This is a genomic window from Massilia sp. CF038 (assembly GCF_900129765.1).
Taxonomy (GTDB): Bacteria; Pseudomonadota; Gammaproteobacteria; order Burkholderiales; family Burkholderiaceae_D; genus Telluria_A.
Genome location: NZ_FQWU01000005.1, coordinates 1 through 53,840 on the forward strand (window position 1 = coordinate 1; position 53,840 = coordinate 53,840).

The 53,840-nt window shown below is 60.3% G+C and carries 65 protein-coding genes and 1 pseudogene (1 of these 66 running past the window's edge); 51 read left to right on the forward strand and 15 right to left on the reverse strand.

Annotation, left to right across the window (positions count from 1 at the left end; all coding sequences use genetic code 11):
- Together BUC24_RS23025 and rpsJ are read left to right on the forward strand one after the other, a co-directional pair.
- Nucleotides 1-153 (forward strand): annotated as a pseudogene (locus BUC24_RS23025) (elongation factor Tu); the annotation flags it as partial.
- Nucleotides 154-285: 132 nt separating this feature from the next.
- Nucleotides 286-603 carry a 30S ribosomal protein S10 gene (gene rpsJ / locus BUC24_RS23030; protein ID WP_005663509.1) on the forward strand — a complete coding sequence of 106 codons (318 nt, stop codon included), beginning with the start codon at nt 286-288 and terminating at the stop codon, nt 601-603.
- A 204-nt stretch (nt 604-807) separates the two neighbouring features.
- On the opposite strand, the gene BUC24_RS23035 is transcribed toward rpsJ, so the two are convergent.
- Nucleotides 808-1,167: a hypothetical protein gene (locus BUC24_RS23035; RefSeq protein WP_073222518.1), complete on the reverse strand. Its 360-nt coding sequence runs from the start codon at nt 1,165-1,167 to the stop codon at nt 808-810.
- Between the two features lie 155 nt (nt 1,168-1,322).
- On the opposite strand from BUC24_RS23035, the gene creB reads away from it, so the two are divergent.
- The 3 genes from creB (at nt 1,323) to creD (ending at nt 4,848) form a co-directional block, all read left to right on the forward strand.
- A complete protein-coding gene (gene creB / locus BUC24_RS23040) occupies nt 1,323-2,009 on the forward strand; it encodes a two-component system response regulator CreB (protein WP_073222520.1) in 687 nt (228 codons plus the stop codon).
- Nucleotides 2,006-3,427: a two-component system sensor histidine kinase CreC gene (gene creC / locus BUC24_RS23045; protein ID WP_073222522.1), complete on the forward strand. Its 1,422-nt coding sequence runs from the start codon at nt 2,006-2,008 to the stop codon at nt 3,425-3,427. Before creB ends, creC begins: the two co-directional genes overlap by 4 nt.
- Before the next feature lie 71 nt (nt 3,428-3,498).
- Nucleotides 3,499-4,848, forward strand: coding sequence for a cell envelope integrity protein CreD (creD, locus tag BUC24_RS23050; RefSeq protein WP_073222524.1), 1,350 nt, complete (start codon nt 3,499-3,501; stop codon nt 4,846-4,848).
- 496 nt (nt 4,849-5,344) lie between these two features.
- Here the strand turns inward: creD and BUC24_RS27540 are convergent, their stop codons facing one another.
- From BUC24_RS27540 to BUC24_RS23085, 7 genes are all read right to left on the reverse strand, one after another.
- The gene (locus tag BUC24_RS27540) at nt 5,345-6,568 is read right to left on the reverse strand and encodes a TerD family protein (protein WP_073222526.1); all 1,224 of its coding nucleotides are present in this window, start codon (nt 6,566-6,568) and stop codon (nt 5,345-5,347) included.
- A 26-nt stretch (nt 6,569-6,594) separates the two neighbouring features.
- Nucleotides 6,595-7,488: an HpcH/HpaI aldolase/citrate lyase family protein gene (locus tag BUC24_RS23060; protein WP_073222529.1), complete on the reverse strand. Its 894-nt coding sequence runs from the start codon at nt 7,486-7,488 to the stop codon at nt 6,595-6,597.
- Nucleotides 7,481-8,566 carry a cysteine protease StiP family protein gene (locus BUC24_RS23065; RefSeq protein WP_073222531.1) on the reverse strand — a complete coding sequence of 362 codons (1,086 nt, stop codon included), beginning with the start codon at nt 8,564-8,566 and terminating at the stop codon, nt 7,481-7,483. Before BUC24_RS23065 ends, BUC24_RS23060 begins: the two co-directional genes overlap by 8 nt.
- Nucleotides 8,563-9,324: an HAD family hydrolase gene (locus BUC24_RS23070; protein ID WP_073222533.1), complete on the reverse strand. Its 762-nt coding sequence runs from the start codon at nt 9,322-9,324 to the stop codon at nt 8,563-8,565. The genes BUC24_RS23065 and BUC24_RS23070 overlap by 4 nt, the downstream gene beginning before the upstream one ends.
- Nucleotides 9,293-10,462 carry a phosphoribosyltransferase domain-containing protein gene (locus tag BUC24_RS23075; protein WP_073222535.1) on the reverse strand — a complete coding sequence of 390 codons (1,170 nt, stop codon included), beginning with the start codon at nt 10,460-10,462 and terminating at the stop codon, nt 9,293-9,295. Before BUC24_RS23075 ends, BUC24_RS23070 begins: the two co-directional genes overlap by 32 nt.
- Nucleotides 10,459-11,478 carry an ATP-grasp domain-containing protein gene (locus tag BUC24_RS23080; RefSeq protein WP_073222537.1) on the reverse strand — a complete coding sequence of 340 codons (1,020 nt, stop codon included), beginning with the start codon at nt 11,476-11,478 and terminating at the stop codon, nt 10,459-10,461. The genes BUC24_RS23075 and BUC24_RS23080 overlap by 4 nt, the downstream gene beginning before the upstream one ends.
- A gap of 157 nt (nt 11,479-11,635) precedes the next feature.
- Nucleotides 11,636-12,211, reverse strand: a complete 576-nt coding sequence (locus BUC24_RS23085; protein WP_073222539.1) for a TerD family protein — start codon at nt 12,209-12,211, stop codon at nt 11,636-11,638.
- A 190-nt stretch (nt 12,212-12,401) separates the two neighbouring features.
- Between BUC24_RS23085 and BUC24_RS23090 the strand changes: the two genes are divergently transcribed.
- From BUC24_RS23090 to dsbD, 33 genes are all read left to right on the forward strand, one after another.
- Nucleotides 12,402-12,899, forward strand: coding sequence for a hypothetical protein (locus tag BUC24_RS23090; RefSeq protein ID WP_073222541.1), 498 nt, complete (start codon nt 12,402-12,404; stop codon nt 12,897-12,899).
- Between the two features lie 304 nt (nt 12,900-13,203).
- Nucleotides 13,204-13,740, forward strand: a complete 537-nt coding sequence (locus tag BUC24_RS23095; protein ID WP_073222543.1) for a PEP-CTERM sorting domain-containing protein — start codon at nt 13,204-13,206, stop codon at nt 13,738-13,740.
- A gap of 71 nt (nt 13,741-13,811) precedes the next feature.
- Nucleotides 13,812-14,393: a PEP-CTERM sorting domain-containing protein gene (locus BUC24_RS23100; RefSeq protein ID WP_178372608.1), complete on the forward strand. Its 582-nt coding sequence runs from the start codon at nt 13,812-13,814 to the stop codon at nt 14,391-14,393.
- Nucleotides 14,394-14,666: 273 nt separating this feature from the next.
- Complete coding sequence (rplC, locus tag BUC24_RS23105) at nt 14,667-15,323, forward strand: 50S ribosomal protein L3 (protein ID WP_073222546.1); 657 nt, start codon at nt 14,667-14,669, stop codon at nt 15,321-15,323.
- 2 nt (nt 15,324-15,325) lie between these two features.
- Nucleotides 15,326-15,946: a 50S ribosomal protein L4 gene (rplD, locus tag BUC24_RS23110; protein WP_025603563.1), complete on the forward strand. Its 621-nt coding sequence runs from the start codon at nt 15,326-15,328 to the stop codon at nt 15,944-15,946.
- Nucleotides 15,943-16,260: a 50S ribosomal protein L23 gene (rplW, locus tag BUC24_RS23115; RefSeq protein WP_073222548.1), complete on the forward strand. Its 318-nt coding sequence runs from the start codon at nt 15,943-15,945 to the stop codon at nt 16,258-16,260. The genes rplD and rplW overlap by 4 nt, the downstream gene beginning before the upstream one ends.
- A complete protein-coding gene (rplB, locus tag BUC24_RS23120) occupies nt 16,260-17,087 on the forward strand; it encodes a 50S ribosomal protein L2 (RefSeq protein ID WP_073222550.1) in 828 nt (275 codons plus the stop codon). Before rplW ends, rplB begins: the two co-directional genes overlap by 1 nt.
- 9 nt (nt 17,088-17,096) lie before the next feature.
- Nucleotides 17,097-17,372 (forward strand): 30S ribosomal protein S19, encoded by a 276-nt coding sequence (gene rpsS, locus BUC24_RS23125; protein ID WP_025603566.1) that lies wholly within the window; start codon nt 17,097-17,099, stop codon nt 17,370-17,372.
- The gene (gene rplV, locus BUC24_RS23130) at nt 17,369-17,701 is read left to right on the forward strand and encodes a 50S ribosomal protein L22 (protein WP_178372611.1); all 333 of its coding nucleotides are present in this window, start codon (nt 17,369-17,371) and stop codon (nt 17,699-17,701) included. Before rpsS ends, rplV begins: the two co-directional genes overlap by 4 nt.
- A 9-nt stretch (nt 17,702-17,710) precedes the next feature.
- Nucleotides 17,711-18,538, forward strand: coding sequence for a 30S ribosomal protein S3 (rpsC, locus tag BUC24_RS23135; RefSeq protein WP_073222552.1), 828 nt, complete (start codon nt 17,711-17,713; stop codon nt 18,536-18,538).
- 2 nt (nt 18,539-18,540) lie between these two features.
- Entirely contained in the window at nt 18,541-18,960 is a 420-nt protein-coding gene (rplP, locus tag BUC24_RS23140; protein WP_025603569.1) for a 50S ribosomal protein L16, read from the forward strand.
- 13 nt (nt 18,961-18,973) lie between these two features.
- A complete protein-coding gene (rpmC, locus tag BUC24_RS23145) occupies nt 18,974-19,165 on the forward strand; it encodes a 50S ribosomal protein L29 (protein ID WP_073222584.1) in 192 nt (63 codons plus the stop codon).
- Nucleotides 19,162-19,428 carry a 30S ribosomal protein S17 gene (gene rpsQ / locus BUC24_RS23150; RefSeq protein ID WP_073222585.1) on the forward strand — a complete coding sequence of 89 codons (267 nt, stop codon included), beginning with the start codon at nt 19,162-19,164 and terminating at the stop codon, nt 19,426-19,428. Before rpmC ends, rpsQ begins: the two co-directional genes overlap by 4 nt.
- 290 nt (nt 19,429-19,718) lie before the next feature.
- Nucleotides 19,719-20,087 carry a 50S ribosomal protein L14 gene (gene rplN / locus BUC24_RS23155; RefSeq protein ID WP_008444317.1) on the forward strand — a complete coding sequence of 123 codons (369 nt, stop codon included), beginning with the start codon at nt 19,719-19,721 and terminating at the stop codon, nt 20,085-20,087.
- A 9-nt stretch (nt 20,088-20,096) separates the two neighbouring features.
- On the forward strand, nt 20,097-20,411 hold the full coding sequence (gene rplX, locus BUC24_RS23160) for a 50S ribosomal protein L24 (protein WP_073222587.1): 315 nt from the start codon (nt 20,097-20,099) through the stop codon (nt 20,409-20,411).
- A gap of 2 nt (nt 20,412-20,413) precedes the next feature.
- Nucleotides 20,414-20,953 (forward strand): 50S ribosomal protein L5, encoded by a 540-nt coding sequence (rplE, locus tag BUC24_RS23165; RefSeq protein ID WP_073222589.1) that lies wholly within the window; start codon nt 20,414-20,416, stop codon nt 20,951-20,953.
- A 4-nt stretch (nt 20,954-20,957) separates the two neighbouring features.
- Nucleotides 20,958-21,263 carry a 30S ribosomal protein S14 gene (gene rpsN, locus BUC24_RS23170; RefSeq protein WP_025603768.1) on the forward strand — a complete coding sequence of 102 codons (306 nt, stop codon included), beginning with the start codon at nt 20,958-20,960 and terminating at the stop codon, nt 21,261-21,263.
- Between the two features lie 14 nt (nt 21,264-21,277).
- Complete coding sequence (gene rpsH / locus BUC24_RS23175) at nt 21,278-21,673, forward strand: 30S ribosomal protein S8 (protein ID WP_025603767.1); 396 nt, start codon at nt 21,278-21,280, stop codon at nt 21,671-21,673.
- 10 nt (nt 21,674-21,683) lie between these two features.
- The gene (rplF, locus tag BUC24_RS23180; RefSeq protein WP_073222591.1) at nt 21,684-22,217 is read left to right on the forward strand and encodes a 50S ribosomal protein L6; all 534 of its coding nucleotides are present in this window, start codon (nt 21,684-21,686) and stop codon (nt 22,215-22,217) included.
- Nucleotides 22,218-22,228: 11 nt separating this feature from the next.
- Nucleotides 22,229-22,591: a 50S ribosomal protein L18 gene (gene rplR / locus BUC24_RS23185; RefSeq protein WP_025603765.1), complete on the forward strand. Its 363-nt coding sequence runs from the start codon at nt 22,229-22,231 to the stop codon at nt 22,589-22,591.
- Between the two features lie 12 nt (nt 22,592-22,603).
- Complete coding sequence (gene rpsE, locus BUC24_RS23190; protein WP_073222593.1) at nt 22,604-23,122, forward strand: 30S ribosomal protein S5; 519 nt, start codon at nt 22,604-22,606, stop codon at nt 23,120-23,122.
- A gap of 11 nt (nt 23,123-23,133) precedes the next feature.
- Nucleotides 23,134-23,313 carry a 50S ribosomal protein L30 gene (gene rpmD / locus BUC24_RS23195; RefSeq protein WP_073222594.1) on the forward strand — a complete coding sequence of 60 codons (180 nt, stop codon included), beginning with the start codon at nt 23,134-23,136 and terminating at the stop codon, nt 23,311-23,313.
- 29 nt (nt 23,314-23,342) lie between these two features.
- Complete coding sequence (gene rplO, locus BUC24_RS23200) at nt 23,343-23,774, forward strand: 50S ribosomal protein L15 (RefSeq protein WP_073222596.1); 432 nt, start codon at nt 23,343-23,345, stop codon at nt 23,772-23,774.
- A gap of 32 nt (nt 23,775-23,806) precedes the next feature.
- A complete protein-coding gene (secY, locus tag BUC24_RS23205; protein ID WP_073222598.1) occupies nt 23,807-25,141 on the forward strand; it encodes a preprotein translocase subunit SecY in 1,335 nt (444 codons plus the stop codon).
- 23 nt (nt 25,142-25,164) lie between these two features.
- Nucleotides 25,165-25,383, forward strand: a complete 219-nt coding sequence (gene infA, locus BUC24_RS23210) for a translation initiation factor IF-1 (RefSeq protein ID WP_005663428.1) — start codon at nt 25,165-25,167, stop codon at nt 25,381-25,383.
- Nucleotides 25,384-25,423: 40 nt separating this feature from the next.
- Complete coding sequence (rpmJ, locus tag BUC24_RS23215) at nt 25,424-25,537, forward strand: 50S ribosomal protein L36 (RefSeq protein ID WP_010394471.1); 114 nt, start codon at nt 25,424-25,426, stop codon at nt 25,535-25,537.
- A 28-nt stretch (nt 25,538-25,565) separates the two neighbouring features.
- On the forward strand, nt 25,566-25,931 hold the full coding sequence (gene rpsM, locus BUC24_RS23220) for a 30S ribosomal protein S13 (protein WP_073222600.1): 366 nt from the start codon (nt 25,566-25,568) through the stop codon (nt 25,929-25,931).
- Between the two features lie 13 nt (nt 25,932-25,944).
- Entirely contained in the window at nt 25,945-26,349 is a 405-nt protein-coding gene (gene rpsK, locus BUC24_RS23225) for a 30S ribosomal protein S11 (RefSeq protein WP_008444339.1), read from the forward strand.
- 213 nt (nt 26,350-26,562) lie between these two features.
- Complete coding sequence (gene rpsD / locus BUC24_RS23230) at nt 26,563-27,186, forward strand: 30S ribosomal protein S4 (RefSeq protein ID WP_073222602.1); 624 nt, start codon at nt 26,563-26,565, stop codon at nt 27,184-27,186.
- A 164-nt stretch (nt 27,187-27,350) separates the two neighbouring features.
- Nucleotides 27,351-28,328, forward strand: a complete 978-nt coding sequence (locus BUC24_RS23235) for a DNA-directed RNA polymerase subunit alpha (RefSeq protein ID WP_073222604.1) — start codon at nt 27,351-27,353, stop codon at nt 28,326-28,328.
- Nucleotides 28,329-28,451: 123 nt separating this feature from the next.
- The gene (rplQ, locus tag BUC24_RS23240) at nt 28,452-28,847 is read left to right on the forward strand and encodes a 50S ribosomal protein L17 (RefSeq protein ID WP_073222607.1); all 396 of its coding nucleotides are present in this window, start codon (nt 28,452-28,454) and stop codon (nt 28,845-28,847) included.
- Between the two features lie 174 nt (nt 28,848-29,021).
- Nucleotides 29,022-29,204 carry a hypothetical protein gene (locus BUC24_RS23245; protein ID WP_073222609.1) on the forward strand — a complete coding sequence of 61 codons (183 nt, stop codon included), beginning with the start codon at nt 29,022-29,024 and terminating at the stop codon, nt 29,202-29,204.
- A 104-nt stretch (nt 29,205-29,308) separates the two neighbouring features.
- Nucleotides 29,309-31,138 carry a protein-disulfide reductase DsbD gene (dsbD, locus tag BUC24_RS23250; protein WP_073222611.1) on the forward strand — a complete coding sequence of 610 codons (1,830 nt, stop codon included), beginning with the start codon at nt 29,309-29,311 and terminating at the stop codon, nt 31,136-31,138.
- Nucleotides 31,139-31,150: 12 nt separating this feature from the next.
- Here dsbD and BUC24_RS23255 read toward each other — a convergent pair whose 3' ends face one another.
- The gene (locus tag BUC24_RS23255; RefSeq protein WP_073222613.1) at nt 31,151-31,831 is read right to left on the reverse strand and encodes a hypothetical protein; all 681 of its coding nucleotides are present in this window, start codon (nt 31,829-31,831) and stop codon (nt 31,151-31,153) included.
- Nucleotides 31,832-32,018: 187 nt separating this feature from the next.
- Complete coding sequence (locus BUC24_RS23260) at nt 32,019-32,498, reverse strand: Spy/CpxP family protein refolding chaperone (RefSeq protein WP_073222614.1); 480 nt, start codon at nt 32,496-32,498, stop codon at nt 32,019-32,021.
- A 176-nt stretch (nt 32,499-32,674) separates the two neighbouring features.
- Between BUC24_RS23260 and BUC24_RS23265 the strand changes: the two genes are divergently transcribed.
- The 5 genes from BUC24_RS23265 (at nt 32,675) to BUC24_RS23285 (ending at nt 40,081) form a co-directional block, all read left to right on the forward strand.
- Nucleotides 32,675-33,403 carry a response regulator gene (locus BUC24_RS23265; protein WP_073222616.1) on the forward strand — a complete coding sequence of 243 codons (729 nt, stop codon included), beginning with the start codon at nt 32,675-32,677 and terminating at the stop codon, nt 33,401-33,403.
- The gene (locus BUC24_RS23270) at nt 33,400-34,764 is read left to right on the forward strand and encodes an ATP-binding protein (protein WP_073222618.1); all 1,365 of its coding nucleotides are present in this window, start codon (nt 33,400-33,402) and stop codon (nt 34,762-34,764) included. The genes BUC24_RS23265 and BUC24_RS23270 overlap by 4 nt, the downstream gene beginning before the upstream one ends.
- Nucleotides 34,765-34,789: 25 nt before the next feature.
- Entirely contained in the window at nt 34,790-35,947 is a 1,158-nt protein-coding gene (locus BUC24_RS23275) for an efflux RND transporter periplasmic adaptor subunit (RefSeq protein WP_073222620.1), read from the forward strand.
- Nucleotides 35,944-39,033: an efflux RND transporter permease subunit gene (locus BUC24_RS23280; RefSeq protein ID WP_073222622.1), complete on the forward strand. Its 3,090-nt coding sequence runs from the start codon at nt 35,944-35,946 to the stop codon at nt 39,031-39,033. The genes BUC24_RS23275 and BUC24_RS23280 overlap by 4 nt, the downstream gene beginning before the upstream one ends.
- A 160-nt stretch (nt 39,034-39,193) precedes the next feature.
- The gene (locus BUC24_RS23285; RefSeq protein WP_229448617.1) at nt 39,194-40,081 is read left to right on the forward strand and encodes a hypothetical protein; all 888 of its coding nucleotides are present in this window, start codon (nt 39,194-39,196) and stop codon (nt 40,079-40,081) included.
- A gap of 136 nt (nt 40,082-40,217) precedes the next feature.
- On the opposite strand, the gene hemB is transcribed toward BUC24_RS23285, so the two are convergent.
- Both hemB and yihA read right to left on the reverse strand, forming a co-directional pair.
- Entirely contained in the window at nt 40,218-41,228 is a 1,011-nt protein-coding gene (hemB, locus tag BUC24_RS23290) for a porphobilinogen synthase (protein WP_073222624.1), read from the reverse strand.
- A 25-nt stretch (nt 41,229-41,253) separates the two neighbouring features.
- Entirely contained in the window at nt 41,254-41,970 is a 717-nt protein-coding gene (gene yihA / locus BUC24_RS23295; RefSeq protein WP_073222626.1) for a ribosome biogenesis GTP-binding protein YihA/YsxC, read from the reverse strand.
- A gap of 198 nt (nt 41,971-42,168) precedes the next feature.
- On the opposite strand from yihA, the gene BUC24_RS23300 reads away from it, so the two are divergent.
- From BUC24_RS23300 to BUC24_RS23325, 6 genes are all read left to right on the forward strand, one after another.
- A complete protein-coding gene (locus BUC24_RS23300; protein WP_073222628.1) occupies nt 42,169-42,861 on the forward strand; it encodes a c-type cytochrome in 693 nt (230 codons plus the stop codon).
- 135 nt (nt 42,862-42,996) lie between these two features.
- Nucleotides 42,997-45,120: a cytochrome c biogenesis protein ResB gene (locus tag BUC24_RS23305; RefSeq protein ID WP_073222630.1), complete on the forward strand. Its 2,124-nt coding sequence runs from the start codon at nt 42,997-42,999 to the stop codon at nt 45,118-45,120.
- 29 nt (nt 45,121-45,149) lie between these two features.
- A complete protein-coding gene (ccsB, locus tag BUC24_RS23310) occupies nt 45,150-46,313 on the forward strand; it encodes a c-type cytochrome biogenesis protein CcsB (protein WP_073222631.1) in 1,164 nt (387 codons plus the stop codon).
- A gap of 111 nt (nt 46,314-46,424) precedes the next feature.
- The gene (msrP, locus tag BUC24_RS23315) at nt 46,425-47,399 is read left to right on the forward strand and encodes a protein-methionine-sulfoxide reductase catalytic subunit MsrP (RefSeq protein WP_073222633.1); all 975 of its coding nucleotides are present in this window, start codon (nt 46,425-46,427) and stop codon (nt 47,397-47,399) included.
- Between the two features lie 2 nt (nt 47,400-47,401).
- A complete protein-coding gene (locus BUC24_RS23320; protein ID WP_073222635.1) occupies nt 47,402-48,022 on the forward strand; it encodes a protein-methionine-sulfoxide reductase heme-binding subunit MsrQ in 621 nt (206 codons plus the stop codon).
- Between the two features lie 42 nt (nt 48,023-48,064).
- A complete protein-coding gene (locus BUC24_RS23325) occupies nt 48,065-49,135 on the forward strand; it encodes an Rpn family recombination-promoting nuclease/putative transposase (RefSeq protein WP_073222637.1) in 1,071 nt (356 codons plus the stop codon).
- Here BUC24_RS23325 and lysA read toward each other — a convergent pair whose 3' ends face one another.
- A complete protein-coding gene (gene lysA, locus BUC24_RS23330) occupies nt 49,136-50,413 on the reverse strand; it encodes a diaminopimelate decarboxylase (RefSeq protein WP_073222639.1) in 1,278 nt (425 codons plus the stop codon).
- Between the two features lie 3 nt (nt 50,414-50,416).
- A complete protein-coding gene (locus BUC24_RS26755; RefSeq protein ID WP_073222641.1) occupies nt 50,417-50,596 on the reverse strand; it encodes an LPS translocon maturation chaperone LptM in 180 nt (59 codons plus the stop codon).
- A 41-nt stretch (nt 50,597-50,637) separates the two neighbouring features.
- Here BUC24_RS26755 and cyaY point away from each other — a divergent pair, with 41 nt between their 5' ends.
- Nucleotides 50,638-50,964 carry an iron donor protein CyaY gene (cyaY, locus tag BUC24_RS23340; RefSeq protein ID WP_073222643.1) on the forward strand — a complete coding sequence of 109 codons (327 nt, stop codon included), beginning with the start codon at nt 50,638-50,640 and terminating at the stop codon, nt 50,962-50,964.
- Nucleotides 50,965-50,980: 16 nt separating this feature from the next.
- On the opposite strand, the gene BUC24_RS23345 is transcribed toward cyaY, so the two are convergent.
- Entirely contained in the window at nt 50,981-53,332 is a 2,352-nt protein-coding gene (locus BUC24_RS23345; protein ID WP_073222646.1) for a penicillin-binding protein 1A, read from the reverse strand.
- A gap of 355 nt (nt 53,333-53,687) precedes the next feature.
- Here BUC24_RS23345 and BUC24_RS23355 point away from each other — a divergent pair, with 355 nt between their 5' ends.
- A protein-coding gene (locus tag BUC24_RS23355) for a pilus assembly protein PilM (protein ID WP_073222649.1) crosses the window boundary here: on the forward strand, nt 53,688-53,840 show its 5' portion. The gene runs 924 nt beyond the window's last position; only the first 153 of its 1,077 coding nucleotides appear in the window; the start codon lies at nt 53,688-53,690; its stop codon lies off the right edge, out of view.

Genomic DNA, 53,840 nt, shown 5'->3' on the forward strand with positions numbered 1-53,840 from the left:
CCAGCGGACAAAGAAATGGTTATGCCAGGCGATAACGTGTCGATCACCGTCAAGCTGATCAACCCGATCGCAATGGAAGAAGGTCTGCGCTTCGCAATCCGCGAAGGTGGCCGTACCGTTGGTGCAGGTGTTGTTGCAAAAATCATCGCCTAATTATTCAGGTTAAGTGATTCAAAGCGGGGGGAACAGGTTATACTGTGCCCCCTGCTTTTTGTTTAGCAGCACGTACTACCTTATTCATATTGCCGGCGCGACAAGCCCGGTTCGCTCTTTAAAGGAAATACCATGTCCGCACCAAACCAGAAAATCCGCATTCGCCTGAAGGCTTTCGATTACAAGCTGATCGACCAGTCCGCACTGGAAATCGTTGACACCGCCAAGCGTACCGGCGCTGTTGTCAAAGGCCCAGTACCACTGCCAACCCGCATCCAGCGTTTTGACGTTCTGCGTTCGCCGCACGTCAACAAAACCTCGCGCGATCAGTTCGAAATCCGTACCCACCAGCGTCTGATGGACATCGTGGACCCAACGGACAAGACCGTTGACGCGCTGATGAAGCTGGACCTGCCAGCTGGCGTTGACGTCGAAATCAAACTGCAATAATCGCAGCAGCCGGCGGGGTGATCTCCGTCAGCTTGGAAGGGCCGGGCCGATCCGCTTGACAGCGGATTGCCCGGCCCTTTCTCTATGGGACTGACGGTGAGGACGGGGGCAAGGATGCCAGCGATGGTTCGTTGGTGGCGCTGCGCTGGCTGTGGCTCAGACCCGTGCTCCAGTGGCGCCGAAGGGCGGCCACGGGAACTTGAATTACTTCGCTTCCACTGCCAGCGGCAGTCCCACTTTTTTGCGGCAGACATTGCGCAATTCCAGCTCTTCCTTGTTCGACTGCTCCAGCGATGGTGGTTTGCCGCCGGCCTGCATTGCGCTCATGGCCTTCATGGCACGCGCGCCAAATGCTTCGCTGAAGCACTTGCAGTAATCTGGCAACTTGGCATTACCCTTCAGGTCGTATTCGCCATACGGCTTTGGCATGTTGGCCGACTGGACGCACATGGCGCTGTAATCCATGCCCTGTTTGCCGTTGCCTTGCGCTTGGGCAGGTGCGATGGCGGCTGCAGCGAAGCCGAGGACAATGATGCTGCGCTGGAAGAAAGCGCTGAGTTTCATGGTGGCCTTATGAAGAGTGAACATTGATGCAGGAAATATAGCACGTCAATATTGCGCGAAATGCCATTTTTTGTAAGCGTGCGTAAGCTTCCCGATTGACGCCAGGGCAGCCCAGAGCTGATACTCACGCCACCACCACCATTGCCCGGCAGGACATGTCCCGAACCATTTTGATCGTCGAAGACGAAGCAGCCATCGCTGACAGCATCGCCTACGCGCTGCGCACGGATGGCTTCACGCCTGTCCATGTGGGCTTGGGCGAGCAAGCCCTGGCAGCGATGCGGGTGCCAGCCGGGCCGGTGCCTGAATTGGTGGTGCTCGATGTCGGTCTGCCCGACATGAACGGATTCGAAGTGTGCCGCCAGCTGCGCCAGTTCTCCAATGTGCCGGTGATTTTTCTGACGGCACGCAGCGATGAAATCGATCGCATTGTTGGCCTTGAAATCGGCGCTGACGATTACGTCACCAAGCCATTTTCGCCGCGCGAGCTGGTCGCACGTATCCGGGTCGTGCTGCGCCGCCTGACGGCGCTGGCGCCGCCAGCAGCCGCGCCGGCGCGCTTCGAATTGCGGCAGAACGAGGCACGGGTGGTATTTTGCGGCCAGCCGCTCGATCTCACGCGCTATGAGTACCTGCTGCTCAAGACACTGCTCGAGCATCCGTCCCACGTCCTGTCGCGGGCCCAGTTGATGGACCGTGTCTGGGCCGACGCGCCCGAAACGCTTGATCGCACAGTCGACGCGCACGTCAAATCGCTGCGTGCCAAATTGCGTTTGATCGACCCCGCGTCCGATCCGATTCAAACCCATCGCGGCATGGGCTACAGTCTGGCGCCCGCGTGAAGATCGGCCTGCGGATCCTGCTTGGCTACTTCCTGATCGTGGGGCTGGCCGCATATTTTGTACTGAACGTGTTTGTGCAGCAGGTCAAGCCGGGCGTGCGCGCCACCCAGGAAGACACCCTGGTCGATACCGCGCACCTGCTGGCCGCCATGGTGGCAGATGACGTCAAGGCCGGCCACCTGGAGCAATCAGTCCTGATGCAGCGCATGGCATCGGTCCGCAAGCGCAGCGCCGACGTCAAGATCGCAGGCTTTGTGAAGCCGGAGTTCAGCTACCGCGTCTACATCACCGATGCCAGGGGCATCGTGATCTTCGATTCGACCGGTACTGATGTGGGGGCGGATTATTCGAAGTGGAATGATGTCTACCGCACTTTGCGTGGGCAGTACGGCGCGCGCAGCACGCGTGCCGAGTATGGCGATGAGCAAAGTACCGTCATGCACGTGGCGGCGCCCATCCGCGACGGCGAGCGTATCATCGGCTCGCTGACGGTGGCCAAGCCCAATCTGGCAGTGCAGCCCTTCGTCGAGCGCAGCCAGCAGATCATCGTGCAGCGCGGCGCGCTGCTGCTTGGGTTGTCGCTGCTGATCGGCGGCGCGTTCGCCTGGTGGCTAAGCCATTCGCTGCGCAAGCTGATGCTGTATATCGCCGACGTTGAAGCGGGCAGAAAAGCGGCGCTGCCGGCGCTGGGGAACAATGAAATCGGCACCCTGGGCCGGGCGCTCGATGCGATGCGCGAACAGCTTGAGGGCAAGGAGTATGTCGAAGAGCTGATGCACACCATGGCCCATGAACTGAAAAGCCCGATCGCGGCAATTCAAGGGTCGGCTGAGCTGCTGCAGGAAGAGATGCCGGCCGAGCAGCGCCGCCACTTCCTTGCCAATATCCTCAACCAGAACGCGCGCCAGAAGCAGTTGATCGACAAGCTGCTGGCACTTGTACGCGTAGAAAAGCAGCAGCATCTGGCAACGCCGGCGCGGGTTGATCTGCAGGAATTGGCCCTCCAGGTGCGCGAAGACTGCGCTGCACGGCTGGCCGCGCGCGCGCTCACACTGGAGGTGGACGCGGCAGCGATTGCGCTGCCCGGCGACGCGCTGCTGCTACGCCAGGCGCTGGGCAATCTGCTTGATAACGCGATCGATTTTTCGCCGCCCAATACCAGCATCGTGCTGCGTGTGGTCCAGCGCGGCGATGCAGTGCTCATCAGCGTACGTGACCAGGGCGCCGGCATTCCTGACTATGCCCGGGAGCGGCTGTTCGAGCGCTTCTATTCGCTGCCGCGTCCCGACGGCGCTAAAAGCACGGGCCTGGGCTTGCCGTTTGTGCGCGAAGCCATTGCCCTGCATCGTGGTCGGGTCACCGTGGCCAATGCGCCAGGCGGCGGGGTGCTGGCCGAGGTCGAACTACCGATCGGCTGAACTTCACACAGAACGCATCACCAACGCACAAGCGTTCCCTACACTGGCCGCATTATCAACAGGGAGCGGCCATGCAACGTACATTGTTATTCAAGATTCTCATCATCCTCGGCATCACCGTGCTGATCGCCGTGGCGTTGGGGATGATTCAGTCAACCATCAACGATCGCGCCCAATTTCGCGATGACGCCGTCAAAAGCGTGTCGTCGGAGTCGGTGCGCGAGCAAACCATCACCGGGCCGATTCTGGTGGTGCCCTACGTTGACGAGTATGTGGAACTGATTCCGGCCAAGAGCAAAAACGAGCCTGCGGAAACGGTGCGCCGCAGCGTCACCCGCAAACATCTGGTGTTTCCGAACCAGCTCGACATCAATGGCAAGATCGATACCTATCGCCGCTATCGTGGCATCCACCAGGTGCTGATGTATGGCGGCGTGCACGCGATCAAGGGTGATTTTGCACTGCCCGCGTTAAACGCGCTGCCGCGCGCTTCGCCCAATTCCAGCCTGACCTTGCGCCCGGCCTATCTGGCCCTCGGTATCGAGGACGTGCGCGGCATTGCCGACTTTCCAAAGGTGGACTGGAACGGCGGCGCGATCGAGTTCCAGCAAGGCAGCGGCCTGCAAGCACTGCGCGGCGGCCTGCATGCCGATCTGCCCGCGATGGAACTGGGCGGCAAAGCGAAGTTTTCGTTCACCCTGAAACTGAATGGTATCGAACGTCAGCATGTGGTCCCGGTGGGGAAGAACAATACGATCACGCTTGCGTCGAACTGGCCGCATCCGCAGTTTGGCGGGGATTTTTTGCCGTCGCCCGAGCGCACCATTAACGAGAATGGTTTCAATGCGACGTGGACGATTGCCTCTTTGGCGACCAACGCCCAGCAGCAGCTGCGCGACATTGAAGTGGGCAGCGAACCAGGCAAGGTCTGTAATGTGGACTCGTTCAGCGTCGCCTTCATCGAACCGGTCAATGTGTATTCGATGGCCGAGCGGGCCACCAAGTACGGGCTGCTGTTCGTGGCGCTGACGTTTGCCGCCTTCTTCATGTTCGAGGTGCTCAAGCTGCTGCCGATTCACCCGGTGCAGTATTTGCTGGTCGGCCTGGCGCTGGTGCTGTTCTTCCTGCTCCTGGTGAGTTTGTCCGAGCACATCGCGTTCCTGACGGCGTACCTGATTGCCAGCGCGGCGTGCATTCTGCTGATTGGCTACTACCTTGCTGCGGTGCTGCGTGACTGGACCCGGGGGCTTGGCTTCGGCACCGCGCTCACGCTGCTGTACGGCGCGCTGTATGGCTTGCTGGTGTCGGAAAATAATGCGCTGGTGCTGGGTAGTATTCTGCTGTTCGCCGTGCTGTCGGGCGTGATGGTTGCAACCCGCAAGGTCGACTGGTACCAGATCGGGAAGACCAGCGCCATCTGAACATCGCCCTCGCGGAGGCGGGGGCCTATACCACTTAACCGAATTCGGTTAAGTGGTATGGCCCCCCGCCTTCGCGAGGGCGATGTTGATTTTTAGTCCGTGGTACCCGTTTTTTATCAATCAGATTAGCAAGGAAAGCGCAGTGTGAGAAGGTTATCCTCGTGCCGCATACCTCATCGCCCTCGCGAAGGCGGGGGCCTATACCGCCTAACCGAATTCGGTTAAGTGGTATGCGCCCCCGCCTTCGCGAGGGCGATGTTGATTTAATCCGTGGTACCCGTTTTTTATCAATCAGATTAGCAAGGAAAGCGCAGTGTGAGAAGGTTATCCTCGCGCCGCATACCTCATCGCCCTCGCGCAGGCGGGGGCCTATACCGCATGGCCGAATTCGGCGAGGTGGAATAGGCCCCCGCCTTCGCGAGGGCGATGTGGTGCTAGTCCTAAGTTTCCGTCTCCAGCGAAGGTCGGCCCCCGCCTGCCCGAAGGCGATGCTGGTTCAGTCCTTGGTGCCCGTGGTCCAGCGCAGGCCGAAGCCGAAACGGCGGTCCATCAGCTCGTGCGCGCTTTCGCGGCCCTGCTGCGAGAAGTACTCTTCCAGCTTGGTGATCTGCAGATTGCCGCTGCGGTTTTCGATCATCGCAATCGCGCACATCATCTGGGTGCCGCCTTGCTGCAGCTTGACTTCAATTGGCGCCTGGTCCGGCATCGCCACTGTCACCACGCCGTCGGTCGCGGCCCAGTTCGGGGCGCCCTTGTAGATGAACGCAAAAATCATCGCGCGCTTGATGTCGCCCACATGGTCGCCGTTGATGACCAGATTTTCACCGTTGCTGGCCTGGCCCGTGCGATCGTCGCCTTCCAGTTTGATGTAGGGCGGGCGGTCGAAGTCGCCCCAGGCATTGCCCAATGCCTGCACCAGGCCCGGACGGCCGTCGGCCATTTCGTACATGCAGCCCAGATCGAGGTCGATGCCTTCGCTGGCGCCACCGCCGGTGATGCGCGCCAGGAAGCCGGTGCGCTGGGCCGGTGGTGCCGAGCCACCGCTGCGGTTCCAGTTCAGGTTGACGTGAATGCGACCGAAACCGCGGCCACCGGCGCGTTTTTCGAGCGAGACTTTGTCGCCACGCTTTTCCAGCGTCACCTTCGACAGCGACACGCGCGGCGGCGGTGCTGCCGAAGGGCCGGGTGCGGGCGCCGATGGCGACGCCGGCGCAGCCTCGGTGCCGCCGAAGTGCTTGAGCAGCGCCGACAGGCCGCCATTGAAGCCCTGGCCAACCGCGCCAAAGCGCCATACCCCATCCTTGCGGTAGATCTCGCCGAGAATGAGCGCCTTTTCGTCCTGGAAGTCGGCCCCGCTGAGTGGGAACTGAACGGCGTCACCCAGCGTCATGCTGCTCGCGCCCAGCGCGCGCATGGTGCCGTTACCGTCGATGGCGGCCACGAACACCAGCTTGACGATGGAATCGGGCAGGGCGTTCAGGTTCAGTGTAAAACGCGCGCGGCCATTGTCCAGATTGAGCACGATGGCGTCGGCCGGTGCGGCCAGCTGGTTGTAGAACACCATGAAGCGCTCGTCGGACAGTTTGTCGGCGCTGTCAACACCGAAGCACGAGACGTCGATCGACATGCCGTTGGCGCCCAGCGCCAGGTCGACCGGGAAGGGTGCATTCAGGCCCAGGTCGGCCAGTTTGCCCTTTTGTCCACGCGAGAATATATTCACAATGCTTTCCTTTTCGGTTGAAGAGTTCAGGGAGCGGCAGTATCGCTCTGGTGCGCACCAAAAATGTTCGACTGCTCGACCATGCGCTGGGCCCAGGCGCGGTGGGTCGCCACTTCGCACATTGAATTATGCATCTTGAACACGGCCGGGCTGTCTTCGTCCAGAATGGCACGCGCAGCTTCCAGGTCGCGTGCCTTGACCCGGTAATGCTGCTCGATCAGCGCGATCTGGCTGGGATGGATGGCGGTTTTGCCCACCATCCCGTAGGCCATGTCCTCGGCCACTTCCTGGTCCAGCAGTTCGGGCAGATCCAGGTGCTCGAACACGGGCGCTGTCAGCACGAAGCCATACGGGCGGAAGGTGGTGACCAGGCGCGCAATGACGGGGCCCAGTGGGGTGCGGTAAATGGTCAGGTTGCGCGGACGGCGCAAGCCCAGCAAGGCAAGCAGGTCGTTGCCGCCAATGCGCAGCGCCAGGATACGCGAGCGCACGCCCGGCGCTTCCAGCACTTCGCGGAACAGGCGCATCTCGTTGTCATTGAATACGTCTGCTGTCTCCAGCGTTGGCATCAGCATGTGTTCGGTGTGGCGCACCAGTTTGAAGTAGGCGTCAAAGTTGTGCCGGGTGCACTTGGGCAGCACGAAGCCGGTCAGCTTTTCGGCGCCTGGCATGGCCAGTACGCGGGCCAGTACTTCCGGATTGCGGACCCGGACAAAGCGTTCTGCGCTGGCTTCAGCGCGCATATTGGCCAGCACCACTGACAGATTGAACAGCGCCCAGCTCAAGTCGGCATCAGCGACGGCATCCTCGGTACAGAAGATCAGCGAGCGGGTGTGACCAAGGCGGCTGCCATCGGCCACCGCCATCAGATGCTTGTGGTTTGCGGGTATATAGAGCGAAGCGCCCATTGACTTAGCCATCCAGTGCACTCCTGATCAGCGATACTGCGTGGTAGGGCAGACCAGGGTCGGTCGCCACGGGGATGTTTTTTTCCTGGGCCAGCAGGAGCAGGTGAGCTACTTCGGGCGCCTGCGGCTCGCGCACGATCAGCAGGCGCGGGCTGCGCCGCAACAGCACGCGGGTGGCTTCGCCAATGCCCGGCTTGACCAAGTTGACGTCGGCAATGCCGTGCTGCGCCAGCGCGGCCTGCATGTACTGGCGCGATACGGCGGCGGCCCGGGCGCGGTCCATGGGCGCCGCCGTGCCTTGCGGCTGCCCTTGTCCGCGAGCGCGCGCGATCAGGTCGTCGGCAAAGCGCTGCGACTGGTCGTGCGCTTCAAACTGCTGGTAATACACGCAGCCATGGAAGTCGCCGGGGCCGATGGCGTCATTCAGGATCGAGCGGCTGACCAGGCCGGAGACGGTCGCATTCAGAATGCTCGACGGGATCAGGTAGTCGTCGCAGGAGGCGGCACAAGCCGCCGTACCGGCCAGGTCGGACAGCACGTACAGACCACCATCAATGGCGGTGCCGTGGTGCGCATTGAAGCTGGCGACGGCCGTTTCCAGCTCGCGCGAGATGACCCCCTTGCCGGTCCAGCCGTCGATAAACACCAGCGACTCGGGCGCGTGGCCGGCTGCCAGAATATGTTCGAGCGCGACCTGGTCGATACCGCGGTCGCGGATGATCGACACCGAATAATGCGCCGCTTCGCGTCCCAGCACGCCAGTGAGCAGGTGTTTCAGGACGACGCCCACCGGCGTGCCGGCGCGTGCCAGCGAGACCAGCGTGATCGGGCCGCTACGGCGCGCTGCAATCAGCGCGGCCAGGGTCAGGCAGTCGCGCGCCATGCGCTCCAGATTGATGGCACAGGCCTGGCGGAACACTTCCAGGTAGCGTGCGGAAGGCAGTGACTCCGGCGACAGCATTTCGCTGTAATGGCGCTGGCCGGACTGGATCAGCCTTTCCTTTTCCGGAATGTCGACAAAGTCCTGCAAGGCCAGAGGCTTGAGCAGGAAGCTGACGTCGCCGCTGCGGTAGCTGCCAGAGAAATTCATAGCGCCTCCAGCGTCAGGCCAGCCAGCTGGGTGCGGGGCGGCACGATGGCGTAGTCGCAGGCGGCCATGAAGCGCGCGTCGGAACGGCTGTCGCCCATGCCGAAGGTGAGAATGTCGCCGTGCTGTTCGCGCAGGCGCTCGATCACGTATTGCACCGCGTGCGCCTTGTTGAGCGCATTGGGCAGAATCGCCAGGTTGTTGCCGTTGCGATGAATGAAGTAGTCGTGTCCCCCAGCTGCGATCCACGGCGCGACTACCTCGGTTTCAATCGGCACCAGGCGCGCGGCGATCTTGTCGACGTCCTTGACCACCAGGTAGAAGGGCGTGTCGAAGTCTTCGATCAGGCGCGCACGGCCGGCAAAGCCGGTGCGCTCGGCCCAGGCATCGATCAATGCAGCCAGTTCACGCAAGCCGGGCAGGGCGGCTTGCATGGCGCCCTGCATATGCGCGTGCCAGTGCTGATCGAGCGCACCGCCCGGCTGCAGCACCACCCCGCCGTAGTCAAGCACGGCCCAGCTTTCGAAGGGCAGGTCGACCCGGCCAAAGGCGTTCAGGTTGCGCGCCGTCGCGGGAATCATGGTCATGCCGTCCTGCGCAAAGGCGATGAATGCGCGCTGGCGCTCGGTGCTGTACGAGATCGGGCTGCCATCCTTGAGGAAGGCAGCCGGACGCAGGGCGTCGCTGTCGCCGCATTTTTCGCGCGACTGGAACAGGGTGTCGTCCAGGTCAGCGAACAGGAATTTCTGATACTTCTTCAACTTCGGTCTCGCTTATAAAGTGGAACAGGCGTGCCTTGAACACGCCGGCCAGCTGGAACAGCGCCTCATTGGGCGCGGTCTCGTGGCAGATGAACACATGCTGGTACTGGTCAGGGGCGACGTTATACAGGAAATTGGTCACGCCTTCACCATAGTTGTCGTGGAACGCAAGCGCGGCCGACACGGCGCCCCATTTCAAGATGGGAGAGCGGGTGGTGGACTGCACCACCACATCGACGCCGCGCTGCTCCAGCGCTGCACCCAGCAGGAAGGCAGGGTGCATGAATTCGCCCGTGCCCAGCACCAGCACACGCTCGCCGCCGCGCACCTGGCCGGCCAGGCTGTCGGCCAGCGCGGCTGGCACGGTCAATGGGTCGTTCAGGCCGAAGCGGCCAAATGCGCCGCTGGCGCCGCGGTCGGCGCTGGCGTCGAAACGCTGGGCTGGCGCCCCTTCGGCAGCCAGTTCGCCAGGAATGAACTGATATTCGCCATTCAGGGCCGCGGCCATGCTGGTGGGCAGGCCAAAGCGCTCGCGCAGTGCGGCGGTGGCATCGTCCCCCATGAAGTTGGTGATGGCAGCCAGGTGCACCCGTTCGATCCCGGGATTGAGTTCGCGGCATGCATTGGCCAGATTCAGGAAGGTGTTGCCGGTGCTGGCTTCATCGTCGACCAGCACCAGGGTGCGGGCCGAGAGCAGCAGGGCGCGCTGCTGCGGGTCGGGCGGCATGTGCAGGAACTGGCGCGGCGCATGGCTGTGCGCTTCGGCGAACTCGATGATGGGCACTTCGCCCACGTGATAGCGGGTGGTGTGAATGAACAGGGCTTCGCGCCCGGGATGGGCGCGCAGCCAGGCTTCGAAGACGCCCTGGCCCAGGCCGATCGCCGTTTCGGCCATGGCGATGAATACCACGGGCCCCTCGATGGCTGGCACGCTGGCCGCCATCTGGTCATGGATGGTGCGCATGGTCGATGGCGTGACCGGCCAGTGCTTGCCCAGCACCTTGGACAGGAACAGAAAACCGCGCTTGTTGTTGGCGCGCGCGGCAAAGCCGACCAGTTCGTCGAGCGGGAAGGCGCTGTTGGTCACGCTCAGTTCCAGCGTGCCGGTGGGCAGGGTGATGGTGTGTTGTTCGATCATGCCAGCTCCGTCGCTTCGCTCAGTTCGGCCACGCGGATGCCGTTGCGCACAGGTGCCACATGGACCTGGTCGAAGCCGTCGGCAAATCCGGCCAGGGCAATGTAGGGCAGGTTGGGGCCCGCCACGCAGGCCATGCCGATTCCACCCGACATGCGCGGATTGATTTCGAGCAGGCGCAGCTGGTCGCCCCCTTCGCGGAATTGCACGTTGAAGCAGCCGTTCAGGCCAAACTGCGCGGCCAGGCGGGTGCAGGCGTCCACGATATCGGCGCGCATGTCGATCAGCTGCCCGCGGCCGGCCTGCTGCGGCTTCTTGCGCGCCACTGCTGCCACCAGGCGGCCCTGGTCGCCGACGCAGTCGACGCTGTATTCGTGGCCGTCCAGGTACTCCATCAGCAGCATGGTGCGGCACTCGCCCAGCTCTTCCAGCCCGCGCCGCATGTCGGCCAGACCAATGTGGTACTGGGCGCCGGCCATCAGCAGGGCGGCGCTGCTGCGTTCTTCATCAAGCACGGCAAAGCCCAGGCCAAATACCGACTGTGCCGGTTTGACGCACAGCTTGGGGTGGCGCTGGCGCAGTTCGGCATAGGCAGCATCGAACTGGGCCAGGTTTTCGAACATGCGCGTGTCGGCCAGCGGCGCCTGGGGCAGGTCCAGGCTGGCGTAGAAGCGGGCCTTGTCATGGATCAGTTCCAGCGCGGCAGGCTGGCCTGCGCTGAGCACACGCGTGCCTTGCGCTTCAAAGCGGGCATGGGCGCCAGCCAGGGCAGTTGATTCCTTGCCGGGAATGAAAATGTCGACCGCATGCTCACGGCAAAATGCCAGGCACCAGTCAATGTAGGCATCCGTGTCCAGGCCGGTGGGTTCGGGCAGGAACTGGTGCGCCACGCGGGCCGCCGCAGCGTGCGGATTGGCATTGCTGTAAATCAGATGGAAACGTCCAGCCTGATCCGCTTCACGGATCAGGCCGATGGCCGCATACACGGACGAGAACGTCCTGTTAAACCAGACACGCATGAATTACCTTCAAAAACTGTTGGAACGCGGGGTGGGACGGACACGGGAATCGTGTCGTTTTGTCAATTCTAACCGGAATGGCGCGTTTGCCATCCCGGCTGTCGTGCAGGGTGCGCCGCCTGCGCTGGCCGGCACAGGCAGGTGTGCTGCGGATGAATCAGGCGTTCACGCCGTAGGAGCGGGCCAGGGGACCGAGGCCGCCCTTGAAACCCTGGCCAATGGCCTTGAATTTCCACTCGGCGCCAGCGCGGTACAGTTCGCCAAAGATCATGGCCGTTTCGGTCGAGCCGTCTTCGGACAGATCGTAGCGCGCCAGCTCCTTGTTGCTGCTGTTGTCGACGCAGCGGATGTAGGCCTTGCTTACCATGCCAAAGTTCTGGCGGCGCGCATCGGCTTCGTGGATGGTGACGCTGAACGGAATGCGGTCGATGTCGGCTGGTACGCGCGACAGGTCGACAATGATTTTTTCGTCATCGCCATCGCCCTGGCCCGAGGTATTGTCGCCCTGGTGCACAACCGAGCCGTCCACTGACTTCAGGTTGTTGTAGAAGATGAAGTCGGAATCGCTACGGACCTTGCCGTCGGCCTTGACCATGAAGGCGCTGCCGTCCAGGTCGAAGGCGGCGCCGTCGGTGGCGCGCGGGTCCCAGCCCAGGCCGATCAAGACCTGGGTCAGCCCTGGCGCTTCCTTGCTGAGGTTGACGTTGCCGCCTTTTTGCAAACTGATTGCCATCGAATACTCCTTGTCTGGTTAGAAAATGACCCGCGCGACGCGGCGCGGGCTCGCACACCCTAAATGGGCACGCTACGTAATCAATCAAGCAATCTATTTTAGCCCGGGTACAACGGAAAACCGGTAGTTGCTAGGCAGAAATTGAGATTGCACTGTACACTGGAGGTCTTCCCCTCGCTTTGCCGCCACCATGACGACCGATCTCGACAGCCGCCGTTCCATCCGCACCATTTCGCGCGCCGATTTCGCCGGTTTCCCGGTGTGGGAGTGGGCGCTGAACGAAGAAGCGACCCTGGGCCAGAATGAATCGTTCGTGCGCCCGACCGCCCTGGCCGCGATCGCACTCGAACAGCCATGCCAGCTGGTGGTCGCTGCCACCTTCACGCTCAGCAATGGCGCCTGTCTGCCGGGCTGCGTCGAGCTCGACATCCGGGCCCGCAAAGTGCGCGCCGTGCCCATGTTCCTCCTGCTGCAAGACCGCCACCTGGAATTGGGCGACGAGCAGACCTTGAGTACGCTGGCCCACTTCACCAAGGTGGCCGACGTGCGCCCGGTGGCCTGGGAACTGGCGGTGCCTGTTGCCGGCCAGAGCGGTCCGCTGCGCGGCAGCATCCGCCGCAGCCTGCGCAGCCGGATTGCCAGCCTGTGGCGGCGCTCGCCTTCGCAGGTCGCCTCGATCCTGGGTTGAGCCGCCTCACCCGGCCGCCTTGCTCAACTTGCGAAAAGTTTAAGGGCACAGCTTTAGCCTGTCACCGGTAAAGTCTTGTTGCTTTCACCGCGCAATATATCGCTCCGGAAAGTTAAGTGGTCATCTTGCACTTTCGGTAAACTTTACATTTGTTCATCCCAGCGAGAGTATGGTTGCGCGCTTGCCCAGTAACGGCGGGCGCTCTGCATAGCGGCATGAATTGTGCTTTGTGCAACGTCACATCAATTTGATGCTCACTGGAGAAATCATGACCCGCCTTAAACTTTTGCTCGCAACTCTGTGCATGACCGTTTCAAGCCTGGCCTCGGCCGGCGTTGTCTACACCTGGCAGGCAAGCAGCCTCTCGACCGAGATCTACAATATGAGCGGCTACATCGAGCTGGCCGACTCGGCCGCAGGCCATATTAACTACAACGCGGTCAATTGCGCCGACTGGCCTTGCGACTTGTCCGATCCAGGCAGCCCCATCCTGAAATTCGTGATGAAGATCAATCAGCCACAGGGATCGCTGGATATCGATTTGCTGGCGGGGACCGGCTACAACTTCAACACCCCATCGTTTGACGCCAGCTTCGACATTCTGGGTGACCGTCTGAGCAACTTCAGCCTGTATATCAACACCATCCAATCGTCCCTGCGCATCGACGGCGACTATGTTGCCCTGTTCAGCAGCGACACTGACAATTGTCTGTTTGGCTGTTCCGGCGCTACCGGCGAGTTCGTGCGCGCTGCCCAGGTGCCGGAACCCGGTTCGCTGGCACTGCTGGCGCTGGCCGGTTTCGGCCTGGCCTTTGGCCGCAAGCGCGCTGCCTCCGTCTAAGGCAGGATAAGCTGAGAGCGCTGGTGGGGCAGTTTGCCCCGCCAGCGCTTTTTTCTTTTCCAGGAGACATGATGAAACCCCTAAAATTGCTGTTTGCACTTGCCTGTCTGAGCTTGTCGTCGCTGGCCTCGGCCGGCGTCCTCTACCAGTGGAACGTGGCCAGCGTGTCGACCGAGATCCGCAACGTGACCGGTTTCATTGAATTGCGCGATGGGGCCGCTGGCCATATTGATTATTCATTGCCGCCGTGCAACAGCACCCCCTGCGACCATGCCGATCCGCTCAGCCCGATTCTACGGATCGGCATGATGTTCAACGACCTGTGGGACGGCGCCATCGATATCGATGTGCTGGCCGGTACCGGCTTTGTGCTCGACGATCCCAAGTTTGACCTGGCGTTCACCATCGATGGCAACCGCCTGACCCATCTGAACCTGATGATCAACACGCTGTTTTCGACCCTGCGCATTGATGAGGGCAATATCGTGTTTTACGCCAGCGACAGCGACAATTGCTATCTGGGCTGCAGCGGCAGTTCGGGCCAGTTTGCGCGCCCGGCGGTGGTGCCCGAGCCCGCTTCCATGGCCTTGCTGGCGCTGGCTGGGATGGCGCTGGCATGTGTCCGCAGGCGCCCGGCGGCTCGATCGAAGTAAGTACTCGCTTTCGGCTTGGGTGGCATGGCAGGCGCCATCCGGCCTGACTATGCAGCCAGTTGGCAAGGGGCCGGGCAGCTGCTGTCTGCCCGGCTGTGCGATTGCCGCAACGGGCGCCGTTTACCTCGACATACCCCCAACTAAGTTGTTGCGTCAAGCCCTTTTGCGGGTTATACTAGCCGGCTTCGGTATGGATTCGTCTTTTTTGAATCTGTCCTTTACTTGGTAGTTAAACATCAGCCCCGCCCAATCGCAGGTGGGAATGGAGAAAAAATGAGCCTGGGCCTTCTCGGTCGCAAGGTTGGTATGATGCGCATCTTCACGGATGACGGGGATTCGATCCCAGTTACCGTGCTTGACGTGTCGAACAACCGTGTTGCGCAAATCAAAACTCCTGAAACAGACGGTTATACCGCTGTTCAGGTCGCTTTCGGTCAACGTCGCGCTTCCCGCGTGAACAAGGCTGTAGCGGGTCATCACGCCAAAGCTGGCGTGGAAGCCGGCACCATGCTGCGCGAATTCCGCGTCGATGCTGCCAAAGCCTCCGAACTGAAAGCTGGCGACGTTGTCGCTGCCTCGCTGTTCGAAGTCGGTCAAAAGATCGACGTACAAGGCGTCACGATCGGTAAGGGTTACGCTGGCGTCATCAAGCGTTACCACTTCGCTTCCGGTCGTCAGACCCACGGTAACTCGCGTTCGCACAATGTGCCGGGCTCGATTGGTATGGCGCAGGATCCAGGTCGCGTGTTCCCTGGTAAGCGCATGACCGGTCACCTGGGTGACGTTACCCGTACCGTACAGAATCTCGAAATCGCCCGTATCGATGCCGACCGTCAGCTGCTGCTGGTCAAAGGCGCCGTACCTGGTGCGAAAAATGGTCAGGTCGTTGTTTCGCCTGCGATCAAAGCCAAAGCACAGAAAGGAGCTTAATTATGGAACTCAAGCTTCTCAATGAGCAAGGTCAAGCAGGTTCGAACGTTGCTGCTGCCGATACCGTATTCGGCCGTGACTACAACGAAGCCCTGATTCATCAGATCGTCGTCGCCTACGCTGCCAACGCACGTAGCGGCAACCGCAAGCAGAAAGATCGTGAAGAAGTTCACCACACGACCAAGAAGCCATGGCGTCAAAAAGGTACGGGCCGCGCTCGTGCTGGTATGTCGTCCTCGCCACTGTGGCGCGGCGGTGGTCGCATCTTCCCGAACTCGCCTGACGAGAACTTCACCCACAAAGTGAACAAGAAGATGTATCGCGCAGGTATCTGCTCGATCCTGTCCCAGCTGGCACGCGAAGAGCGCCTGGTGGTTGTTGAAGGTCTGTCGATCGACGCGCCAAAAACCAAGCTGCTGTCGCAAAAGCTGCAGGGCATGGGCCTGGAATCGGTCATGATCATCACCGACAACCTGGAAGAAAACCTGTTGCTGGCATCGCGCAATCTGCCGAACGTGCTCGTCGTTGAGCCACGTCACGCTGACCCGATGTCGCTGGTGTTCTACAAAAAAATCGTGGTCACCAAAGCAGCACTGGCCATGATCGAGGAGATGTTCGCATGAGCGGCGTAATCAAATTCAGCGAAGAGCGCCTGATGAAGGTGCTCCAGGCGCCGGTCATTTCCGAGAAGGCCACCATGGTCGCGGAAAAGAACGAGCAGATCGTGTTCCGCGTATTGCCGGATGCGACCAAGCCTGAAATCAAGGCAGCCGTTGAACTGTTGTTCAAGGTTGAAGTCCTGTCGGTGCAGACAGTCAATCGCGAAGGTAAGCAAAAGCGTTCGGGCCGTTTCAATGGCCGTCGCAACCATACCAAGCGTGCTTTCGTGTGCCTGAAGCCTGGCCAGGAAATCAATTTTGTCGAGGAGGCTAAATAATGGCACTCGTTAAGATGAAGCCAACCTCCCCAGGCCGTCGTGGCATGGTGAAAGTTGTTAACGCCGATCTGTACAAGGGTCGTCCGTTCGCAGCACTGGTTGAAAAGAAATCGAAGACTGCTGGCCGTAACAACAACGGTCACATCACCACCCGTCACATCGGCGGCGGTCACAAGCAGCACTATCGCCTGATCGACTTCAAGCGTCAGAAGGATGGTATTCCGGCAAAGGTTGAGCGTATCGAATACGATCCTAACCGCACCGCGAACATCGCCCTGCTGTGCTACGCAGACGGTGAGCGTCAGTACATCATCGCCACCAAAGGCATGGCCGTTGGCGACAGCGTGATGAACGGTTCGGAAGCGCCGATCAAGTCGGGCAACTGCCTGCCAATCCGCAACATCCCAGTCGGCACGGTCATGCACTGCGTCGAAATGCTGCCAGGTAAGGGTGCCCAGATGGCCCGTACCGCTGGCGCTGGTGTTGTGCTGATGGCCCGCGAAGGTACTTACGCTCAAGTGCGCCTGCGCTCGGGTGAAGTGCGTCGCGTGCACATCGAGTGCCGCGCAACCGTTGGCGAAGTCGGCAATGCCGAACACAGCCTGCGCAAGATCGGTAAAGCTGGTGCGATGCGCTGGCGCGGTGTTCGTCCTACCGTTCGCGGTGTGGTCATGAACCCGGTCGATCACCCGCACGGTGGTGGTGAAGGTAAAACCGCAGCTGGTCGTCATCCAGTGTCGCCTTGGGGCCAACAGACGAAGGGCAAGAAGACGCGCCGTAACAAGCGCACGACTTCGATGATCGTCTCGCGCCGCGGCAAGAAATAAGGATAAGACATGACACGTTCATTGAAAAAAGGGCCGTTCACTGACGCCCACCTGGTGAAAAAAGTCGAGACCGCGCAAGCGAACAAAGACAAAAAGCCAGTAAAAACCTGGTCGCGCCGCTCGACCATCACGCCAGACTTCATCGGCCTGACGATCGCGGTTCACAATGGCAAGCTGCACGTGCCAGTGTATGTTTCCGAGAACATGGTTGGTCACAAGCTCGGCGAATTCGCACTGACCCGTACGTTCAAGGGCCATGCCGCTGACAAGAAGGCGAAGAAATAATGGAAACCAAAGCTATCCTCAAAGGTGTGCGCCTGTCCGACCAAAAAGGTCGCCTGGTTGCCGATCTGATCCGTGGCAAGAAAGTTGAAGCAGCACTCAACATTCTCCAGTTCAGCCCGAAAAAAGGTGCAACGATCATCAAGAAGGTTCTGGAGTCCGCCATCGCGAACGCCGAGCACAATGATGGCGCTGACATCGACGAGCTGAAAGTTGTTCAGATCTACGTTGAAAAGGGCCCGATCCTCAAGCGCTTCACTGCACGCGCTAAGGGCCGGGGTGATCGTATCTCGAAACAATCCTGTCACATCTACGTGACTGTCGGCAACTAAGGGGTCACGATGGGACAGAAGATTCATCCAACAGGCTTTCGCCTGTCAGTAACCCGTAACTGGGCTTCGCGTTGGTACGCTGGCAATGGCAACTTTGCCGCCATGCTCAACGAAGACCTCAAGGCACGTGCGTTCCTGAAAAAGAAACTGAAAAACGCCTCGGTCGGCCGCATCGTTATCGAGCGTCCAGCCAAGAACGCGCGCTTCACGATCTACAGCTCGCGCCCAGGCGTGGTCATTGGTAAAAAAGGCGAAGACATCGAAGTACTGAAGTCGGCCCTGACCAAGATCATGGGCGTGCCTGTGCACGTGAATATCGAAGAAATCCGCAAGCCGGAAATCGACTCGCAGCTGATCGCTGATTCGATTTCGCAGCAGCTGGAAAAACGGATCATGTTCCGCCGTGCCATGAAGCGCGCAATGCAAAATGCAATGCGTCTCGGTGCACTCGGGATCAAGATCATGTCGTCCGGCCGTCTGAACGGTATCGAAATTGCGCGTAAAGAGTGGTACCGCGAAGGCCGCGTGCCTCTGCATACCCTGCGCGCCGATATCGACTACGGTACCAGCGAAGCTTCGACGACCTACGGCATCATCGGCGTCAAGGTCTGGGTATACAAGGGTGACCGCGCGCCAAACGGCGATGCGCCAGTCATCGATACCCCGGCTGACGAGAAGAAGCCACGCGGTCCGCGTCGTGACGATGGCAAGCCAGCAGGACGTCCACGTCCAGCCGGCGCTAAACCACCAGCTCCAGCTGGCGCCCCACGTGCTCGTGCTGCTGTCAAGAAGCCGGCCGATGGCGCTGCTGCACCAGCTGAGAAAGCAGGAGAATAAGCATGCTGCAACCATCACGCAGGAAGTATCGTAAAGAGCAGAAAGGCCGTAACACCGGCATTTCGCACACCCGCGGCACCGCGGTTTCGTTCGGTGAATTCGGCTTGAAGGCAGTTGCCCGCGGTCGTATCACGGCACGCCAGATTGAGGCGGCACGTCGCGCCATGACCCGTCACATCAAACGTGGCGGTCGGATCTGGATCCGTATCTTCCCGGACAAGCCGATTTCGAACAAGCCAGCAGAAGTTCGTATGGGTAACGGTAAAGGTAACCCGGAGTACTACGTCGCTGAAATCCAGCCTGGCAAAGTACTGTACGAAATGGATGGCGTTGCCGAAGAACTGGCACGCGAAGCATTCCGCCTGGCTGCCGCCAAACTGCCACTGGCCACGACGTTTGTCGTACGCCAAGTTGGTACTTAATAAGGAGTCGTAAATGAAAGCAACAGAACTCCGCGGCAAAGACCAGGCAGCGCTTGAAAAAGAGCTGAATGAATTGTTGAAGGCCCAGTTCGGCATGCGCATGCAAATCGCAACGCAGCAGCTGAGCAACACTTCGCAACTCAAGAAGGTACGCCGCGACATCGCGCGTGTGAAGACGGTAATGAACTCGAAGGAAGCCAAATGACCGAAACTACTAAACTGAAGCGTACGCTGGTTGGTAAGGTTGTCTCGGACAAGATGGACAAGACGGTTACCGTCCTGATCGAGCGCCACGTCAAGCACCCGCTGTACGGCAAGATCATCATGCGTTCGAACAAGTATCACGCGCATGACGAAACCAACCAGGTCAAGATGGGTGATACCGTCGAGATCCAGGAAGGTCGTCCTATCTCGAAGACCAAGGCTTGGACCGTTACCAAAGTTGTGCAAGCAGCACAGGTAATCTAACAGCCTTAAGCAATACCAGCAGTGCCGGATGGGGAGGCCGCAGAGCAACGCGGCAGCCAGCTTCCGGATAAATAGTTCTTGCGGGCCCGCCAGTATTGTGTGATACTAGCGGGCTTCGTTCATGTATTGCCGCATTATTAGTCACCCCGGTGGCAGCGGTCTGGAACGAAAGTTTATGGAAAGTCCATCACCCAATCAGGGGCTCCAGCAGGGGCGTCTGGCGGGACCAAGACTGACCGACAGGCCCACGCTGTGGGGATTCTTCGGCTTAAGTTGGGAAAGAGAATACTATGATTCAAACTGAAAGCCGGCTCGAAGTAGCCGACAATACCGGTGCCAAAGAAGTCATGTGCATCAAGGTATTGGGCGGTTCCAAGCGCCGTTATGCTGGCATTGGCGATGTGATCAAGGTAACCGTCAAGGTTGCTGCGCCACGCGGCCGTGTCAAAAAAGGTGAAATTTATAACGCTGTGGTTGTGCGTACCGCTAAAGGTGTGCGCCGCCAAGACGGCTCCCTGGTGAAGTTCGACGGCAATGCCGCCGTACTGCTTAACGCCAAACTCGAGCCGATCGGTACCCGTATTTTTGGACCAGTCACGCGCGAATTGCGTACTGAGAAGTTCATGAAGATCGTGTCCCTGGCACCTGAAGTTCTGTAAGGAGTCGTAATGGATAAGATTCGTAAAAACGACGAAGTCATCGTTCTGACCGGCAAAGACAAAGGCAAGCGCGGGCTGGTTTCGCGTCGCGTCGATGCTGAGCATGTCGTGGTTGAAGGCGTCAACGTTGCTAAAAAAGCGACCAAGCCTAACCCAATGACCGGCGTAACTGGTGGTATCGTCGATAAGACTATGCCGATTCACGTGTCCAACGTTGCATTGTTCAATGCAGCGACTGGCAAGGCAGACCGCGTGGGCTTCAAAGACGTAGACGGCAAGAAAGTCCGTGTCTTCAAGTCCTCCGGCGAAGTAGTGAAGGTTTAATCATGGCCCGTCTCCAGCAGTTTTACAAAGATAAGGTCGTTGCTGACCTGGTAGCGAAGTACGGCTACAAATCGGCAATGGAAGTGCCACGCCTGACCAAGATCACCCTGAACATGGGTGTGGGTGAAGCGATCGCCGACAAGAAGGTTCTCGAGCACGCTGTTGGCGATCTGACCAAGATCGCCGGCCAGAAGCCAGTGACCACCAAGTCGCGCAAGGCTATCGCGGGTTTCAAAATCCGTGAAGGCTATCCAATCGGTACGATGGTCACCCTGCGTGGTGCCCGCATGTATGAATTCCTGGATCGTTTCATCACCGTGGCTCTGCCGCGCGTGCGTGACTTCCGTGGCGTCAACGGCAAATCGTTCGATGGTCGTGGTAACTACAACATCGGTGTCAAGGAACAGATCATCTTCCCTGAAATCGAATACGACAAGATTGACGCGTTGCGCGGTATGAATATCAGCATCACGACAACCGCTAAGACCGACGACGAAGCGAAAGCTCTGCTCGCCGCCTTCAAATTCCCGTTCAGAAACTGAGATCATGGCAAAACTAGCACTGATTAACCGCGAACAGAAGCGTGCAGACCTGGTGGAGAAATTCGCCGCAAAGCGTGCAGCTCTGAAAGCCATCATCGATGACCAGTCGAAGACGGAAGAAGAACGTTATGAAGCCCGTCTGAAGTTGCAGGCCTTGCCGCGCAACTCGGCACCGACCCGTCAGCGTAACCGCTGCGCCGTCACCGGCCGTCCACGTGGCACATTCCGTAAATTCGGTCTGGGTCGCATCAAGCTCCGTGAATTCGCCATGCGTGGTGAAATTCCGGGTATGACTAAAGCAAGCTGGTAATAGGAGAATATGCAATGAGTATGAGCGATCCTATCGCCGATATGCTGACCCGCATTCGCAATGCACAAGGCGTTCAAAAAACGACCGTGGCCATGCCATCGTCGAAAGTCAAAGTAGCGATTGCCAACGTCCTCAAGGACGAGGGTTACATTGAAGATTTCGCCGTCACCGAAGCTGGTGGCAAGGCGGAACTGAAGATCGGTTTGAAGTATTACGTTGGCCGTCCGGTCATCGAGCGCCTCGAGCGCGTATCCCGTCCAGGGCTGCGCATCTACAAAGGCAAAGATGAGATCCCTACCGTGATGAACGGTCTGGGTGTTGCTATCGTGTCGACCCCGCAAGGCGTGATGACCGACCGCAAAGCTCGCGCCACCGGTGTCGGCGGCGAAGTTATTTGCTACGTGGCTTAAGGAGTAGACGATGTCCCGAGTAGCTAAAATGCCTATCGCTGTCCCAGCTGGCGCCGATGTGGCGATCACTGCAGCAGCGATCACCGTCAAGGGCCCGTTGGGCACCCTGACCCAGAGCCTGAACGGCCTGGTTAAAGTAGAAAACAATGGCGGCACCCTGACGTTTGACGTAGTCAACGACAGCCGTGAGTCGAATGCGATGTCCGGCACCTTGCGTGCCCTGGTCAACAATATGGTGACCGGCGTGACCAAAGGCTTCGAGAAGAAGCTGTCCCTGGTGGGCGTGGGCTACAAAGCCCAAGCCGCTGGCGACAAGCTCAATCTCTCGCTGGGTTTCTCGCATCCTGTTGCGCATCAAATGCCAGCAGGCGTGACCGTGGCCACCCCAACCCCGACCGAAATCATCATCAAGGGTATCGATCGTCAACAGGTTGGTCAGGTCGCTGCAGAAGTGCGCGCTTACCGCTCCCCTGAGCCTTACAAAGGCAAGGGCGTCCGCTATGTGGACGAAGTGGTTAAGCTTAAAGAAACCAAGAAGAAATAATAGGGCTGACCATGGACAAGAAAGAATCACGTCTGCGTCGTGGACGCCAGACCCGCATCAAGATTGCGGAGCTGAAAGTAAATCGCCTGTCGGTACATCGTACCAACCTGCACATTTACGCCAACCTGATCAGCCCGGACGCGAAAATCCTGGTTTCGGCCTCGACCGCCGAAGCCGAAGTGCGCGCCGAACTGGCAGGCAAGTCCGGCAAGGGTGGCAATGCTGCCGCTGCCGCACTGATCGGCAAGCGCGTCGCCGAGAAAGCACTGAAAGCAGGGATTACCGAAGTTGCGTTCGACCGCTCCGGTTTCCGTTACCACGGCCGTGTGAAGGCGCTGGCAGAAGCCGCGCGTGAAGCCGGTCTGAAGTTCTAAGGAAGAATCGTCATGGCAAAAATGCAAGCGAAAATGCAAAGCGACAAGCCGGATGATGGCATGCGCGAAAAGATGATCGCGATCAACCGCGTGACCAAAGTGGTCAAGGGTGGTCGTATCATGGGTTTTGCAGCACTGACCGTTGTTGGTGATGGCGATGGCCGTATCGGCATGGGCAAGGGCAAGTCGAAGGAAGTACCGGTTGGTGTGCAGAAGGCAATGGAAGAAGCCCGTCGCAACCTGATCAAGGTGCCTCTCAAGAACGGTACCCTGCAGCACACCGTCTCGGGCCGTCACGGCGCATCGAAAGTAATGATGATGCCAGCCAAGCCAGGTACTGGCGTGATCGCCGGCGGCGCAATGCGCGCTATCTTCGAAGTGATGGGTGTGACTGACGTTGTAGCGAAATCGACCGGTTCGTCGAATCCTTACAACCTGGTACGCGCAACGCTCGACGGCCTCGCAAAAATGAGCACTCCTGCCGACATCGCTGCTAAACGCGGCAAGTCGGTCGAAGACATCCTGGGCTAAGAGGAAAAAAAATGGCAAACACCATCAAAGTACAATTGGTCAAGGGTTTGATCGGCACGCGTCAAGATCACCGTGCCACCGTTCGCGGCCTGGGCCTGCGTCGTGTTAACTCGGTTTCCGAGTTGCAGGACACCCCATCCGTGCGCGGCATGATCAACAAAGTCTCGTACCTCGTTAAAGTTGTTGCTTAAGCCCTCGGGCTTAAGTCACGGAGAAATTCATGGAATTGAACACAATTCAACCAGCTGAAGGCGCCAAGCATTACAAGCGTCGCGTAGGCCGCGGTATCGGCTCCGGCCTGGGCAAGACCTCGGGTCGTGGCCACAAGGGTCAGAAGTCGCGTTCGGGCGGTTTCCACAAAGTCGGTTTCGAAGGCGGTCAAATGCCTCTGCAACGCCGTCTGCCTAAGCGTGGTTTCAAGTCGCTCAATGCAACGTTCAAAGCGGAAGTACGTCTGTCGGACCTGAACAACCTGGCTGTCGGCGATGTCGACATCCTGGTGCTCAAGCAAGCAGGCATCCTGTCCGTGCTGGCGCGCGATGTGCGCGTGATTCTGTCCGGCGAAGTCACCAAAGCGGTGAACCTCAAAGGCCTGAAAGTCACTGCAGGCGCGAAAGCGGCAATCGAAGCAGCTGGCGGCTCGGTAGCGTAAGTTGCAAGCTAACAGCTTGATCGGAGCACAAATTGGCGACTAATTCACAACTTGGTAAGAGTGCAGCTGCCGGTTTCCCGTGGAGTCGTCTCTGGTTTTTGCTTGGCGCCTTAGTCGTCTATCGTATCGGTGCACATATTCCGGTTCCCGGAATTGACCCGAGCGTATTGGCTTCGACGTTCAAGCAGAACCAAAGTGGCATCCTGGGCATGTTCAACATGTTCTCGGGCGGCGCGCTGGAACGCTTTGCAGTATTTGCACTCGGTATCACGCCGTACATCTCGGCTTCGATCATCATGCAGCTGGTGTCGATCGTTGTGCCGCAGATGGAAGCTTTAAAGAAAGAAGGCGAAGCAGGACGCCGCAAGATTACCCAGTACACCCGGTATGCAACGGTGGCACTGGCCCTGTTCCAGGCCTTCGGCATTGCCGTGGCGTTGGAGCATCAGGCCAATCTGGTGATCGACCCGGGCTTTGTATTCCGCTTCGTGACGGTCGTAACGCTGTTGACCGGTACCATGTTCCTGATGTGGCTGGGTGAACAAATCACCGAGCGCGGTCTGGGCAACGGTATCTCGATCATCATCTTTGCTGGTATTGCTGCTGGCTTGCCTAGCGCACTGCACAACCTGTTCACCCTGGTTGAGAAAGATGCGATTGGTCCTGTATCGGCCATTCTGATCGTGGCACTGGTGGCAGTCGTAACGTACTTCGTGGTATTCGTCGAACGTGGTCAGCGCAAGATTCTGGTCAACTATGCGAAGAAGCAGGTCGGTAACAAGGTGTATGGCGGCCAGTCGAGCCATCTGCCTCTGAAGCTGAACATGGCGGGTGTGATTCCCCCAATCTTCGCGTCGTCGATCATCTTGTTCCCGGCAACGATCGTGGACTGGTTCACCAAGGGTAAGGAAACAACGAGCCCCGTGATCGGTTTCTTGAAGGACTTGGCAGCATCGATGGGGCCTGGTGAGCCTATCCATGCGCTGTTGTATGCAGTGGCAATCGTGTTCTTCTGTTTCTTCTATACGGCGCTGGTATTTAACAGCAAGGAAACAGCGGATAACTTGAAGAAGAGCGGCGCCTTTGTTCCCGGGATTCGTCCAGGTGACCAGACCGCACGCTATATCGACAAGATCCTGATGCGCTTGACACTGGCCGGAGCGGTGTACATCACCTTAGTGTGCTTGTTGCCGGAATTTATGCAAGCCAAATGGAAAGTACCTTTCTATTTTGGCGGTACTTCCCTGTTGATTATTGTGGTTGTCACCATGGACTTCATGGCGCAAGTACAAAACTATGTCATGTCGCAGCAATATGAATCACTGCTGCGCAAGGCCAATTTCAAGGGCGGAATTCCGACGCGATAAGCGCCCAGGAGTGCACAAACCGAATGGCAAAAGACGACGTCATACAAATGCAAGGCGAGATTCTTGAGAATCTTCCCAATGCAACGTTTCGAGTAAAGCTGGAAAACGGGCACGTGGTGCTCGGACACATCTCGGGTAAAATGCGGATGAACTATATCCGCATTCTCCCTGGCGATAAAGTAACGGTGGAACTCACGCCGTATGACTTGAGCCGGGCCCGGATTGTGTTCCGGACCAAGTAAAACATTTTAAGTAGTTGAACCAATCCAAGAGAGTGCAAATATGAAAGTTCTCGCATCAGTCAAGCGGATCTGCCGCAACTGCAAGATCATCAAGCGCAAAGGCGTTGTCCGCGTAATCTGCGTGGAACCGCGTCATAAGCAGCGTCAAGGTTAATTTAACGTTATTTATTGAGGAATAACGAATGGCACGTATTGCAGGGGTTAATATCCCAAATCATCAGCACACCGTCATCGGCCTGACCGCCGTGTATGGTATTGGCCGTCCACGCGCAAAGAAAATCTGCGCTGAAACGGGTGTAGCGACCGACAAAAAGGTCAAGGATCTGGACGACAGCGAACTGGAAAAACTGCGTGATGCAGTTGGCACGTTCGTGGTCGAAGGCGATCTGCGCCGTGAGCTGTCCATGAACATCAAGCGTTTGATGGACCTGGGCTGCTACCGTGGCATGCGTCACCGCAAGGGTCTGCCTTGCCGTGGCCAGCGTACTCGCACCAATGCTCGTACCCGCAAAGGTCCGCGCAAAGCCGCACAATCGCTTAAGAAATAACTAGGAACCGACCATGGCCAAGCAACAGAGCAGCGCAGCAGCAGCGCGCGTACGCAAAAAAGTTAAAAAGAACGTTGCCGAGGGCATCGCCCACGTGCACGCTTCTTTCAATAACACCATCATCACGATCACCGATCGTCAAGGCAATGCCCTGTCCTGGGCAACGTCCGGCGGTGCTGGCTTCAAGGGTTCGCGTAAATCGACCCCGTTCGCAGCGCAGGTTGCAGCTGAAGCAGCAGGCAAGGTCGCGGTTGAATGCGGCGTCAAGAACCTCGAAGTACGCATCAAGGGCCCAGGTCCTGGTCGTGAATCGGCTGTTCGCGCTTTGAACAACCTGGGTATCAAGATCACCGAAATCCAGGACGTGACGCCAGTGCCGCACAACGGCTGCCGTCCACCGAAGCGTCGTCGTATCTAAATTCGATGCCCGGATCGTCGATCCGGTGTCGTTAGCGAAAAAAGTGATTGCCGGAGCAGGCCCCGCAAGGGTATACTGCCCGGCTATTCTCGCCTGCCATGGTTTCATGCGCGGGTTGTTCTTGTAAGCCACCGTCAGTTCGCATGTGGAGCTGACTAGCGCCTGCCTTTCCCTCGTGGAAGCGCCGGGGCGTCATAATTTAAAGGAAATATTGTGGCACGTTATATCGGACCTAAAGCAAAACTGTCCCGCCGTGAAGGTACGGACCTGTTCCTCAAGAGCGCACGCCGCTCCCTCGATTCGAAATGCAAACTGGACGTCAAGCCAGGTCAGCACGGTGTCAAATCCGGTGCCCGTACCTCGGACTACGGTAACCAGCTGCGCGAAAAGCAAAAAGTCAAGCGTATGTACGGCGTCCTCGAGCGTCAGTTCCGCCGCTACTTCGCTGAAGCCAATCGCCGCAAGGGCAACACGGGCGAAGCCCTGCTGCGCCTGCTGGAATCGCGTCTCGACAACGTTTGCTACCGTATGGGCTTTGGCTCGACCCGCGCCGAAGCGCGCCAGCTGGTCAGCCACAAAGCATTCACGGTCAACGGCCAGGTTGTCAACATCGCTTCGTACGCTGTGCGTACCGGCGACGTGATCGCAGTTCGTGAGAAGTCGAAGAAACAAGTTCGTATCGTCGAAGCCCTGTCGCTGGCTGAGCAAGTTGGTATGCCAAGCTGGGTGTCGGTTGATGCCAAGAAAATGGAAGGTACCTTCCGTTCGTTCCCAGAGCGTAACGAGATCGCTAACGACGTCAACGAATCGCTGATCGTCGAACTGTATTCCCGTTAAGAACGGGGCATCCGGCGACGTTGCCGGAGTCAATTCGGCTTCCCGTTCCACGGGAAGCCGTCCTCGCGAAAGCGGGGATCCAATTTCTCCCACGTCAGTGGGAATCTCTTAATGCCATCAGCCTTATCGGCGTAACGAGCCGAGGGTATTGAAAAGGACATTTCATGCAAAACAGTTTGTTGAAGCCACGTATTATCGATGTTGAAGCCCTCGGTGCCGGTCACGCCAAAGTCGTGATGGAGCCGTTCGAGCGTGGCTATGGCCACACCCTCGGTAACGCGTTGCGCCGCGTGCTGCTGTCGTCGATGGTCGGCTACGCGCCAACCGAAGTGACGATCGCCGGCGTGGTCCATGAGTACTCGTCGCTGGACGGCGTGCAGGAAGACGTTGTCGATCTGCTGCTGAACCTGAAGGGCGTGGTCTTCAAAGTCCACAACCGTGATTCCGTCACCCTGACCCTGAAAAAGGAAGGCGAAGGCGCGATCCTGGCGTCGGATATCGATCTGCCGCATGACGTTGAACTGATCAACCCGGACCACGTGATTGCTCACCTGACCGCTGGTGGCAAGCTGGACATGCAGATCAAGGTCGAAAAAGGCCGTGGCTATGTACCAGGTAACGTGCGCCGTCTGTCGGAAGACACCAACAAGACCATCGGCCGCATCATTCTGGACGCCTCGTTCTCGCCAGTGCGCCGCGTGTCGTACTTCGTTGAATCGGCTCGCGTGGAACAGCGTACCGACCTGGACAAGCTGATCATCAACATCGAAACCAACGGCGTGATCACGCCGGAAGAAGCGATCCGCCAGTCGGCCCGCGTTCTGGTGGACCAGTTGAATGTGTTCGCTGCCCTGGAAGGCACGGAAGCTGCTGCCGAAGCGCCATCGCGCGCACCGCTGGTCGATCCGATCCTGCTGCGTCCAGTGGACGATCTGGAACTGACCGTGCGTTCGGCCAACTGCCTGAAAGCAGAAAACATTTACTACATTGGCGACCTGATCCAGCGTTCGGAAAACGAACTGCTCAAGACGCCAAACCTGGGCCGCAAGTCGCTCAACGAAATCAAGGAAGTCCTTGCTTCGCGCGGCTTGACCCTGGGCATGAAACTCGAGAACTGGCCACCTGCAGGCCTCGAGAAATAATTGCTGCACCTGCCCGGGGCATGTTGCTCCGGGTATTCATTTATATACTAACCGGCCCGCGCATCATACGTTTTCGTATAAGCGATCGAAGAGCTGGATTTAAACAACTCGAAAGGAATTACCATGCGTCACCGTCACGGCCTTCGCAAGCTGAATCGTACTTCGTCCCACCGCCTGGCTATGCTGCGCAACATGACCGTTTCCCTGCTGCGTCATGAAGCCATCAAAACCACCGTGCCTAAAGCCAAGGAACTGCGCCGCGTCATCGAGCCGATCCTGACCCTGGGCAAGACCGACACCCTGGCCAACAAGCGCCTGGCGTTCTCGCGTCTGCGTGACCGCGAAATGGTGTTGAAGCTGTTCGCTGAACTGGGCCCACGCTACGCCAACCGTAACGGTGGCTACCTGCGTATCCTGAAGATGGGTTTCCGCGTTGGCGACAATGCGCCAATGGCTTACGTTGAACTGCTCGACCGTCCAGAAGTCTCGGACGTGGATGCTGCTCCAACGGCTGAGTAATCAGTACCCCGGTTTGACCAGACGGCCGCTGTTGATCAGCGGCCGTTTTGCGTTTTGTGCAACATTTCGTCGATTAATATGCTGTTCTTGTCAACATTGGTTGACTGGGTATTGTGCGTCCTTTAGAGTGGGTCGATGGTGCAATTTCGCACCTGTCCTTAGAAGGAATGCGCGATGATGAACAAGTTGTTACTGGCAGTAGCCGCAGCGCTGGCATGCTCGGCCGCCCTGGCCGTCGAACCGACCCTGCCTGAAGAACCCGATATGAGCGCGATGGCCGAAGACCTGTGTTCGCGTGACGGCGGCGCCGGTTGCTATATTCCGCCATCGCCACCACCGAAGAAGCCGCGTCAGTAATCCCGCTGGGGCTTCGCCCCATCCTTCCGCTGGGCAATTAGTTGGCCGCAGGCGAGAACGCCGTCGCCGGTGTACTATGCTGCTTCGCCCAGCGAAAGGAAGTCATGTCACGTCATTTGTTCAAGGCGGCGTTTGCGCTGCTGCTCCTCGCCTTCACTGTATTAAGCGCCGGCCTCAGCCGCGCCGAAGATGCCTATCTGGAACCAGAGGCCGCGTTCCGCTTTTCCGCCCGCATGCTCGACCCGGAAACCGTGGCAGTGAGCTACGCCATCGCGGACGGTTACTATATGTATCGCGAACGCTTCAAATTCCGCGCCGAGGGCGCGACCCTGGGCGAGCCGGTTTTCCCCCACGGTAAAGTCAAGTTCGACGAGACCTTCCAAAAAGACGTAGAAACCTATCGCGGTACAGTGACCATCACGCTGCCAGTCAAAGCAGCCGGCATGTTCAGCCTTGTCGCCACTTCCCAAGGCTGCGCCGATGCCGGTTTGTGCTACGCGCCGCAGGATGCCTCGGCGCGCCTGGTCGGCGCACTTAGCGGCGGCCAGAGCAGCGCTGCCGACCCGCTCCAGGTCCGCTTCGGGCAGGAGCCAGCGCCGCTGGTCGACCGGCCCGGCACCAGCCCGGCTGCGGCCGCCGTGCCGCCACAAGGCGCGCCGGCAAGCGCCGCGCCTGATACCAGTGAACAAGGTCATCTGGCCAGCTTGCTCGGTGGCGGCAAATTGTTGATCATCATTCCCGCTTTCATCCTGCTTGGCCTGGGTTTGTCTTTCACGCCTTGCGTGTTGCCCATGGTGCCGATCCTGGCCTCCATTATTGTCGGCTCCGGCAGCACTGTGACGCGCGCGCGTGGCTTCACCCTGGCGCTGGCGTATTCGCTGGGCATGGCCCTGGTGTACACGGCGCTGGGCGTTGCCGCCGGCCTGATCGGCGAAGGCTTGTCCGCGTCCTTGCAGAACCCTTGGGTGCTGGGGGCCATCGGCCTGATGATGGCGCTGATGTCCTTGTCCATGTTCGGCGTCTACGAATTGCAGCTGCCGTCGGCGCTGCAGACGCGCCTGGTGGGCGCCTCCGGACGCATGTCTGCGGGCAAGTTCGCCGGCGTGTTTGCCATGGGCGCGCTCTCGGCCCTGATTGTCGGCCCCTGCGTGGCCGCGCCGCTGGTGGGCGCCCTGGTCTACATCGGTCAGACCCGAGACGTGCTGATTGGCGGCCTGGCCTTGTTCTCGATGGCGGCCGGCATGAGTATTCCGTTGCTGCTGGTGGGCTTGTCGGCTGGCACGCTGTTGCCGCATGCGGGTGCCTGGATGGATCAGGTCAAGAAATTCTTTGGCGTGCTGATGCTCGCGGTGGCGCTGTGGCTGGTGTCGCCGGTGCTGCCGCCGCTGCTACAAATGCTGTTGTGGAGTGCGCTGCTGATTGGCTACGGCGCCTACCTGTTGCGTGCCACGCGGCACTGGGGCGGCATGGCGCTGGCGGCTGTCTGCGCCATCCTGGGCGCGGTGCAACTGACCGGGGCGGCGACCGGTGGCCGCGATGTGCTGGCGCCCTTGGGCCACTTCGGTCCGCAGGAACACGGCGTGACCTTCAAGCGCATCAAGACCGTGGCCCAGCTTGACGCGGCGCTGGCCGCCAATCGTGGCCGTACTGCCATGCTCGACTTCTACGCCGACTGGTGTGTCTCGTGCAAGGAAATGGAAAAGCTGACCTTTGTTGATCCGGGCGTGAAACGCCAGCTGGCCGATACCTTGCTGCTGCAAGTCGACGTGACGGCCAACGATGCGGATGACAAGGCGATGCTCAAGCGCTTCGGCCTGTTCGGGCCGCCAAGCATCATCCTGTTTGACCGGGATGGCCGAGAAATTGCCGGCAGCCGGGTGGTGGGTTACCAGGATGCAGGCAAATTCGGCAACTCGCTGCGCAAGCTGCAATAAAGCTGGGTAGGTCTAGCCGCCAAGCAGTTGGTCGAGGCGGCTGGACAGGCTCAGCGCCATTTCGCGGCCCTTGGCTTTGAGCACCGCTTCCACGTAGGTATCACGCAGGGCGCGGAAGTCGGCCAGATTGCCGCATTTTTCCACTTTCAACTGCAGCATCATGCCGCGCAGTCCCAGCGTGCTCTTGATGGTCTGGGTGTAGAACTCCTGCACTGCCATGTGGCGTTCGGCGTCGCTCATCCTGGGCGCGGCTGGCGCGGCCGGTGCCGCAGCCGGCGCAGGGCTGCCAATGATGGAAGCGGGCCCGTTGTCATCCATGCCCAGCATGGAATCCGGTCCCAGCATCGAATCGGGGCCCAGCACCGAATCGGCACCATGGGCTCGGTCTGCCGCGGCTTTGCGCCGTGCCAGCTGGCGCGCCTGTGCCGACATGCCGGATTTGTGCGCGGTGATGGTGTCTGGTCCTGGGTCAGGTTCGCCCGCATCCACCAGCACAATCATGCCCAGAGCGAGCAATTCCTCAACGTTCTCTACAGACAAGCCCATCGTGCCAAAGCTTTTCATCAGCACATCGATCGAGCGATGGCCGTCGATCATGAGCAGCAAGGAACGCAGCTTGGCCGGGACATGGTGCTTGCGGGTGGCGATCTCTTCGCGGCCCTTGTCCGTCTTGTCATAAATGTGCTTGTTCATGCTGAAACCCCAGGAGAAGCAAAATATTGCTTTGTAGATAGATGGGCCTCAGCATACACCGATGGGTACGCACAGACTAGTCCTGCACGTCATTTCGATGTCGTGTCGTTACAATTTGTATACATTCAGTCAACCCGGGAGGCGCTGCCATTCAATCCGCATAGTCTCCCGGGCTCGGCCAGGCCGCTCAGGCGCCCATGTGATGCATGCCGCGCCCGCCTTTGCGGTGGTGGCGGCCATGTCCCTGGGTTTTCTCATCAAACAACTTCTTCTGCTCGGCATTGAGAGCACCGTAGAAACTTTGCAGGGCAGCCAGGCGCGCTTCCATGCGCTCGGTGTGCTCGCGTGAGCGTGCGATCTGCAGTTCCAGCCGCTGCGGTGCGGTCAGCGTCTTCCAGTCGGTGCGGGCGCCGCCCTGGGCCTGGTCCATGCGGGACTTATGGGCCAGCGCCGCCTGGTAGTTACTCCAGGCGCCTTCCTGGGCTGCGCTCAGCTTCAAGGCATCGTGCAGCCGCTGCTGCCGCTCTGCGGCGCGCTCGGCCCACTGGCCGTGGCGCTGGCCGTGCGCTGCGGGGCTGGCCGGTTCGGCTGCCTGGGTGCTGAAGGCGGCGCCGGACAGGCCCAGTACCGTCATGCCAATCAAGATCTGCTTGCGTAAGGTGTTCATGGTGACTCCTTTGGTGGGGTGAAAGTGCGGGGTGCAAGGCCATCATGCGAGCCGCATGTCAACGCGACGTGTCTCGTACGCCAGAGTTTGTATCGATTTGTTTCGGTCGCATCCGTATACACATGCCGATACAAATACGCTATTCATTCCCCCGCCAAGCCGACATAATTGCAGTCATGGATACTCCCTCTACCATTCTGATCGTCGACGACGACCGTGATATCCGCTCGCTGCTGGCCGACTACCTCGAGTCGAACGGCTACCGCGCGCTGGCTGCCGCCGACGGCACCGGCATGTGGAAAATTCTCGATGAAGCGCGTCCCGACCTGATCGTGCTCGACCTGAACCTGCCGGGCGACGATGGTCTGACCCTGTGTCGCAAGCTGCGCGCCAATTCGACCCTGCCTGTCATCATGCTGACCGCGCGCAACGAGCCGCTCGATCGCATCCTGGGCCTGGAGATGGGCGCCGACGATTACCTGCCGAAGCCCTTCGAGCCGCGCGAACTGCTGGCGCGCATCCGCAGCGTGCTGCGGCGCAGCCATGCGATGCCCTCGAACACGCCGTCCGAGCACGCCCAGCAAATGCGCTTTTCCGGCTGGACCCTGGACCTGACCGCGCGCCACCTGCTCAACCCGGAAGGCATCGTGATCATGCTCTCGGGCGCGGAATTTCGCCTGCTGCGGGTGTTCCTGGAGCACCCCAACCGGGTCCTCAACCGCGACCAGCTGCTCAACCTGACCCAGGGCCGCGACGCCGATCCGTTTGACCGCTCGGTCGACATCCAGATCAGCCGCCTGCGCCAGAAGCTGGGCGAAGATGCGCGTCTGCCGCAAATCATCAAGACGGTGCGCAATGGCGGCTACGTACTGGCCGGCCAGGTCACGGTGGAGCCGTCTGCGTGAAGGCGTTCTTCAGTTCGATGACCGGACGCGTGTTTCTGACCCTGCTGCTGGGGACCGTGATTTCCGCCATCCTGACCCAGCTGCTGGTGGAAGAGCAGCACAATGACATCTTCCAGGAATACCGCGACAACCAGGCCCTGGAACGCTCCGAGCAACTGATTTTTTCCGCCGAAATCGTGCCCGCTTCGGCGCGCGCCGCCTATCTGCTGTCGGCCAACCGGCCCGGCATTCGGCTCGAGGAAGCCAGCGAGCAGCTGCCGGTGGCGGCAGCGCCGTCGCGCTTTGCCACCTTGCTGGCCGCGCGCATCGGCAAGCAGTACAAGCTTGAAACAGTGGCCGTGCGTCCGCCCGCCTGCGATGTGCCGCGCATTGTGCACAGCATGTTTGGCTCCTCGCGCCGGGTCTGGCCGGGCGTATGCGAAAGCCTGAACGTGCGCATGCGCGACGGCGAGCTGCTGCGCCTGCAGATCCTGCCACCGGCATCGTCGGTGCTGGCCGAACTGACCGATTACCGCATGATCATTGCCATTTTCCTGGCCAGTATCATCGTGCTGGCCTACGTGGTGGCGCGCATGACCACGCGCCCGCTCAAGCAGCTGGCGCAGGCCGCCAAGGATCTGGGCAATGACATCAACCATCCGCCCCTGTCGCTGCAGGGCGCGTCCGAAATCCGCCAGGCCAGCGCTGCCTTCAATGCGATGCAGGCGCGCATTCGCCAGTACATCTTCCAGCGCACCCAGATGCTGGCGGCCATCACGCACGACTTGCAAACGCCGCTTACGCGCATGCGCCTGCGGCTGGAAAAAGTCGGCGACGCCGAACTGCAGCAGCGCCTGGTGGGCGATCTCTCGGCCATGCAGGAGATGGTGCGCGAAGGACTGGACCTGGCGCGCTCGATGGACACCACCGAAACCATGGCCCCGCTGGACCTTGACTCGCTGCTGCGTAGCGTGTGCTGCGACGCCACCGACGCCGGCCAGCAGGTGGAGCTGGTGGGCAGCGCCAAAAAAGCCCTGCTGGGGCGCCCGATGGCCTTGCGCCGCTGCCTGGTGAACCTGATCGACAACGCGGTCAAGTATGGCCAGCGCGCGGTGGTGACCGTGGATGCCGCCTCCGGCCTGGCCCGGATCCGGATTCGTGACAATGGTCCCGGCATCGCCGCCGACGAACTGGCGCGCGTGTTCGAACCGTTCTACCGGATCGAAACCTCACGCTCGCGCGAGTCGGGTGGCACCGGCCTGGGGCTGACGATTGCGCGCAATATCGCCGAGCAGCACGGGGGCTCGATTGCACTGGAAAACCATCCTGACGGCGGGCTCGAAGTGACACTCGTGCTGCCGCCGTACTACGCCGGAAAATAAAAAAACAAGCAGGTCCACGCCCACCATGAAAACAAAAACCATCGTTATCTCCCTCGTGGCTGCCGCCGCCGTTGCCGGCACCGCCTACAGCCTGACCCGGCCCGATGCGGCCGCCAAAGCGAAGGAGGGTGGCGGCGCCAAGGGCGAGCAGCCGCCCACGGTCGTGAACGTGGTCAAGCCGCGCCGTGAAGACGTGCCGGTGGTGCTCTCGGCCAGCGGCAGCGTCACGCCGGTGACCAGCGTGGTGCTGCATCCGCAGACCACCAGCACCATCCGCAAGGTGCATATCCGCGAGGGCCAGTTCGTCAAGGCGGGCGACCTGATGTTCACCCTGGACGACCGCAGCGAGCGCGCCAATGTCAGCAAGGCCGACGCCCAGATCCGGCGCGACAGCGCTTCTGTGGCTGACCTGGAACGCCAGGTGGCGCGCAGCGAGCAGCTGCTGGCACAGAAGTTCATTGCCCAGGGCGCGCTGGACACCCTGCGCGCCCAGCTTGACGCCGCCCGCGCGGCCACGGGCGCCAGCCGCGCCGCGCTGCAGGCCGAGCAGGTCGCTGCCAGCTACAGCACCATCCGCGCGCCGCAGGCGGGCAGGGTGGGCGCCATCGACGTGTTTGCCGGCAGCCTGGTGCAGCCCACCAGCGCCCTGACCAGCATCACCCAGCTCGACCCGATCGACGTCGCCTTCACACTGCCCGAGTCGGCCCTGGCCGGCCTGCTGGCGGCCCAGCAGCAGGGCAAGCTGGCAGTGCAAGCGAGCACCGGTGCCGGCAAGCCGGTGGAAGGGGTACTCAATTTTGTCGACAACGCCGTCAATACCCAGGCTGGTGCGATCCGCGCCAAGGCGCGCTTTGCCAATCGCGACAGCCAGCTGTGGCCGGGGCAGTACGCCACCGCCCACATCACCCTGCAAACACTGAAGAACGCGGTCGTGATTCCGCAGACCGCCATCATCATTACGCCGCGCGGCACTTCGGTGTATGTGGTGGACGCCGAGCGCAAGGCCAAATCGGTGGCGGTCACGCGCCTGCATGCGTTTGGCCAGAATGTGGCGGTGACTGGACTGGAAGGCAACGAGCAAGTCATCACCGAGGGCAAGCAGAATCTGCGCCCGGGCGGCAAGGTCAAGCTGGCCGAAGCGCCTGCCGCCAAGGCTGACGACGTGAAGACGGCGGCGCGATGAATCTGTCCGAACTGTGTATCCGGCGCCCCGTGATGGTGGTGCTGCTCTCGGTCAGCATGGTGCTGGTCGGGATCCTGGCCTACCTGCATATTCCGGTGGCGGCCCTGCCGAGCTATAACACCCCGGTCATCAACGTCCAGGCCAATCTGTCCGGCGCCAGTCCGGAAACCATGGCGTCCTCGGTGGCGCTGCCGCTGGAAAAGCAGTTTTCCACGATTGCCGGCATTGGCGTGATCACCTCGACCAGCACCCAGGGTTCGACCTCGCTGACGCTGGAATTTGACCCTTCGATCGACATCAACACGGCCGCCATTGATGTCCAGGCAGCCCTGCTGGGCGCCCAGCGCCAGCTGCCCCAGGAAATGACGGAGCTGCCGTCCTACCGCAAGGTCAATCCGGCTGACGCGCCAGTGCTGTTCATGGCCATGACGTCGCCGTCGATGAATTTGTCGGACTTGAATGACTACGCCGAAAACCTGATTGCGCCATCGCTGTCGACCCTGCCCGGGGTGGCCCAGGTCAGCGTCAATGGCCAGAAAAAATTTGCGGTGCGCATACGCGCCAATGCCGAACTGCTGCGCGCGCGCGACATGTCCATGGACGAACTGGCGCTGGCCCTGCGCGCGGCCAATTCGAACGCCCCGCTGGGCATCATCGATGGCCCCAGCCAGACCATGACGATTCAGGGCAATGGCCAGCTGATGAACGCGGCTGCGTTTGCGGACCTGATTGTCGCCACCCGCGGCGGCCAGCCGGTGCATCTGCGCGACGTGGCCACGGTGGAAGACAGCTACCAGTCCGTCAAAGCTTACGGCAGTTACAACGGTGAGCGCTCGATCGTGCTGCTGGTGCAGCGCCAGCCGGACGCCAACACAGTGCAGGTGGTGGACGCGGTGCGCAAGCTGCTGCCGCGCTTCCAGGCCCAGGTGCCGGCCTCCATCAAGATCAACCTGGTCAACGATCGCTCGATCTCGATCCGCGAAGCGATCCACGACGTCAACCTGACCCTGGCCCTGACGGTGGTGCTGGTGGTGCTGGTGATTTTCCTGTTCCTGCACCGCGCGGCGGCCACCTTCATTCCGGCCGTGACGATGCCGATTTCGCTGCTGGGCGCCCTGTCGCTGCTGTACTGGCTGGGCTACAGCCTGGACAACGTCTCGCTGCTGGGGATCACGCTGGCCGTGGGCCTGGTGGTCGATGACGCCATCGTGGTCCTGGAAAACATCGTGCGCCATATCGAAATGGGCAAGAAGCCCATGCAGGCGGCCCTGGTGGGCGCGCGCGAAATGGGCTTTACCATCGTCTCGATTTCGATTTCGCTGGTGGCGGTGTTCATCCCGATCTTCTTCATGCCGGGTGTGATTGGCTTGCTGTTCCACGAGTTTGCGGTGGTCGTAGGGCTGTCGATCCTGGTGTCGGCGCTGGTGTCGCTGACGCTGGTGCCGATGCTGGCCTCGCGCCTGCTGCCCGAACACGCCGAACATGGCGAAGGCGAGAAAAGCTTCATCGGGCGCCACTTCGAGCGCGCCTTTGCGCGCGTGCGCGACAGCTATGCGCGCACGCTGGACGTGGCGCTGGCGCACCGCTTCTTCGTGCTGATGATCGCGCTGGGCACCTTTGTGCTGACCGTGGTCCTGTACACCACCATCCCCAAGGGCTTCTTTCCCGAAGAAGACCTGGGCCAGATGCGCATGAGTATCGAGGCGGCCGAAGATACCTCGACCGAGGCCATGCTGGTGCTGCAGACCAAGGTGGTCGACATCATCCGCGCCGACCCCAACATCCAGGACGTAACCTCGTTTACGGGCGGCGGCAACACCGGGCGCGGCTTCATTGCGCTGAAACCGCGCGGGGAACGCAAGCCGATGCCGGAAGTGGTTGATGGCCTGCGCAAGAGCCTGCGCCAGGTGGCCGGCGTGTCGGTGTTCCTGTCGCCGGTGCAGAACTTGCAGCTGGGCGGACGCCCAAGCAAGAGCCGCTACCAGTACACGCTGCAAAGCGTGAGCTCGGACGCACTCGGGGAGTGGGCCAACAAATACCTGGAGCGCATGCGCGCCGATCCGGCCTTCCGCGACGTCACCAGCGATTCTCAAAACCGCGGCTTGCAGGCGACCCTGAACATTGACCGCGACAAGGCCAATGCCATGGGCGTGCAGCTGGCCGACGTGCGCACCGCGCTGTACGCGGCCTTTGGCGAGCGCCAGGTCTCGACCATTTACGGGCCCACGGCCAGTTACAACGTGATCCTGGAAGCCGATGCCGCCGACCGCCAGTCGGAAGAAGCGCTGTCGCGCATGACGGTGCGCAGCAAGAGCGGCCAGCTGGTGCAGATCAACGCCTTTGCCACGGTTGAACGCACGGTGGGGCCAACCTCCGTCAATCACCAGGGCCAGCTGCAGGCCATCACCCTGTCGTTCAATCTGCCGCCGGATGTGCCGCTGGGCGTGGCCACGGCCAAGATCGACCAGATGGGCGTGCAAATGAAGCTGCCGGCCTCGGTCATCACCAAATACGGCGGCGACGCGGCCGTTTTCCAGGATTCGCAATCGTCCCAGATCATTCTGATCGTGGCGGCCCTGGGCGTGATTTATGTGCTGCTGGGGGTGCTGTACGAAAGTTATATCCACCCGCTGACGATTCTGGCAGGCTTGCCGTCGGCGGCGGTGGGCGCGCTGCTGACTCTGCGTCTATTCAACATGGATCTGACGATGATTGCCATCATCGGGATCTTGATGCTGATCGGGATCGTCAAGAAAAACGCCATCATGATGATTGACTTTGCCCTGGATGCCCAGCGCAGCGAGGGCATGACGCCGCAGGCTGCCATCCGCGAAGCGTGCGTGCTGCGCTTCCGCCCGATCCTGATGACGACCCTTGCGGCCCTGATGGGGGCCTTGCCGATTGCTCTGGGCCTGGGCGCCGGCGCCGAGCTGCGTCAGCCGCTGGGCCTGGCCGTGGTGGGCGGCTTGCTGTTCTCGCAAGTGATCACCTTGTACATCACACCAGTGATTTATCTGTACCTGGACCGCTTCAGCGGGACCGGACCAATGTCTGATGAGAAACTAAACGGACTAAGCGCCGCTTAAGCCAATCTTAACCTAAACTAACATTGCTGAAACATACTGTCACATCGACAGGTGCCCGAGCGGGTATCCTGTTGGTGTTCCGGCAGTGCACAAAGCCGCGTAAAGCGGTTAGACTCCGCACGGACCCAACCCGATTCATCGTTCCCGTGGGATAACAGTTTTGATTTTGAGTGAGCATGCCCATTTTTCGTCGGACCAGTCCGGCATTTGCGCGCACTGCGGCCAGCCCCTGCCGGGCTCGTCCGAGCCGCGCTACGGGCAGTCGCGCACCAAGCCCTGGGGCTTGCTGGCGACCATACTGCTGCACTTGCTGCTGGTACTGATCTACATCCTCAAGCCGTCCAAGGACATGACCAAGGCGCCGCCCCCTGCGGGCGAAGCGATTACCTACATCGCCCCCTTGCCAGGCAAACCCAAGAAGAAGGAAATGGCGGCCGCGCCGGCCAAGCCGGTCAAGCGCCGGCCCGAGGTGGTGCAGATTGAACGTTTGCCCAACACGATTACGCTGCCCAAAGAGCAGCGCGTAGAACCGGTACCCAAGCCCGAACCGAAACCCGAGGTCGACACCAGCATCGACATGGCGGACGCGATTGCCGCCAAGCGGCGCGCGCGCGGTCAGGCCACCGAAGAGCAGGCCGGCGAGGAAAGCGAGAAGGACCGCGGCATGCGCAATGCGCTGGCCAATATCGCTGCGGCCAATGGCAAGAGCAAGGGCGATGACCGCAATGACACAGGTGGCGTGTTCAGCATTTCGGACCAGTCGTTCAGCAGCGCCCAGCTCAAGTTCCGCGGCTGGAACCCCAGCTTCAAGCGGCGCTGGCTGCAGCAGGTGGATGTTCAGCTGGGCACCGAGCGCGATATTGAGACGGCCATCGTTAAAAAGATGATCGAGCTGATTCGCAAGGAAAAGACCGGTGACTTCGAATGGGATTCGCACCGCTTGCAGCGCGTGGTCAAGATGAGCGCGCGGCCGCAGGATCAGGCCGAGCTGGAAGCGTTCCTGTATCTGGAGATGTTCCCGGGGTACAAGCCGCCAAGGACCCGGTAGCAAAACCACATCGCCCTCGCGAAGGCGGGGGCCTATGCCACGTTACCGAATTCGGTGAAGTGGCATAGGCCCCCGCCTTCGCGAGGGCGATGTTGTTCAAATGCCATCTATCCGGCCACTGCGAGGGCGATGTGGTTTAAGCGCGCGCCTTGAGCAAGCGCGCAATATCCCGCGCAAAGTAGGTCAGCACGCCATCGGCGCCGGCGCGCTTGAACGCCATCATCGATTCCATCATCACCTTGTCGTGATCAAGCCAGCCGTTTTGCGCGGCGGCCTTGAGCATCGCGTATTCGCCACTGACCTGGTAGGCAAAGGTGGGCACCTTGAATTCGTCCTTCACGCGCCGCACGATATCCAGGTAAGGCATGCCCGGCTTGACCATCACCATGTCAGCACCTTCAGCAATGTCGAGCGCCACTTCGCGCAGCGCTTCATCGCTGTTGGCCGGATCCATCTGGTAGGTGTTCTTGTCGCTCCTGCCCAGGTTGCCCGAGGAGCCCACCGCGTCGCGGAAAGGACCGTAGAAGGCCGAGGCATACTTGGCCGAATACGCCATGATGCGGGTATGAATATGGCGCTGCTCTTCCAGCGCGGCCCGAATGGCGCCAATGCGGCCATCCATCATGTCCGACGGCGCCACCACATCGACGCCGGCCTCGGACTGGCACAGGGCCTGGCGGATCAGCATGGCGATGGTTTCATCGTTGATCACGTAACCGTTGGCGTCGATCAGACCATCCTGGCCATGGCTGGTGAACGGGTCCAGCGCCACGTCGGTGATGATGCCCAGCTCCGGGAAGCGGTCCTTGAGCGCGCGTACCGCGCGCGGCACCAGACCATCCGGGTTGGTCGCCTCGATGCCGTCGGGCGTCTTGAGCGCGCTGTCGATCACCGGGAACAGGGCCAGCGCCGGGATGCCCAGCTTGACGCATTCTTCGGCTACCGGCAGCAGCAGATCGACCGACACGCGTTCCACGCCCGGCATCGAGCCAACCTGCTGGCGCTGGTTGGCGCCGTCCAGGATGAACACCGGGTAAATCAGGTCGGACGCGGTGACCGTGTTTTCACGCATCAGGGCGCGCGAGAACGGGTCGCGGCGCATGCGGCGCATGCGGCTGCCAGGGTAAGTTACAGGATGGGTGGGCATGGGCAAATTCCAGAGAACAGAAAAATCAGTCGTCGCTGTCGACCGGGTCGACCAGCGGCACGTTCGGATCGGTCTCGATCGGGGTCAGACCCAGCAGATCGATGATCTTGTCATTGGCTTCTTCGATGCCGATGCGCTTGAGCGCGGAGAACAATTGCACCGTGAACGGGAAGCCTTCGCCATCTTCGTCGACATAGCTCTCCAGCATCATCTTGGCCTGGCGCAGCGCATTGGTCGATTCATTGCGGTTGAGCTTGTCGGCCTTGGTCAGGATGCAGTGGATCGGCTTGCCGGTGGGGGCGAACCATTCCAGCATCTGGATGTCCAGCTCCGTAAAGGGGCGGCGCGAATCCATGATCAGCACCAGCGCGGCCAGCTGCTCGCGGCGCTGTACATAGTCGCCCAGCAGCTTCTGCCAGTGCAGCTTGGCCGAGCCCGAGACTTCCGCGTAACCGTAGCCAGGCAAGTCGACCAGCAGCGCTTCGATTTCCTCGACGATGGTCGGGTCTTTCCGGTGCTGGCCAACGTGGGCGCCACCGATGGAAAAGTAATTGATGTGCTGCGTCCGGCCAGGGGTCTTGGAGGCGAACGCCAAGCCCTTCTGGTTGGTCAGAATGTTAATTGCGGTCGATTTGCCCGCGTTGGAACGGCCGGCAAAGGCGATTTCCGGTGCCTGCGTATCAGGCAAATCGCGCAATTGGTTAACGGTCGTAAAGAAACGGGCTTGCCAGAGTTTGGACATGGAATGGGCAGAAAATGCAAGAATTTGGAACAACAGGGGGCGATAACCCAAGAAAGCTATTGTACAATAAGGGGTTACGAATTGTTGCGGCGCAGAAGCCATCGCGCCCTTGCAAGGTCGTCTGCAGGATGTGGCGGGATGAATTTCCCCGGGAATCTCCTAATAAAATCAATTTTTGACTTGTCTCAGGGTGTTTGAATGAATCGTGCGTTTTCTTCGTTGGTGAAATCCGTGCTGGTGGCAACGCTGGCAGTGTCCGGCCTGGCGTCGGCAGCCGAACATGCCGCCGCTGCGGCACCAGCCAAGGCTGATGCAGCCAAGGGCGCCACGCTGTACGACAGCGGCGACGCCGCGCGCGGCATCCCGGCCTGCGCGTCGTGCCACGGCGCGAATGGCAACTCGACCATTGCCGCCAACCCGAAACTGGCCGGCCAGCCTGAAGCCTATATTTACAAGCAGCTGGTGGACTTCACCACGCCCAACCGCGTCAACCCGGTCATGAGCACCTACGCCAAGGCCCTGTCGGAAGACGAAAAGAAAAACCTGGCTGCCTATCTGTCGGCGCAAACCCAAAAGCCGGGCGCTGCCAAGAACAAGGACATCGTCGAACTGGGCAAAAAGATTTACCGCGGCGGTATCGCGGCCAACGGCGTGGCCGCCTGCGCCAGCTGCCACGGCGCCAACGGCCACGGCATTCCAGCCCTGTTCCCGCGCCTGGCCGGTCAGCACCAGGATTACACCGTCGCCCAGCTGCAATCGTTCAAGGCATCGAACAGCAGCACCCCGCCGTCGGGCGCGCGCAAGAACAGCGTGCAGATGCAAACGCTGGCCAAGCGCATGACCGAAGACGAAATGAAAGCCGTGGCCGATTACATCGCCGGCCTGAAATAAGCAGCATCAGGTGTGCGGCAGCGCCTGCGGGCGCGCCGCGCGGCAGGACCCAAAGGGCAGCGGCGCAAGCGGGCTGCCCTTTTTGTTGGTATCCTCGCGGGTTGCTCACCTGCGCCGACTGGAATTGTAGAACGTATGAGTACCACCGGAATTACCCTCAAGACGCGTCACCGCACCGTTGCCGACCTGGTCGAGCTGGTGTCGTCGATGCGTTTTGCGATCACCATGCTGGTGATGATCATGATTGCCGCCATCATTGGCACGGTCCTGACCCAGAACCAGCCCATGCCGAACTACGTCAATCAGTTCGGTCCGTTCTGGTATGTGATCTTCGACAAGCTGGGCCTGTATGCGGTGTACTCGGCCTGGTGGTTCATCCTGATCCTCACGCTGCTGCTGGCGTCGACCACCTTCTGCATCCTGCGCAACGCCCCTAAAATGCTGCGCGACATGCGCAGCTGGCGCGAAAACGTGCGCGAAGCGTCCCTGCGCAATTTCCATCACAAGGTCGAATGGCAAGCTGGCATGAGCCGCGATGCGCTGGCCCAGCAGACTGCCGCGCGCCTGGTGCATGCCGGTTATTCGGCCAAGGTGGTGGACAAGGGCCATGGCTTGCTGGTGGCGGCCAAGAAGGGCGCGGCCAACAAGTTCGGCTACATCTTTGCGCACAGCGCCATTGTGATCATTCTGGTGGGCGGCATGCTCGACTCGGACTTGCCCATCCAGTTCCAGGAAAAAGTGCTGGGCAAGACGGCCTACCTGGGCGGTGGGGTCATTGCTGACATCCCGGCCCAGCACAAGCTGAGCCCGTCCAACCCCACTTACCGCGGCAACACCTTCATCCCGGAAGGGCAGTCCAGCGACATCGCCCTGATCCCGCGCGCGGAAGGCAATCTGCTGCAGCCGCTGCCGTTTACGATCGAACTGAAAAAATTCATCATCGATTTTTACTCGACCGGCATGCCCAAGCTGTTTGCCAGTGAAGTGCAGATCCATGACCCCGAGACGGGTAAAAAATTCAGCGCCACCATCAAGGTCAACGAGCCGCTGATCTACAAGGGTGTGGCGGTGTACCAGTCCAGCTTTGAAGACGGCGGCACCCGCCTGAAGCTGACCGGTTTTCCCATGAGCGGCAACAGCCAGACCCCGTTTGCCCTGGAAGGCGAAGTCAATGGCGCCACGCCGCTGGCGCGCGGCGCGGAAACCTTCAGCGTCGAGTGGTCGGGCTTTCGGCCGTTTAACGTGGAGAACGTCGCCGCCAGCAACGATGCGCGCAGCGTGGCCAAGGGCGACAGCCTGAATGAAGCGCTGGCGCGCACGCTTGACCAGCACTCCGGGTCCGCCGCCAAAAACGCCAACAACAAGGACCTCAAGAACGTCGGCCCCAGCGTGCAGTACAAGCTGCGCGACGCCACGGGCCAGGCGCGCGAATACCAGAACTACATGCAGCCGGTCACCATTGACGGCGCCCAACTGTTCCTCGCCGGGGTGCGCGCCAACCCCAACGATGCCTTCAGTTACCTGCGCATTCCGGCCGACGATGCCCATACCGTCAAGGAATGGATGCGCATGCGTGCCGCGCTGGCCGAGCCGGCCCTGCGCGCCGCTGCTGCCGCCCGCTATGCGCGGCGCGCCTTGCCGGCCAGGGGCAGTGCCGACAATGGCGCACTGGAGCGCCAGCTGGAGGAATCCGCAGCGCGCAGCCTGGCCATTTTTGCCGGCGCGAGCGGGCAGGGAACTGGCGGCACCGACAATGGCCAGGGGGGCTACGCAGCCGTGGCCCGCTTCCTGGAAAAAATCCCGGCCGCCGAGCAGGAAAACGCCGCCCGCATCTTCATGAAAATCCTGAACGGCACCTTGTGGGAATTGTGGCAGGCCGCGCGCGAGCAGGACGGGCTGGCCGAAGCCGAGCCGAACGACACGCACGGGCGCTTCATCCAGCTGGCGGCCAATGCCCTGTCCGACAGCTTCTTCTACGGCGCACCCGTGTATCTGCAACTGGATGAATTTGTCGAAGTCAAAGCGTCCGTGCTGCAAGTGACGCGTTCACCGGGCAAGCCGGTGGTCTACTTTGGCTGTCTGTTACTGGTGCTGGGGGTGTTTGCCATGTTCTATATCCGCGAACGGCGGCTGTGGGTCTGGATCCGCGCCGACGAAGGCGGCGCGCACGCGCTGATGGCAATGAGCACCCAACGCAAGACGCTCGATTTCGAGCATGAATTTAACGATCTGAAAACGAAGCTGCCGCAATCGGCGTAAGCTGTCAGGGCGGGTTTCTGGAGAACGACATGGAATTATCACAAACGCAACCATCGGGCGCGACTTATCAGCAAGCGCCAGGCTACTTCAAACGGCTGGGCATGGCGGACTGGCTGTATGCAGCCGGGCTGCTCGCTGCCGCCTTGTTTGCCCTGTCACGCTATGGCCACTTCATGGATGGCTATGAAAAGGCCATTTTGCTGCTGACCGCGCCTGTCTTTGCGGCCCTGGGCTGGCACTGGAAGCCGGTGCGCGCGCTGCTGCCTGCGGTGGCGGTGTTGAGCTTGCTTGCAATCAGTTTGTACGCCGGCAATCTGGACTTGGCCAACAAGAAATTCTTCCTCAAGTACATGCTGTCGAGCCAGTCGGCCATCTTGTGGATGAGCACGCTGTTCGCGTTTTCCACCGTGTTTTACTGGGTCGGCCTGGCCGGGCGCAGCGAATTCGGCGGTGCAGTGGGTTCCAAGCTGTGCTGGGCTGCAGTGCTGCTGGGCTGGACCGGCATGATGGTGCGCTGGTACGAGTCTTACCTGATTGGCGCGGACGTTGGCCATATTCCCGTGTCGAACCTGTATGAAGTGTTCATTCTGTTCTCGATGATCACCGCCATGTTCTATCTGTATTACGAGCAGCATTACGGCACCCGTCAGCTGGGCGCGTTTGTGCTGCCGGTCATCACGGCGGCTGTCATCTTCCTGATGTGGTACACCGTCACCCGCAACGCCGCCGACATTCAGCCGCTGGTGCCGGCCCTGCAAAGCTGGTGGATGAAGATCCACGTGCCGGCCAATTTCATCGGTTACGGCACCTTTGCCCTGGCTGCGGGCGTGGCCACGGCCTATCTGCTCAAGACCCATGGCATCCTGGCCGACCGCTTGCCAGCGCTGGAAGTGCTCGACGACCTGATGTACAAGTCGATCTCGGTCGGCTTCGCCTTCTTTACCGTTGCCACTATCCTGGGCGCGCTGTGGGCAGCGGAAGCCTGGGGCGGCTACTGGTCCTGGGATCCGAAGGAAACCTGGGCCCTGATTGTCTGGTTCAACTATGCTGCCTGGCTGCACGTGCGCCTGCTGACCGGCTTGCGCGGCCCTGCCACCGCCTGGTGGGCCCTGATCGGCTTGCTGATAACGACGTTTGCCTTCCTGGGCGTCAATATGTTCCTGTCGGGCTTGCATTCCTACGGCAAATTGTAAGTACGCGCGCGGGGAAATGGCCCGCTGCCGGTGAATTTCGGCCAGATGGTGTAAGGTTTATGGAAGTTGCACGACCAAAACCTGTCACCATCTGAATCGCCGGAGCACGCCATGCTGATCAAACGCAGTCCCCAGTCCCTCGTCCTGCCCGCATCCGAGATCACGCCGCAAGCGGTGTACGAAGAGCGGCGCCGCTTCATTGCCCGCATGGCTGCCGGTGCCGTGGCTGGTGGCGCGCTGTGGGAAATGGCCAATCGCGAAGCCTTTGCTGACGTGCCTGCCCAGAAGCTGGCCGCCAAGCCCAATCCTGCCTACGCGCCGCTGGAAAAGCAGACCCCGTTCAAGGATGCCAGCAGCTACAACAATTACTACGAATTCGGCCTCGACAAGGATGAGCCAGCCCAGACCGCGCACACCTTGCGCACCCGGCCATGGACGGTGTCGATCGAAGGCGAAGTCAAAAAGCCAATGACGCTCGACATCGACAGCCTGCTCAAGCTGGCACCGCTGGAAGAGCGCATCTATCGCCTGCGCTGCGTGGAAGGCTGGTCGATGGTGATTCCCTGGGTCGGTTATTCACTGTCAGCCCTGATCAAGAAGGTCGAGCCGACCGGCAACGCCAAGTTCGTTGAATTCACCACCCTGGCCGACAGCAAGCAAATGCCGGGCATCGGCAACCGTGTGCTCAACTGGCCATATGTGGAAGGCTTGCGCATCGACGAAGCCATGCATCCGCTCACCTTGCTGGGCCTGGGCATGTATGGCCAGACCCTGCCCAATCAGAACGGCGCACCGGTGCGCGTGGTGGTGCCCTGGAAATACGGCTTCAAGTCCGCCAAGTCCATCGTCAAGATCCGCTTCCTCAAGGAGCAGCCACGCACTGCCTGGAACGTGTCGGCCCCAAGCGAATACGGCTTCTATTCCAACGTCAATCCTGAGGTCGACCACCCGCGCTGGTCGCAGGCGAGCGAACGGCGCATTGGCGAAGATGGCTTCTTCCAGAAAAAGCGCAAGACGCTCATGTTCAACGGCTATCCCGAAGTGGCATCGCTGTACACCGGCATGGACTTGAAAAAGAACTTCTGAGCATGGCCTTCAATCCAAGTCCCAAACAGCTGGTCCTGATCAAGGCGGCGCTGTTCGTGCTGGCCCTGTTGCCGCTGGCACGGTTGGTTTGGCTGACCGTCAGCGGCCAGTTTGTCGATCCGCTGGAAGCGATCACGCGCGGCACCGGCGACTGGGTGCTGTATCTGCTGTGCATCACGCTGGCCGTGACGCCCCTGCGCCGCCTGTCGGGCTGGAACTGGGTCGTCAAGCTGCGCCGCATGGCGGGCTTGTTCGCGTTCTTTTATGCCTTCCTGCACTTCCTCGCCTTCCTCTGGTTCGATCACTTTTTCGATCTGGCGGCGATGTGGAAGGATGTCCTCAAACGGCCTTTCATCACGGTCGGTTTCATTGCCTTCGTGCTGCTCATTCCGCTGGCGGTCACCAGCACCAACGGCATGATCAAGCGCCTCGGCGGCAAGCGCTGGCAATGGCTGCATCGCCTTATCTACCTCATTGCGCCACTTGGCATTCTGCATTTTTGGTGGATGAAGGCAGGCAAGCATAACTTCACGCAGCCCATCATTTTTGGCGTGATCGTGGCGGTCCTGCTTGGCTTGCGCCTGGTTTGGCTGCGTCAGAAAGCGGTGCGCGCGCACGCTTGAGGCAGGCCAGATTGCGGGCTTGCTCCGGGCCCAGAATGGTGCATGAGTGGCCGCTACGATCTTGGTTACAAGCAATTATTCGCGCACCCGGAACTCGTGCGCGAATTGCTGACCCAATTTACCCCCTGCACCTGGCTGGCCGCGCTCGAGGTGAGCGCATTTGAGCGCGTCAATCCCAGTTATGTTGGCGAGCACAAGGCCGAGCGTCAGGATGATCTGGTCTGGCGTGTGCGTTGCGGCGCGGACTGGGTGTACATCTATATTCTGCTTGAGTTTCAGTCCAATATCGACCGCTGGATGGCGCTGCGCATGCAAGTGTATGTGGGCTTGCTGTACCAGGATCTCGTCAAGCGGCACGAGCTTGCACCGGGCCACAAGCTGCCTGCCGTGCTGCCCCTGGTGTTCTACAACGGCGCCACGCCCTGGAGCGCTGCGCTTGAGCTGAGCCAGATGATTGTTCCGGCGCCGGATGGTTTGCATGGCCTGCAGGCGGCCCAGCGCTATTTGCTGGTCGACCAGCAGCGTCTCGATCCGAACGCGCTCGAGGCGCACGGCAGCTTGCTGGCGCTCTTGTTCAAGCTTGAACTTTCAGAGGCGACGACGGTCTTACCGGACGTACTGGCATCGCTGTCGGCATGGTTTGCCGATGTCGCACAAGAACCATTGCGGCGCAGCGTACTGCTTTGGCTGGAAGACGTCGTCGCGCGTGAAATGCCAGGCGTACCAGTCGAGCAAGTCATCCTTGGACATGGAGGTCATATGGCGGCGCGCAAATATGCAACCTGGCTTGATTGCTGGAAGGACGAAGGCAGGCAGATCGGCCTGGAATTGGGCAAGTTGGAGGGGATGGAACTGGGCAAGGCAGAGGGCAAGGAACTGGGCAAGGCAGAGGGCAAGGAACTGGGCAAGGCAGAGGGAAAGGCAGAAGGACAGCGCCATGCACTTGTCAAAGTGATCGAGGCGCGCTTCGGGGCGCTGCCACCTGCCACCGCACAAATCGTGGCTGACATTCCCAACGATGATCTGGAGCGCTGGATCGTCAAGGCCGCCAGCGCCCCCAGTTTGCAGGCGCTGGCCGATGGCGCAGCGCCATCGGCACATCACGCCAGTTAGTTACTTCAGCAACGATTCCAGCGCGAACAGATCAGCAGGGTTTTCCCGCTCGCGCACCAGGTGCACGTGGTCACCGTCGACGATGACTTCAGCGGCACGTCCGCGCGTGTTGTAGTTCGAGGACATGGTCAAGCCATACGCACCTGCCTGCATAATGGCAAGCAAGTCGCCCTGCTCGACAGCCAGCGCGCGTTCGCGTGCCAGCCAGTCGCCGGACTCGCACACCGGGCCCACTACGTCATACAGTGCCGGCGCCGTATCGCGCAGTGCGACCGGCCGCACATCCATCCAGGCTTGGTAAAGGGCAGGGCGCATCAAGTCATTCATGGCCGCGTCAACGATGCAGAAATTCTTTTCGGCGCCGGGCTTGAGGTATTCCACGCGCGTGAGCAAGACCCCGGTATCACCCACGATGGCGCGGCCCGGTTCGAAAATCACCTTGATCGGGGCGCCACCATAACTGGCAGCGCGCCAGGCGTCGATGCGGGCAAACACGCGGCCCAGGTAGTCGCCCACTGGCACCGGTTCGTCTTCACCGGCTTCGCCGTAATTGATGCCAATGCCGCCGCCCATGTCCAGGTGGTGCAGCACAATGCCCTCCTGCGCCAGTGCATCGATCAGTTCGATGAGCTTGTCGAGCGCCTCCAGCAGCGGCGCGTCGTCGAGCAGCTGGGAGCCGATATGGCAGTCGATCCCCACCGGCTCAAGATGGGGCAGGGCAGCGGCAGCGCGGTAGGTGGCGAGCGCGTCGTCGAACGCGACGCCGAACTTGTTGGCCTTCAGGCCGGTCGCAATGTAGGGATGGGTCTTGGCATCCACGTTCGGATTGACGCGCAGCGACACTCGCGCCGTCAGGCCCATGGCGCCGGCGACGGCATTGAGGCGGTGCAGTTCCGGGATCGATTCAACGTTGAAGCACAAGATGTCGTGTTCCAGGGCCAGGCGCATCTCCGCCTCGCTCTTGCCGACGCCGGAGAAAATCACCTTGCCCGGATCACCGCCGGCCGCGACCACGCGCAGCAGTTCGCCGCCGGAAACGATGTCAAAGCCGGCGCCTTGCCGGGCCAGCAGGTTCAGGATGGCCAGGTTGGAATTGGCCTTCATGGCGTAGCAGACCAGGGCATCGCGACCGGCGCAGGCGCTGGCAAACGCGTCGAAATTGGCCAGCAGGGCGGCCTTCGAATAGACGTAGGTGGGCGTGCCGAACTGCTCGGCAATGTGGTGCAGGGGCGTGGCTTCGGCGTGCAGGACGCCATCAAGGTGAAAGAATTGCGACATGAATTATTCGTTGGTGGGGGTGGGCGTGGGCGATGGAAGTGGCACCGGCGCGCTCGCCTTGGGTGTGGCTTTGGCCGGTGGGGCAGGCATGTACAGCGGTCCGGTTTGACCGCAGCCGGCCAGCAGCAGTCCGGATAAGACCACGGCGGCAATGCCGGTATTACGCGAGAAAGAAGACTTCACGATTAGAATCAAGGTTTGATGGGTAGACCTTGGAGTGTAGCATGAGCGAAAAAGAATTTTTGGACCTGGCAGAATCGACCTTGAACACCATCGAAGCAGCCATGGACAGGCTGAACGACGAGGACGTCATCGATGTGGAATGCAAGCGCAGTGGCAATGTGCTGGAGATCGAATTCATCGACAACGGCAGCAAGATCATTGTCAACAGCCAGGCGCCCATGAAGGAATTGTGGGTAGCCGCCAAGTCGGGCGGCTTCCATTACCGGCACCAGGACGGTGCCTGGCGCAATACCCGGGACGGCTCGGAACTGTTCGCGGCCCTGTCGGCCCTGGCCAGCGCCCAGGGCGGCGCCGCCGTCACGCTTTGAAGCGCAGGGACCCGTCTTAGAACAGCTCGTTCTTGACCGCGTCCTTGCTCTTTTCTTCCGCCGGCACGGTTTGTTCGCCGACATCCAGACTCTGTACACCCGTGCCTGGCGGGTTTTCGGCATAGTAATAGTCATCCCCCACCTTGATCATGCCGTCGGGTACGGCACGCTCTTCGATGGGCACGTCTTTCAAGGCCTTCTGCATGTAGCCAATCCAGATCGGCAGTGCCAGGCCGCCCCCGGTTTCCTTGTTACCCAGGTTCTTCGGCTGGTCGTAGCCGATCCAGGCAATGCCCACCAGATGCGGCTGGTAGCCAGCGAACCAGGCATCGATCGAATCGTTGGTGGTCCCGGTCTTGCCGGCCAGATCGGTGCGTTTCAGCGACAAGGCCTTGGTGGCGGTGCCGTAGCGCACCACGTCCTTGAGCATGCTGTCGACCAGGAAGGCATTGCGGGCGTCGATCACGCGGTTTGCTTCATTGCCGGCCTTGTCGGGCGTGGCCTGTGACAGCACCTTGCCGTCGCTGTCGGTGACCTTGGAAATGAGGTAGGGACTGACGCGGTAGCCGCCGTTGGCAAACACCGAATAGGCGCCTGCCATCTGCAAGGGGGTGGTCGCGCCGGCACCCAGTGCCAGCGTCAGGTAGGGCGGATTCTTTTCCGGCTCGAAGCCGAAGCGGGTGGTGTATTCCTGGCCGTACTTGGCGCCAATCTTGTTCAAGATGCGGATCGAAATCATGTTCTTGGACTTGGTCAGTCCGCGCCGCATGGTCATCGGTCCTTCATACTTGTTGTCGTAGTTCTTCGGTTCCCAGGCCTGGCCGCCGGTCTGGCCCGCATCAAAGCTGATCGGGGCATCGTTGATGATGGTGGCCGGCGACAAACCACGCTCGAGCGAGGCGGAATAGATGAAGGGCTTGAACGAGGAGCCCGGCTGGCGCCAGGCCTGGGTCACGTGGTTGAACTTGTTGCGGTTATAGTCGAAGCCGCCCACCAGCGCGTGGATGGCGCCGTCAGTCGGATCGGTGGCCACGAAGGCCGATTCGACTTCCGGCATTTGCGTCACGCTCCAGTCGCGCCCTTCCTGGGTCACCCGGATCACGGCGCCGCGCTTGACGCGGCGATTGGGCGCGGCCTTGGCCGACAGCCAGTTCTGGGCAAAGGCCAGTCCCGTGCCCTTGATGCGGATATCTTCGCCCGAAGCGAGCACCGCGTGGATTTCAGTGGGCGAGGCTTCCAGCACCATGGCGGCGACGATGTCGTCGCTGTCGGGATGGTCGGCCAGTTCGGTTTCAATCGCTTCGTCCGCCTCTTCCTTGGCAGCGGGAATCTCGATATACGCTTCCGGTCCGCGGTAGGGATGGCGCCGCTCGTACTCCATCACGCCGCGCCGCAGTGCCAGATAGGCCGCATCCTGGTCGGCCTTGGTGATCGTGGTAAACACATTCAGGCCGCGCGTGTAGGTGTCTTCCTTGAACTGCTCATACACCAGCTGGCGCGCCATTTCCGCCACATACTCGGCATGCACGCCGAACGCGCTGCTGTCGGTCTTGATCTTGAGCTCTTCGTTCTTGGCCTTTTCGAACTGGGCATCGGTCAGATAACCAAGCTGGTGCATGCGCACCAAAATGTATTGCTGGCGCGTACGGGCCCGCTTCGGATTGACCACCGGGTTATAGGCTGACGGTGCCTTGGGCAAGCCAGCCAGCATGGCCGCTTCGCCAATACTGATGTCCTTGATATTCTTGCCAAAATAGATTTGCGCGGCAGAGGCGAAGCCGAACGCACGCTGGCCCAGATAAATCTGGTTCATATAGACCTCGAGGATCTGGTCCTTGGTCAGGTTTTTCTCGATTTTCCAGGACAGCAGAATTTCGTAGGCCTTGCGCTTGTACGATTGCTCGGATGACAGGAAGAAGTTGCGCGCCACCTGCTGGGTGATGGTGGACGCGCCCTGGCGCGCCCCGCTGCTCGAGGCATTGTGCAAGAACGCGCGCAGGGCACCCTTGTAGTCGACCCCGCCATGTTCGTAGAAGCGGTCATCCTCGATCGCCAGGATGGCTTTTTTCATCACATCCGGAATGTCTTTGAGGCGCACCAGGTTGCGCCGCTCCTCGCCAAACTCGCCAATCAGGACATTGTCGGCAGAAAAGATACGCAAAGGCATTTTTGGCCGGTAATCGGTCAGGGTGTCGAGTGCCGGCAAGTTCGGGTAGGCCATGGCAAGTGCAAAAACCACAAGCAAGAGGCCGACCAGGCCCAGCCCGACGATGCCGCCCAGCACCATAAACAACAGTTTTTTGACACTGCGCTTGCTGCCTGCGCCAGAGGGAGAAGAGGGTTTACGGTCCGTTGCGGAGGAGGCCATGCGGATTAAATCTTTCAGGGAGAAGTTGCGCTTGATTATAATGCAAGGGGATGCGCTGCGGCGCACCGGCCCGGTCGCCGGACCGGAGGTATTGTTTTTTCCTGTGGACAACTATGATGTCGGCATATTCATAGAGTGTCGTTTTCCTGCCAGTCTCGGCAAAATTCCAATGCAGAAATACCTTTACATCCCTTGAGGATAGTTGCTACGATTTAATGTAGTGTCTTATGAGTGCGGTCTAAATGGCGGTTTTATAACAAATATAAAGCCCAATTGGCCGCAATTTCATCAATCGTACTGCAATGCAACTGTTGCAGCGTAAGCAGTGATGTTGGTAGGTGAGGGAGTTCGCTCGATGGTCAATCTAGGTTCGCTGTTCGGTCAGGCTAACCCACCCTTGTTGGGACTGGACATAAGTACGTCCGGCGTCCGCTTGGTGGAATTGGTGGTGATCGGTAAAAATGAGCTGCGCTTGGAACGCTATGCGTCCGAGCCGCTGGCGCGCGGC

Excerpts from the sequence above, each read along its gene's own strand:
- rpsJ (WP_005663509.1), top strand. The coding sequence starts at position 286 with ATGTCCGCACCAAACCAGAAAATCCGCATTCGCCTGAAGGCTTTCGAT.
- BUC24_RS23035 (WP_073222518.1), bottom strand. The coding sequence starts at position 1,167 with ATGAAACTCAGCGCTTTCTTCCAGCGCAGCATCATTGTCCTCGGCTTC.
- creB (WP_073222520.1), top strand. The coding sequence starts at position 1,323 with ATGTCCCGAACCATTTTGATCGTCGAAGACGAAGCAGCCATCGCTGAC.
- creD (WP_073222524.1), top strand. The coding sequence starts at position 3,499 with ATGCAACGTACATTGTTATTCAAGATTCTCATCATCCTCGGCATCACC.
- BUC24_RS23060 (WP_073222529.1), bottom strand. The coding sequence starts at position 7,488 with ATGGCTAAGTCAATGGGCGCTTCGCTCTATATACCCGCAAACCACAAG.
- BUC24_RS23065 (WP_073222531.1), bottom strand. The coding sequence starts at position 8,566 with ATGAATTTCTCTGGCAGCTACCGCAGCGGCGACGTCAGCTTCCTGCTC.
- BUC24_RS23075 (WP_073222535.1), bottom strand. The coding sequence starts at position 10,462 with ATGATCGAACAACACACCATCACCCTGCCCACCGGCACGCTGGAACTG.
- BUC24_RS23080 (WP_073222537.1), bottom strand. The coding sequence starts at position 11,478 with ATGCGTGTCTGGTTTAACAGGACGTTCTCGTCCGTGTATGCGGCCATC.
- BUC24_RS23085 (WP_073222539.1), bottom strand. The coding sequence starts at position 12,211 with ATGGCAATCAGTTTGCAAAAAGGCGGCAACGTCAACCTCAGCAAGGAA.
- BUC24_RS23090 (WP_073222541.1), top strand. The coding sequence starts at position 12,402 with ATGACGACCGATCTCGACAGCCGCCGTTCCATCCGCACCATTTCGCGC.
- BUC24_RS23095 (WP_073222543.1), top strand. The coding sequence starts at position 13,204 with ATGACCGTTTCAAGCCTGGCCTCGGCCGGCGTTGTCTACACCTGGCAG.
- BUC24_RS23100 (WP_178372608.1), top strand. The coding sequence starts at position 13,812 with ATGAAACCCCTAAAATTGCTGTTTGCACTTGCCTGTCTGAGCTTGTCG.
- rplC (WP_073222546.1), top strand. The coding sequence starts at position 14,667 with ATGAGCCTGGGCCTTCTCGGTCGCAAGGTTGGTATGATGCGCATCTTC.
- rplD (WP_025603563.1), top strand. The coding sequence starts at position 15,326 with ATGGAACTCAAGCTTCTCAATGAGCAAGGTCAAGCAGGTTCGAACGTT.
- rplW (WP_073222548.1), top strand. The coding sequence starts at position 15,943 with ATGAGCGGCGTAATCAAATTCAGCGAAGAGCGCCTGATGAAGGTGCTC.
- rplB (WP_073222550.1), top strand. The coding sequence starts at position 16,260 with ATGGCACTCGTTAAGATGAAGCCAACCTCCCCAGGCCGTCGTGGCATG.
- rpsS (WP_025603566.1), top strand. The coding sequence starts at position 17,097 with ATGACACGTTCATTGAAAAAAGGGCCGTTCACTGACGCCCACCTGGTG.
- rpsC (WP_073222552.1), top strand. The coding sequence starts at position 17,711 with ATGGGACAGAAGATTCATCCAACAGGCTTTCGCCTGTCAGTAACCCGT.
- rplP (WP_025603569.1), top strand. The coding sequence starts at position 18,541 with ATGCTGCAACCATCACGCAGGAAGTATCGTAAAGAGCAGAAAGGCCGT.
- rpmC (WP_073222584.1), top strand. The coding sequence starts at position 18,974 with ATGAAAGCAACAGAACTCCGCGGCAAAGACCAGGCAGCGCTTGAAAAA.
- rpsQ (WP_073222585.1), top strand. The coding sequence starts at position 19,162 with ATGACCGAAACTACTAAACTGAAGCGTACGCTGGTTGGTAAGGTTGTC.
- rplN (WP_008444317.1), top strand. The coding sequence starts at position 19,719 with ATGATTCAAACTGAAAGCCGGCTCGAAGTAGCCGACAATACCGGTGCC.
- rplX (WP_073222587.1), top strand. The coding sequence starts at position 20,097 with ATGGATAAGATTCGTAAAAACGACGAAGTCATCGTTCTGACCGGCAAA.
- rplE (WP_073222589.1), top strand. The coding sequence starts at position 20,414 with ATGGCCCGTCTCCAGCAGTTTTACAAAGATAAGGTCGTTGCTGACCTG.
- rpsN (WP_025603768.1), top strand. The coding sequence starts at position 20,958 with ATGGCAAAACTAGCACTGATTAACCGCGAACAGAAGCGTGCAGACCTG.
- rpsH (WP_025603767.1), top strand. The coding sequence starts at position 21,278 with ATGAGTATGAGCGATCCTATCGCCGATATGCTGACCCGCATTCGCAAT.
- rplF (WP_073222591.1), top strand. The coding sequence starts at position 21,684 with ATGTCCCGAGTAGCTAAAATGCCTATCGCTGTCCCAGCTGGCGCCGAT.
- rplR (WP_025603765.1), top strand. The coding sequence starts at position 22,229 with ATGGACAAGAAAGAATCACGTCTGCGTCGTGGACGCCAGACCCGCATC.
- rpsE (WP_073222593.1), top strand. The coding sequence starts at position 22,604 with ATGGCAAAAATGCAAGCGAAAATGCAAAGCGACAAGCCGGATGATGGC.
- rpmD (WP_073222594.1), top strand. The coding sequence starts at position 23,134 with ATGGCAAACACCATCAAAGTACAATTGGTCAAGGGTTTGATCGGCACG.
- rplO (WP_073222596.1), top strand. The coding sequence starts at position 23,343 with ATGGAATTGAACACAATTCAACCAGCTGAAGGCGCCAAGCATTACAAG.
- infA (WP_005663428.1), top strand. The coding sequence starts at position 25,165 with ATGGCAAAAGACGACGTCATACAAATGCAAGGCGAGATTCTTGAGAAT.
- rpmJ (WP_010394471.1), top strand. The coding sequence starts at position 25,424 with ATGAAAGTTCTCGCATCAGTCAAGCGGATCTGCCGCAACTGCAAGATC.
- rpsM (WP_073222600.1), top strand. The coding sequence starts at position 25,566 with ATGGCACGTATTGCAGGGGTTAATATCCCAAATCATCAGCACACCGTC.
- rpsK (WP_008444339.1), top strand. The coding sequence starts at position 25,945 with ATGGCCAAGCAACAGAGCAGCGCAGCAGCAGCGCGCGTACGCAAAAAA.
- BUC24_RS23235 (WP_073222604.1), top strand. The coding sequence starts at position 27,351 with ATGCAAAACAGTTTGTTGAAGCCACGTATTATCGATGTTGAAGCCCTC.
- rplQ (WP_073222607.1), top strand. The coding sequence starts at position 28,452 with ATGCGTCACCGTCACGGCCTTCGCAAGCTGAATCGTACTTCGTCCCAC.
- BUC24_RS23245 (WP_073222609.1), top strand. The coding sequence starts at position 29,022 with ATGATGAACAAGTTGTTACTGGCAGTAGCCGCAGCGCTGGCATGCTCG.
- dsbD (WP_073222611.1), top strand. The coding sequence starts at position 29,309 with ATGTCACGTCATTTGTTCAAGGCGGCGTTTGCGCTGCTGCTCCTCGCC.
- BUC24_RS23255 (WP_073222613.1), bottom strand. The coding sequence starts at position 31,831 with ATGAACAAGCACATTTATGACAAGACGGACAAGGGCCGCGAAGAGATC.
- BUC24_RS23260 (WP_073222614.1), bottom strand. The coding sequence starts at position 32,498 with ATGAACACCTTACGCAAGCAGATCTTGATTGGCATGACGGTACTGGGC.
- BUC24_RS23265 (WP_073222616.1), top strand. The coding sequence starts at position 32,675 with ATGGATACTCCCTCTACCATTCTGATCGTCGACGACGACCGTGATATC.
- BUC24_RS23275 (WP_073222620.1), top strand. The coding sequence starts at position 34,790 with ATGAAAACAAAAACCATCGTTATCTCCCTCGTGGCTGCCGCCGCCGTT.
- BUC24_RS23280 (WP_073222622.1), top strand. The coding sequence starts at position 35,944 with ATGAATCTGTCCGAACTGTGTATCCGGCGCCCCGTGATGGTGGTGCTG.
- hemB (WP_073222624.1), bottom strand. The coding sequence starts at position 41,228 with ATGCCCACCCATCCTGTAACTTACCCTGGCAGCCGCATGCGCCGCATG.
- yihA (WP_073222626.1), bottom strand. The coding sequence starts at position 41,970 with ATGTCCAAACTCTGGCAAGCCCGTTTCTTTACGACCGTTAACCAATTG.
- BUC24_RS23300 (WP_073222628.1), top strand. The coding sequence starts at position 42,169 with ATGAATCGTGCGTTTTCTTCGTTGGTGAAATCCGTGCTGGTGGCAACG.
- BUC24_RS23305 (WP_073222630.1), top strand. The coding sequence starts at position 42,997 with ATGAGTACCACCGGAATTACCCTCAAGACGCGTCACCGCACCGTTGCC.
- ccsB (WP_073222631.1), top strand. The coding sequence starts at position 45,150 with ATGGAATTATCACAAACGCAACCATCGGGCGCGACTTATCAGCAAGCG.
- msrP (WP_073222633.1), top strand. The coding sequence starts at position 46,425 with ATGCTGATCAAACGCAGTCCCCAGTCCCTCGTCCTGCCCGCATCCGAG.
- BUC24_RS23320 (WP_073222635.1), top strand. The coding sequence starts at position 47,402 with ATGGCCTTCAATCCAAGTCCCAAACAGCTGGTCCTGATCAAGGCGGCG.
- BUC24_RS23325 (WP_073222637.1), top strand. The coding sequence starts at position 48,065 with ATGAGTGGCCGCTACGATCTTGGTTACAAGCAATTATTCGCGCACCCG.
- lysA (WP_073222639.1), bottom strand. The coding sequence starts at position 50,413 with ATGTCGCAATTCTTTCACCTTGATGGCGTCCTGCACGCCGAAGCCACG.
- cyaY (WP_073222643.1), top strand. The coding sequence starts at position 50,638 with ATGAGCGAAAAAGAATTTTTGGACCTGGCAGAATCGACCTTGAACACC.
- BUC24_RS23345 (WP_073222646.1), bottom strand. The coding sequence starts at position 53,332 with ATGGCCTCCTCCGCAACGGACCGTAAACCCTCTTCTCCCTCTGGCGCA.